We start from the raw sequence: 43,696 nt of genomic DNA on the forward strand, positions 1-43,696 counted from the left end.
ACTTGGCTCATAAGTCCATTGTACTTCATCAAAGCGCATTCCTCCCGGCACTGACCCTACGGGTACAGTGCGGGGCTCCTGCGATTTCTAGCTGAGCTGGGGGCTCAGAAGCCGTGGGCCAATACTTCCTCGGCGGCGCGAGTTCCCGCCCCTGGGGTGAAGTCGCTGTAGCCCACGGTGTGTAAAGCTGACTCCAGAGCAGCCAAGGTCATCAGCACATCGCGGTCGCTGATAAAGCCCAAATGGCCAATGCGGAAGATTTTGCCCTTGAGGTGGTCTTGTCCAGCGGCAAGGGCGATGTCGAAGTGTTTCTTCAAGGTGCTGCGGATGGTGTCAGCGTTGATCCCTTCGGGAGCGAGTACAGCTGTTACCGAAGGACTGGCCGCTGACTCTGGATCAACCAAGAGCTTTAGCCCCAGAGCCTTGACGCCAGCACGGGTGGCCTGGGCCAGCTTGGCATGACGCCGGTAGATGGCTTCCAACCCTTCTGCGCGCATCATGCGCAGGGTAACCTGCAGGGCGTAAAACAGGTTCACCGCCGGTGTAAAGGGAGTGGTGCCTTGGCGCAGGGCCTTTTGCGCCAGCTTAAAGCTCCAGTAGTACTTGGGAAACCTAGAGCGCTCCGTAGCGGCCATGGCCCGCGGGCTGACGGCCACAAATCCCAGCCCTGGTGGGATCATATAGCCCTTCTGGGATCCCGAGGCCACCACATCCAAGCCCCATTCGTCCATTAACACCGGCATTGCCCCCACGCTGGTGACCCCATCCACCAGGACGAGGGCTTCCCCGTGCTCGCGGGCAGCAGCAGCAATGGCTTGGACATCGTTGGCTACGCCGCTGGAAGTCTCCGAGTGGGTGAGGATGACGGCTTTGATGGTTTTTTCCCGGTCGGCAGCCAGCTTTTCTTGGAAGATCTCGACGGGGTAAGGGATCCCCCAGGGGGTTTCCACCCGCTCACACTGAAGGCCAAACTGCTCGGACATTTCCGCCCAGCGCTCCCCAAACTTGCCGTTCACCCCCACCAAAACCCGATCCCCAGGGCTGAGGGTGTTGAGGATCCCGGCTTCCATGGCACCAGTGCCACTGGCGGAAAAGACAAACACATCGGAGGTGGTTTGGTGCAGCCAGCGCAACCCATCGGTGACCTCTTCCAAAATGGCGGTGAACTCTTTGCTGCGGTGCTCGATGGGCCCCCGTGCCATCGCCAGCAGAGCACTCTCGGGAACGGGAGTGGGGCCGGGGATCATCAATATCAGCTTGTCTTTCATGCTTGCCCTGCTTGGGATGCAAGTAAGGTTTAAAAGGTGGCGGCCAGATTCGAACTGGCGCATAGAGGTTTTGCAGACCTCTGCCTTACCACTTGGCTACGCCACCCCATTGCTCAACTGGGCGCAGATATTGTATCCGAAAAGGGGATCCCCCTTCCAGTAACCAAAAGTAGCAGTTCCCAGCTCAGCTAGGCCTCAACCCTTTCTTCCTGCACCTTTAACAGACGGGATCCCAGCAGGCGCTGCAGCCAAGGAGCCAGAAACTTGCGGTTGGCCAACTGCTGCTGGGGATCCTGAGTTTCCAGAGGGAAGGGGGCAAGAGCCCGCAGGGCGGCAGTGGTAACACAGAACATGGCCTTTTGGAAGCTAAGGCAGATTTTCACCCGCAGGTCATCATCCCCGCGAGGCTGGCGGCGGTAGTGCTCTCGCAAGTAGGGGGGCAGGTGGCGCATCATATCCTGCATCAACAGGGTAGGCGGGATCCCAGCGCTACCTACCGGCAGCGGATCGGCGTAGAGGGCGCCGTAGGCAAAGTCAGCCTGCTCAGCCGGGATCTGGTGGGCCTGGGCGTTGTAGGAAACCGTGCCCATAAAGGGAAAGGAGCGGAAAAACACCGCTTCCACATAGGGGATAGCCGTATCTGATAGGAAAGTCAGACCCGCCGAGAGAGGGATGATCTCGTAGCGGCGGCCCCAGATGCAGGGAGCGTAGGTGATAGGCTTGTCGGCAGCTGCCACCAACCCCTGCTGGATGTGAGCCACCACGTCGGGAATGGTGAGGTGGGGTTCTGTCTCAGAGCGCTTGGCCAGCGCCAGGAAAATATCGCTCATCACCCGCCAAAACTGGCCCAAGCCGCTGTACATAGCCAGCATGCGCACCTGTTCTAGAGCAAAGTCGGGAAACAAGATCCCCAAGCCCTGCAAGAAGGGATTGAAGCGGATTTTGGCCCGGATGGCTCTCTTGGCCCGCTCGACAAATTCAGGGGTATCCAGGTAGCGGTCTAGCCCCCCTCCCCCATGCCAGAGCATAGCCTTCATGCAGTATTCGGCAAACTCGTAGTTGATGCGGTCATGCCACAGGTAGCGCAGCCATTTGCCCAGGGTAATCTCGCCGTTGAAATACTTGAACGCCGGGAAGAGCTCCAAAAATTGGTGGTCGGCAATAAAGATCAAATTGCGCGAATAGGCATCCAGCACCTCGCCGTAGCTATGCAGGATGCCAATGACCTCTAGGCGATTGGCAGGGGCATCCAGCACAAGGGCTCCCCCTGCCTCTAGGCGCTGGACAATAGGAGCCAGTTGCAGTTGCTCCAGAGGAGATAAGCCGGCCAGAAAGAAGCAGGAAGGAGCAGGAGCAAGAGTGGCAGTCATGGGAGCAAAAGAAACTCCGTCGATCTCATCAAATCATCAAAAGTCTCATCAAATCATCAAAAGGAAGACAACCCAAAGTAAACTACCCGACCCTGACTGCTTCGCAGTACGGGGCGGGCTTTCAGCAGCCCTGCAGTTGGCAAGCCAACCACGAACCTCTAGGCTGGTTTACGGCAGCCCCCAAAAGCGCAATCACCTTCGCACCGTTAAAATCCGCATCCCCTTCCCAACCGCAGTGCCCGCATTTGAACTGCTTACCCTTGCGATAGGATTGAGCGGAGTCGGGATGAATATGCAGGCACTTGTGGCAGATCTGCGAGGTATAGGCCGCAGGGACAGCTACCACTTTGACACCCGCCCTCACAGCCTTGTATTCGATAAACCGCCGCAGCTGGTAGAACGCCCAGCTATTGCTACGCCGCCGCTCCTCACGACTGCGGGGGTGTTGATTGGTGCGTTCTCGAATGCCGCTCAAGTCCTCAATCCCAATGCAGGCAGAAAGAGATTGAGCTGCTTTAACGATGCGCTTAGCGATACTGTGGTTCACCCAAGCTTGAAAGCGTCTCTCTTTGCCAGACAGCCGTTGCAGCAGTTGACGGCATCGCCGCCTGCAACTGCGGGTGCCCTTACTGGCCTTGCCCTGAAGAGACGCTCTTAACCGACAGTAGTGATCTCGGACTTTGTTCAGCTGCTGTCCATTCCAGTTGTCTCCTTCAGAGGTATGTGCAATGTCTCGCCGTCCCAGGTCAACACCAATCACCTTGTCGGTGTTCTGTTGCTTGGGGGGCTCTGCCTCGACACAAATCTGGATGGAGTAGGAGCCGTCCTTCCGCTGGACTAGGGTGGCCGATTTGGGGTTAGAGCCAGCCAGCATTCCCCTCTGGTAGTTGCCAATGGCTAGCTCAAAGCGTTCTCTTCCATCAACCGTGGCAAGCGACACTGTCCAGTCTTTCTCGCGAAACGAGAAGATACGTGCATCGTAGGTAACGAACCTACGCTTGAACTCTTTAACTGGACGGTTGCGCTGTCTCGCCGCTTTGCGAGCGCCTGCCACCCGTCTGCAGACCTGCTGGGCCAGATTACTGGACAAGCCAAACCGAGCGCGAATCTGGTAATAGCAAAGGGATTGGAGTTTGACTGCGTTGACTACTTTTTCTGGTGTGTTTTGGTTGACCCAGTTCAACGCCTGCACAAAGGCATCCATTGTCGCGTCCAATTTGGCGGCCTGGGACTGGGACACCTTGAGCTTGCAGGAGACGGTCAGGACTTGGGTCATGGTTCTATCATAACTTCCGCATTCCTCCCGACACTGACCCTACGGGTACAGTGCGGGGCTCCTGCGATTTCTAGCTGAAAGGCAGTGACCAGTCCTGCAACACCAGCTAGGTTAGCCTTGGCCAAGGCCAAGGTGGTGGACTCCACCCAGCGGGTTGCCCAGCTAGGCTGCAGGCCCAGTAACACCACCAGCGTTGCCAAAACAACAGCAGGCAGGCGCTCTTCAGTGGCGTGGCGTTGCATGGCTATGGCCACTTGCGAGAGGCGCCCAAAAAAGACACGGTTCACCATCAGCAGAAAATAGGCCGCCGTCAATCCCGTCCCCACCATGCACAGGAGCGTTTGCAGGGGAAAGACGGCAAAGCTGCCCCGAAAGAGGGTGAACTCAGCTATAAAGCCCACCATGCCCGGTGTGCCGCCACTGGCCATCACCCCTAGCACCATCAAGCTGCCAATAAGCGGTAAGCCCCGCTCCGGGTTGAGCAATCCCCGCAGCAGCTTGAGATCCCGTGTGCCGGTGTTGGCATAGACGGCTCCCACCAGAAGAAACAGCAGCGAGGAGATGAGGCCATGGCTGACCATCTGAAAGATGGATCCCACTAGGGAGAGGGGAGTGGCTGCTGCTACAGCCAAGAGGATGTAGCCCATGTGGGCAATGGAGCTGTAGGCCACCAGCTTTTTCATATCCTGCTGCACCAAGGCGTTCAGGGATCCATAGAGCACGTTAACCACCGCCCAACCGGCCAGCCAAGGCCCGGCTTGATCCCAGGCATCCGGCAAGAGCTGCAGGCCAAAGCGCACCAGGCCGTAGGTGCCCAACTTCAAAAGCAAACCCGCCAGCAACACGGAAATGGGAGTGGAAGCCTCCACATGCGCATCTGGCAGCCAAGTGTGGAAGGGAACCAAGGGGATCTTGATGGCCAGCCCCAGCAGAATGGGAATAAGCAACAGGGTTTGTTGCACCAGGGGCAAGGGGTGAGCCTGCAGGACGGTGTAGGTAAAGCTGTGGGCATCGCTCAGCCAACTGAGGCCGAAAAAGCCAATCAAGAGGAGGATCCCCGACAGAGCGGTGTAAACCAAAAACTTGGTGGCGGCATAGGTGCGGCGCGGCCCTCCCCAGATGGCGATGAGCAAATACAGGGGGATCAGCTCGACTTCGTAGAACAGGAAAAACAGCAGCAAATTCCGAGCCAAAAAAGCTCCGGCCACCGCTGCCGCCAGCATAAGCACCAAGCTGTAGTAGAGGCGGGGCCGCTCCACCTGGCCGCTGGCCCAAATGGCCATCAGCACCAGCAGCCCGGTCATCACCACCAAAGGCAGAGAGATCCCATCCACTCCCACCTCATAAACCAAGCCCAACTGGGGGATCCAGGCCATCCTTTCCGCCAATTGCAGGGATCCAAGGTGGGGGTCAAAGATCAGCAACAGCCCCGCGCTCAGGCCAAACAAAACCCACCCAAACCCCAAGGCCAAAGCCCGGTGCAAGCCCTTCCCCGCCTGCTCGGGAATCAACCCAATCAAGATGCTCCCCAACAACGGGATCCCAATCAAAAGGCTCAACATGGCTCTCTCCCATCAATAGGCCAACCCCAAATGGGGCGAACGCAGTAGCCAAGCTGTAACCAACACCATCCCGATGACAATCACCAGCACATAGAGTTGCATCCGCCCCGACAGGGTGTACTTGAGGGCTTCGCCGCTGAAGAAAAAGGCCAGGCTCACCCCGTTCACCAAGCCGTCCACTCCGTTGCGATCCAGCCACTCCAATCCGCGGGAGAGGGCGCTGACCGGTTGCACCACCAGGGCTTGGTAGAGGTGCCCCGTGTAAAAGTCGTGGGCCAGCAGATCCTGCAACTCCGGCCAGGGCAGATATACCCTCCGTTGGTCCCCCCAGTACAGCCAGCCGCCAATGGCTGCCCCCACCAGCCCAGCAGCCGTCAGCAGAGCCGCCATCCACCTCAGCTGCGGGTTCCAGTCGGGATAGAGCCCCCAGCGCCCCAACAGCCAGGGCATGAGCAAGGTTTGCACCGTCAGGATGCCCATGGGCAGAGCCATCAACCAGCCCACCTCAGGGGCCCGGCGGGTTTTGGGTTGCGGGGATCCCAAAAAGACCAGGCCAAACACCCGCGCCAGGTTGAGAGCCGTCAGCCCATTCACCAGCAGCAGCACCCCCACCAGGGCCGGCTGCACCCCGCTGTAGACCAGCGCCAGGCGGGTCAGCGTCCAAAAGCACCCTAGGGGCAGCAGAGCCACCATCCCCAGGGATCCCACGGCAAAAGCGGCCACCGTGGCCGGCATGCGGCTGCGCAACCCTCCCAATTCCGTCAGGTTTTGGGTAGCGGTGGTGTAGATGAGGGATCCCACCCCCATAAACAGCAGCGCCTTAGCCAAGCCGTGCATGAGCAGCAGCTCCAGGGCCAGCTCCGGCTGCTGCATTCCCACTGCCACAAACACCAACCCCAAGTAGGCACTCGTGGAGTAGGAGAAGGTGCGTTTGATATCGATTTGCGCCAAGGCCACCAGGGATCCGCCCAGGGCTGTGATCGTGCCGATGGCCACCAAGACCCCATTCGTAATCGGCGACAGGGCCAGTAGCGGTTGCAGCTTAATCAGCACAAAAGCCCCGCAGGCCACCACTGCCGAATTGCGCAAAATCGAAGCCGGGTTGGGCGCTTCCATCGCCTCATCCAGCCACAGGTGCAGCGGAAACTGGGCGCATTTCCCCAAAGGCCCTGCAATCAAAGCCAACCCCATCAAAGCCGCCCAAGCCGGATCCAAGCTAGTCGTAGCCGCCCAGTCCCGCAGGTCGGAAAACGTCAAGGCCCCGGAAAAGTTGGAAACCGCCACCACCCCCATCAGCAGCAGCAGATCTCCTACCCGCTTGGTTAAAAACGCATCCCGCGCCGCCGTCACCACCAGAGGCTGGGCGTACCAAAAGCCCACCAGCAAATAGGTGGAAAGGGTGAGCATCTCCAGCAGGGCATAGCTGAAAAACAGCGAGTCGCTGAGGGCGATCCCTGTCATTCCCCCCTCGAAAAAGCCCATTAGAGCGGCAAAGCGACCCAGGCCCCAGTCCTTATCCAAATACCCCAGCGCATAGATCTGGGCCAGCAGGCTCAAACCGCTGATCCAGACGACGGCCCCCATTGTCAGAGGCGAGATCTCCAAAGACAGAGTCAAATCCAAATCGGCCACCCGAAACCAGAGGTAGTTCAAGATCTGGGGATCCCGACCCCAAACCTGCCGCAACAGCCAAAGGCCATGGGCAAAGGCGGCAAAAGTCAGAAGGATGTTGAGGTAAGCTGCCGGACGCGGGCCACTGCGCTTGACCCACCCCGTTGCCCAGGGAATGGCCAAAGCTGTTCCCGCCCACCCATAGCAAGGGATCCACCAACTGCTCTCCAACCCCAAAAGAAGGTTCAAGGCCATCAAATACTTAAAAACGGAAAACTAAACTTAACAGCAATAAGTCGGGCCTTTTAACGACCTGCTCCCCATTTCACAATATATTTCACAATGTGTCTGGCTCACAATTTGTCTGGCTCGAACGGTTCCAAAACCGGGCCGGATGGCTTGAGCCAATCTCGAAGTTGAGCGGCAATGCGCCGGGCGGCCCCTGGGGATCCCATGCGGCGGCGTCCATGGGCCTGCAACTCAGCCGCGTAGTTGGGATCGGCGGCCAGGCGTTCCAGAATCCGGCCAACCACGGCGGGAGCCTGCTCCACTGAGGTCAGGTGGACGGCGGATCCCAAAAGACGAGTCTGTGCTTCGGCAAAGCGCGGGGTAAACTGCGGTCCCTCTCCCGGCAGGGTCACCACCGGTTTTCCCAAGCCCACACATTGCTCGGTAGCCGTTCCCGCCATGGCCAGCACCACTGTTGCTCGTTGGGCACAGGCCCCGAAGTCCCCCCAAACCAGAAGTACATCGCTGCGCTGAGATGGGATCCGAGCCTGAAGCGGGTCTCGCTCCAGGTTGGGGCTGAGGGCAGCATAGACTTGCAGCTCCTTTGGGAGCCGCTCCACCACCTGCATCATCAGAGCCCAGTTGCGATAGGCTTCCGGCGGACGGGATCCGGGCAAGAGCAGCAAGGCCGGTCGGTGGGGATCCAAAGGCAATGTCCCGCGTGGCTCTAGGCCATCCATCATCGGGTTGCCCAGGTAGAAGGCCCTCAGGCCCCGTTTTTGCAAAGCTGTAGTCGTCAGCTCATCCCGCAAAAAAGAACCCAGGCAGCGTCGGTGGGCCATCAGCCAGCGCTCCCAGGGCAGGTAATCGGAAATCGGCTGCCCAAAAGGGATCCAGGGGCGTCGGTAGGGCCCCCGTTCATCTCGCCAGTAATAGTCCGACTTGGCCGTGCCCACAAAGACGTAGGGGATCCCACTCCACCATGCCATCAGCAAGGGCACAATATCCCCCACGGCCAGCACCAGGTTCCTCTGGGCTGCTGCCCGCCGAACCAACGCCAATTGCCGCCCCGTCAGCCCCAGCAAACCGGCCCGCAAATCCCGCCACAACTGCCGCCAATCCTGATAAATAAACCCCCCCGACGGCATCACCTGGGCAATGGGCAGCAGGGGGATCCCTTGGCGTTGGTAGGCTGTCCCTTCTCCCACAATCGGCAAGGCTTGCACCGGGATCCCCAGTTGGACTAGGGCAACAGCAAGGCGACTGCCCACCTCATCTTCCCCGTGTCCATTGCTCAGACACAGCACCTGCGGTGGATTCGTTGGATTCCATTGGGTTTCCACAGCTTGCCGTAGGCGCAATCTGGGCTGAATCAAGAGGGATCCCCCAGCTCACCAGAAATCTCCTCATAGAATAGAGCCAATCCAAGAGGGGAACCCGGGAGATGATCCGAAATGAGCGACAACGAGCCGAGCTTATTGCAGCGGTAGAAGCCCTTCAGCTGGAAGGCCCCTACTTTATAGAAGAGCGCCTCACCCGCCATCGCGGCCCTTTCTTGCGGGCAGTGAAAGATGTGCCTGTAGGGGGAACTTGGTGGGAGATCCGCTATTTTCCCGCCTGCGAGCGCTATGCTTGGGCCTACTTGCCGGAAGGGGCCGGCCCACGGGCCTTCGCCTGGGGACACACGCCGCAGCAAGCCTTTCTTAGCGCCTTATGGCATCACCCTCTTTCTCCTCAGGGCCAAGGACAGCCTCAGGGAAACCATTCCGATTTACAGTGATTTACAGTGAATTGACTACTCTCCACCCTACTGACTTGCTTCCGGCTAAGGGTAGGACGGGGCTTTAGGCGCATTTTTTTGGTAAAAATTAAGCAACTCTCTTCCCACGTATAGGGAACATGAAACCCCAGGCCGTCGCCCGTATTCTGGATGCCAACCTCGATCGAGCTCGTGAAGGACTACGGGTATTGGAAGAATGGTTTCGTTTCGGCCTGGAAGAGGGAGAGCTCTCTGCCGAATGCAAGGCCATGCGCCAAGCCCTAGCCCGCTGGCACAGCGATCCCCTGCGTTTGGCCCGCGATACCCCCGCCGATCCAGGCACCCAGATCTCCCACCCCCAAGAGGAGCAACGGCGGGATCTCCGCCACCTCTTGCAAGCCAATTGCAGCCGTGTGCAAGAAGCCCTGCGGGTGTTAGAAGAATACGGCAAGTTGGCCGAATCCCACCACTGGGTGGCCCCTGGCCTGGCCAAGCTGGCCAAAGACATGCGCTATCGGCTCTACGTCTTGGAAAGTGAACTGCTGGGCGGATCCCTGCGGCAGCGTCTCCTGGCAGCCCATCTTTATTTGGTGACCAGCCCTGTGCCCCACTGGCTAGAGGTGGTGGAAAAATCCCTGCGGGGTGGGGTGACCCTGGTGCAATATCGCCGCAAAAACCTCCCCGACGGCGAGATGCTGCGGGATCTCAAACAGCTGCGGCAGCTGTGCGACCGCTACCAGGCGCTGATGATCGTCAACGACCGGGTGGACTTGGCTCTGGTCAGCCAGGCTGATGGGGTTCACCTGGGCCAGACGGATCTGCCGGTCGCCCAAGCTCGGCACCTCCTGGGATCCCAGCGGCTCATTGGCCTGTCCACCACCAACGCCGAAGAGCTGGCCCAAGCCCTGAACAGCGACGTGGACTACATTGGCGTCGGCCCCGTTTACCCCACCCCCACCAAAGCGGAGAAACCCCCTGCCGGCCTGGAGTACGTGCGCCTGGCTGCCGAGAAAGCCCACCTGCCCTGGTTTGCCATCGGCGGCATCGATCCCCACAACCTGCCCGAGGTGCGTCGAGCTGGGGCCACCCGTGTAGCTGTGGTGCGGGCTTTGATGGAAGCTGCCGATCCCACCCAGACAGCCCGCACCATGCTGGCCGAACTGCAAGGGATCCCTGCCCTATCCTAAAGATCAACCGTGAAGCTCAACCGTGAGCATTTTGCTGCTTATTGGCTGTTCCAATCCAAATGGTTTCTGAACAAGTGAGAGGAAGATGAAGTAAGGATGTTCTAAACTCCAGAGGCGATGACAGAAGCCGCAAGAAAAACAAATCCAGACAGCAGGGATCCTGCCCTGGTCGAGATCCCGGCGGAGCTGCAAGCAGGGCTGGTGACAGAGCTGGATTTGATGATCCGGGCCCGCTACCCCCTGGTTTACTTGGTCTCTCCAGAAGAAGAGCCTGCCGATGCCGTGCTAACCCAAGTAGCCAGACGGACAGACCCACCGCGGCAATTGTTGTTCTGGGACTTGGTGCGGGGCTGGCAAGATACAGGCGAGGATCGGGGCTCCATCATGGCGGCACTGGGGCGGGTGTGGCGCTCTGCCCCCAACGAGGACACTCTCTTTGTGCTGCGGGATCTGCACTTTGTGTTGCGCAACGCCACCAGCGACAAAAACGCTCCCATCATCCGGGAGCTGAAAAACCTCAGCCGCGAGCTAAAACGCACCCGCAAGATGCTGATCCTGCTCAGCCACACCCTGGAAGTGCCCAGCGACCTGGCAGAGGAGGTCACCGTCGTCGATATTCCCTTGCCCAATAGCGAAGAGATCAGCCGCCTCATCCAGCTCTACGTGGCCCCAGATAAACTCAAGCTCACCCCTCTGGCCCGCGAGCAACTGGTCAAAGCTTGTCAGGGACTGAGCCGAGAACGTATCCGCCGCGTTTTGGCCCGCGCTTTGGCCGCCAAGCAGGAGGTCAATGAAGCCGATATCGACCTGGTGCTGGAGGAGAAAAAGCAGGCCATCCGCCAAACCGGCATCCTGGAGTTTTTCACCGCCCGCGAGACCCTCAAAAGCGTGGGGGGCCTGGATAACCTCAAGGCCTGGGTGCGAGTGCGGCAAGAAGCCTTTACCGAAGAGGCGCGTCGCTATGGCCTGCCCAACCCCAAAGGCGTGCTGCTGGTCGGGATCCAGGGCACCGGCAAATCCCTCTCCGCCAAGACCATCGCCAATGAGTGGCGGTTGCCCCTGCTGAGGTTGGATGCTGGGCGTCTGTTTGCCGGCATCGTTGGCGAGTCGGAAAGCCGGGTGCGGCAGATGATCCAACTGGCAGAGGCGATGGCCCCCTGCGTGCTTTGGATCGACGAGATCGACAAAGCCTTTGGCAACATCACCAGCAGTGCCGATGGAGATTCTGGTACCAGCCGCCGGGTGTTTGGCAGCCTGATTACCTGGATGCAGGAGAAAACCAGCCCTGTTTTCATTGTGGCCACCGCCAACAACGTGCCGCTGCTGCCGCCGGAGCTTTTGCGCAAGGGCCGCTTTGACGAGATTTTCTTCTTGAACCTGCCCACCCAGGCTGAGCGCAAAGAGATCTTCCGGGTGCATTTGCAGCGGTTGCGCCCCAGCCGCCTGCGGGAGTTCGACCTGGAAGCCTTGGCAGCCACAGCTCAGGACTTCAGCGGGGCCGAGATCGAGCAAGCCATCGTAGATGCCATGTACAACGCCTTTGGGGGCAGTGGCAGCAGCACTCGGCGGGACTTTACCCAAGAAGATATCCTGCAGGCCATCCGCGAAACCGTGCCTTTGGCCTCGATTGCCCGCGACCAAATCGAGAGTCTTAAGTGCTGGGCTGCTCAAGCGGGCGCGAGAACGGCCTCTCAAGATGCCCAGGTGCTGCAGGAAATGAAGCAATGTTTTGCCTCTTCTTGAGATTCAGAATGGGTGAAATCCACCTCCCAGCCCAAATAAGGCGGCTAGTATGCCAATACCCACAGCAACTCCAGCCGCTATCTTCAAGTTTTCTTTTAGGCTTTCAGCATCTGCCCTTTCCTTTATTGCGGTTAGCAGAAATAGCTGATCCTCTTCACTAAGCCCACTTATAAAATCCGGGGATATAGATTCGATAGGGACGGTTTTAAAATGATCGATCCTGCTTCTACAGTAGAGCTGAAGCTGGGAAAGCTCCGAGTCTCTGTCTTTCTCCATCTGGGCTATTGCTGATGTTGCCTCTCCTTGGAGCTTTTTAGCCCTTTCTACTTGATCCTTACTGTATTTGGAGTCAAGGACTGCTGACCAGCCAGCAAGAAATGAAAAGAGAATAAGTATGACACCAACAAGCTCCCAGCCAATCGAGAGAGCCAAAACACCGAGCAAGAGAAAGGTCAAACAAGATTGTATGTTGTCGTCCTTCGTAATAAATCTGTAGTCAATTCTGGCATCTTCCTCCCTTACTCCAATAGCGATTAAGTTCTTCTTGAGTTCAGACTTAACTTGCTCTATTTTCTGGTTATAGTTAGCCTCGATATTTTTCTTGCGACGTTCTATCTCTTCTGCAGCTTCCTTTATCTTGTCGAAGTCAAAGGGCCAAGGGTTGCCGTCTTGGGTGCTGTAGCTGCGTTCCGCTTTCAAGTCTTGGCCATGCCCGCTCCCTTTCGTGGACGAAGTCTGGGAAAGTCTTTGGGAGTCATAGGCTTTTCGCTTCACAGGATCGCTCAGTATCGAGTACGCCTCCTGAATAGACTTAAACTTTTCCTCAATGTACTGCCGCGCTTTAACAGGCGTATCTGGGTGAAGTTTATCGGGATGGTATTCTTTGGCAAGCCGCCTATAGCTCTCTTTAATTTCTTCTAAAGTTGCATTGGGCTGTAATTCCAGCTCGCGGTAAAGGTCTTTCATGGGAGGATCCCGCGCAGGGGGCCTTGTGCCGGCTACTTTAATGCAGGGATCCTATTCTCAGAGGGGAAGCCTTGCAAAGTGCTACTCAATACCTAGACTCTTTTTTAAGCCTATTTTAGGGATCGGACAGCTCCAGCCAAGCAGCCCTTGGCTCCTCCCTCAGTAGATGCTTTTTCAAGGCCCAACGTCCAGAAAGGCGGGGTTATGAGCAAGCTGCTGCGGCTTGCCGCGCCAAGACCCACTCCACCAGGGTGCGCACCCCATAACCGGTGGCCCCTTTGTTGTTGTAGCCTGCATCCTTCTCTGTCCAAACGGGGCCTGCTATATCCAGGTGGGCCCAAGGGGTTTTCTCCACAAACTGCTTCAGGAACAGGGCAGCGGTGATGGATCCCCCTGAGCGGGGGCCGGTGTTTTTCATGTCGGCCACAATGGAGCTGAGACCCTCGAAGTAGCCTTCTTCCAGCGGCAGGCGCCAGATTTTTTCGCCGGAAAGATTGGCAGCCTGCTGTAGCTCCTGGGCCAGCGTCTCATCTGGGGTGAACAAGCCGGCAATTTCTTCCCCCAGAGCAATCACACAAGCACCGGTCAGGGTAGCCAGATCGAGGATGGCATCAACGCCCAGCTTTTCCGCAAACACCAGGGCATCTGCCAAGGTGAGGCGGCCTTCTGCATCGGTGTTGTTGACCTCAATGGTCTTCTGGTTAGAAGCGGTGAGGATATCCCCTGGGTGGATGGCATGGCCGCTGATCATGTTTTCCGTGGCAGCAACGATGAAGTGCAGCTCCACTTGCGGCTTGAGGGCGGCTAGGGCCCGTGCAGCTCCCAAAACTGCCGCTGCTCCCCCCATGTCGGTTTTCATCATGGCGATGCTGCGGGAGTCGGTTTTGATGTTCAACCCACCGGAATCGAAGGTCAGCCCCTTGCCCACCAGGGCCAATTTGGTAACGGGATCCCCTTGTGGCGGCTTGTAGGTGAGGTGAATGAACTGGGGCGGCAGATCAGAGGCTTTGGCCACACCCAAAAAAGCCCCCATCCCCAGAGCTTCGCATTCTTCCTGTCCCAGAATCTCCACCTCTAGACCATATTCCTGGGCCAGTTGGCGGGCGGTATCGGCCAGGGCAAGAGGAGTCACAATGTTGGCGGGGGCAGCCACCAATTCCCGAGCCAAGATGGTTCCTGCCGCCATCTCAATGGCCCGCTGCAGCGCGACTTCGTAATCGGGGCGAGCCTGGGCCAACCCCGGCACCAAGAGAGTTACTTCCTGCACAGAAAAGCTGTTTTCCTCTTCCCCTTTGGCTGAAGATTTAAACCGATTGTCCCGGTGCGCCACCAGTAGGCAGGCTTCGGCCACCGCCTGAACCCCACGCACCCGATCCAACCCCGTCTCCGGCAAAGACAGCATCACCTGCTTGGCTTTTAAGCTGTGAGCCTGGCGCAGGCCGTTGGCTGTGGCCCGTCGTAGGGCTTCTAGCGTTAGGGCCGCGGGATCCCCTAGCCCCACCAACACCAGTTTGCGGATCTCTCCTGTCAGGCGCAGGGCAACACTGCTATTCGGCTTCCCCTGAAACCCCTGCTCCTGAACGGTTTCCGCCACCAGCCCTGACCACGCCTTTTCATCCCAAGAGGCGATCTCAGGGGGCAGAGGAAAGCGGCCATTCCCGCCGGAAGCGGCAAAGCAATAGACCAGGGCACATTCCCCTTGAGTGAGTGGCGGCTCGCTAAGATGAAGCTGCATGAGAAATCCTTGACCAAGCTGTTGACAGCAGATCCTCAGTTTATCTAATTTTGCCGGCTCTTAGGGCAAGGGATCCCCCCTCTAGTGGGCGGGCCGGAAGATCCCGAAGCAGGAAGTGTAGCCGTGTAAAAAGGTGGATCCCCCAACGGGGCCGATCTCACCATTGCAAAAGAACCCCCCCAAGGGCAGCTCTCCAAGCAATTCCCGAAACCGTTGCGAGTCAAAATCGGGAGTGCCGTACAGGCCCTTGCCTCGCCCCAAACAGGAGAACATCAACGCCCCACAAGGCTCCGGCCTCGGTTGAGAGGGGCTTTGCCTCAAGTTGCGCTCGGCACAATAGCGGCTGAGGGCCCAACGCAGATCTTCTGCCGAAGTCTGGGCATCCCGCAGATGAAATTGCACCGTCTGGCCAGGGCGCACCTGATCCCCGATGGCCAGCGCCCCCACGCGCGGATCAACGCCCAAGATTACGCGAATGAGGAAATCTCCCGGCGTCGGCTCCGACTTGAACTCATCCATCAGCAGGCCGATGAAGAGAGAGTGGCGGGCCAATCGCTGATCCACGGGACTGAGCCGCTCTGCCAAGTCCTGCAAAACCGCTAGAGGAGGGCGACCCTCCAAGCCAAGAATCACATTCCCCTCTGCTTCCGTCACCCGCAAGGGATCCCCAATGGGGCGACACCCCTGGGCCACCACTGCATCCAGCACCACATTGCCGTAGAGCGCTAGCCCCACTGTGCCCTCTCGATACAGCTCCCGCCGAGGTGTGGAGGTACGCGCATCCAGCAAAAACAGAGCATTGCCCCGAGGGCCGCGGCCCCCACTGGCCAATCCCCCCACTTTGACGGATCCCGGATAGGCGAAATCCAACCCCTGCAGCAACTCTGAGATGCCAGAGGAAAATCCATCGGCCAAGAGCAGAAAATGAGGCTTGCTCTGCGGCGAAACCCCAACACAATCGACCCAGGCAGAAGGAGCCGCATCCAAGTCTGGCAATTGGTTCCCCCGCAGATGAAAAGGATGCAGCACCACCTCCGGCATGACCGCCAAAGACAAGGAGAGAGCCGGGCCATCCTCAATTTCATGCCCGCCACCCACAATGCCACCCCCGGAGCAGCCGATCAAAACGTCCACCTCCAGCAGCCCCGACAGCAATGGCAACACCCGGATGTATTCGCTGGCAAAGGCCGCCGACACAAACAAAACCCCCAGGTTGGGCCGCAGAGGCTGAGAGGGAACATACCCTGTCAGCAGCCCCGGCAAGCTGCCGGATCCCACCGTCTGCACCTGCCGACTCAAGGCACTTTTCAGCTGGGCCGCCTGAAGCTTGGCCTTGGCTTCCTCCACCACCTGCCGCAGAGCCGCTTCTAGGGAAGGGAGCTGGGAGAGCGCGTTCACCCACTGCATCGGCGTGTTCCTACGGTCTGGAGTTTGCTGTTTTTAGGCTAGCAATTTATGGCCAGGCTGGCTGTTCTGTGTAGTCTCGCTTTGGGACAGGATCAGGGCAGATAGGGCCGGGGATCCACAGGCGCGCCCCCGCCGGGGCGGACTTCAAAGTGCAGATGCGGCCCTGTGCTCCAGCCAGTGCTGCCGCGGCTCATGATTGTCTGCCCCTGCTGCACGTACTGGCCTGTGGAAACGTAAATCTGATGGCCGTGGGCATAGCGAGTAACAATTCCGTTGGGATGGCGGATATCCACCCGATTGCCGTAGCCATCCCCGCCATTCCCCGCGAAGATCACCACTCCCTCCTGAACGGCTACAATGGGGGATCCCACGGGGCCAGGAATATCTACCCCTGCATGAAGGCGACCGCGACGGTAGCCAAAGCCAGAGGTGATTTGCCCGGAGACCGGCCAGATAAACCCACTGCTGCGGGCCTGAGGAGGAGCTGGAGGGGGCGCTGGCGGCGCTGGCCGAGCTTGTGGCTGGCTCTGAGCTCGTCGGGCAGGAGCTGGGGTGGGCTGCGTACCCGGCGCCGGAATCGTAAGGCGTTGGCCAATGCGCAGCCAGTGGGGATTGCGCAAGTTGTTGGCTTGAATAATGGATCGCTGAGTTACCCCATAGCGGGCGGCGATCCGTTCGATGGTGTCACCGGCTCCAACTGTGTGGGTCAGGGATCCACCGGCCAAGAGGGCCTGCCGTTCTTGTTCCATTTGCTGGGCCCGGCGTTGCTGCTCCGCCTGTAATCGAGCTTGGGCTTCGGCTTGGCGTTGGGCTTCCTCCTCTTGCTGGCGGCGCTCTTCCTCTTCGCGAGCTTTCTGGGCAGCGATCATCTCCTTCTGACGCTGGATCAACTCGCCCACATCGCCGGGGATGAGCAGGCGTTGGCCAATGCGCAGATATTCCGGGCGATCCAGAGGAGTCGCTTCGATAATCCGCTGCTGGGGAACTCGGTAGCGGTTGGCAATGTCCTCCAGTGTGTCTCCCTGCTTGACGGTGTAGATCAATCCCGGCTGGCTGGGGATGAGGAGAACTTGCCCCGGCTTCAGCTCAGTACTGGCCTGAATACCATTGGAGACGGTGATGGCAGCCGCGTCGAGCTGATACATCTGGGTCAGTTGCCAGAGGGTTTCCCCCGGCTGAATTTCATGCTCCAGAATGCCTCTGGGCCCTTCTCCTGTCGGGATTCGCCCTTCTGCGAAGGCTTGGCGCAGCTGCTCCTTTTTCCGCTCGTAGTTTTGCTGCAGAGCGCCAGATAGCGTATGCACAGAGGGTGGGATCGGCTCTACCGCCGGAGACAGGGGGCGATTCAACTGTCGCTGCTGTAGGGTAGCGACTCCGGCCAAGCCCAGCATCAGCAAAAGACCAGTGGCCCAAGCCGGATATCCCCGACGCGCAGGAGCAGAATCCCCCGGCTCTGGATGGGCTGTCTCAGGCTCGGTTGGGCACCTGGGGGTGGCCGGCAGCTGCTCTTCCCCAGCTTCTGCGCAGGGATCCGCCTCCAGCTTCAGAAGCCATACCAGGCCCGTTAAGCTGAGAGAGAGGGCCAAACCAACCCATCTTGGCTTCGACCGCCCAGAGAGAGGGGCTGGAGCCCACTCCAGAAGATAGGCTTCCTCGGCAGATGAATCCGCAGAAGTCCAGGACTGTTCTGAAGGGATCCCTGCCGAGCCCTTTGGGGGTGGGGGGGAAAGGGTGCTCACGGCAGCACCGCGGAAATCCAGCTCCCCGTTTTGGGGATTGGGGAAAGTGGGTTTTAAAGGCATCCTCACACCAACAGGCTGACACTAGAGTGCAAGAGAAGAAGATGTCAAAATGAGGGGCATAAGCCCCTTGGCACCGAGCACCCCAGGGGTGACTCAAGCCGGGGTGGAGCTCGCTAATGAACAGGCTGGCTCGCACTCAGGTTAGAGTACCGTAGTTAACAAATCTAGACAAGTCTTGGCAGGTAATTTCAGCCACAATGCTTGCCTCACAATGGTTCCAGCCCTTGGCTCGTTGAGATTTTGTCGAGCCTCATCCGATTCAAGACAAAGTGCGCCATCGTCTTTTTTTGGAAGACAAAGCCTGTTTTGCTGTAGCTGAAACTACAAACTAGGGATACCCATGGATTTGGTTGTCTATAACACATTGACTCGCCGCAAGGAAGTGTTTCAGCCGCTGGCAGCAGGTGGATCTCAATCCGTTTCCGTCGGCAATTCCCAGGGATCTGCAGCTCCAGTTGCGGAGGAGAAGCCCCTGGTGCGGATGTATGTCTGTGGTGTAACGGTTTACGACCTCTGCCACCTCGGCCATGCGCGTACCTACGTGGTTTGGGACACGGTGCGTCGCTACTTGGAGTGGCGCGGCTACCGAGTGAAGTATGTGCAGAATTTTACCGATGTGGACGACAAGATCCTCAAGCGGGCGTTGGAACGTGGCGAATCCATGCAAGCGGTGGCGGAGCGCTTCATCGCCGAATATTTCCAGGACATGGATCGCCTGAACATCAAGCGGGCCGATCTCTACCCGAGGGCAACGCAATCGCTGCAAGCCATGTTCCAGTTGATCCAATCTCTGGAACTCAAAGGCTTTGCCTACCGGGTACGGGATCCGATTCGACACCAGACCGACCCGTCTTCCCTCTTGCAAGCGGGACACCAGCCAGAGACCACCGCCTCTGTTCAGTACTCTGTTTACTACTCTGTCCGCAAGTTCCCGGATTACGGCCAGCTATCCGGTCGAAAACTGGAGGAGATGGAGGCGGGAGCCAGTGGCCGGGTAGGAGAAGAAGGAGCCGACAAACAGGATCCCTTCGACTTTGCCCTTTGGAAAGCGGCCCCCCCTTCTGAGCCGGGGTTTGCCTCCCCTTGGGGTTGGGGGCGACCGGGCTGGCACATCGAATGTTCCGCCATGGTGCGGGAGACCCTGGGAGATCACATCGACATTCACGCCGGCGGGGCAGATTTGATTTTCCCCCACCACGAAAATGAGCTGGCCCAATCGGAGCCAATCACCGGCAAGCCGATGGCCAAGTACTGGATGCACAACGGTTTTCTCAACATCAACGGCGAGAAAATGTCCAAATCTTTGGGCAACTTCACCACCCTGCGACAGGCCCTCGCCGTCTATCACCCCATGGCCTTGCGGCTGTTTCTGTTGCAGACCCACTACCGTAGCCCCATAGATCTCACCGAGGCAGCCATGCAGGCGGCTAGCCGTGGCTGGGAAACCCTCCAGAAAGGGATCCACTGTGCCCAGCACTTCTGCAAAGAAGAAAAGGGATCCCCTGATGCTGAGGCCATGCAAGCCTTTCAAGCTGCTATGGACGATGATTTTGGCACCCCTGAAGCGCTGGCTATCGCTTTTGAATTGGCCAAAGAACTCACCCGCGAACACAACCTGTTCACCCATCAAGGCCAAACCCATCTGGAGCCCCAGGCCCTCAAACAAAAAAGCGCTGCCTTGCTGGAGATTTTGGCTACTTTGGGATTCTGTTGGCCCTCATTCTCTGAATTCGAGGGATCCAAAGAAGCAGCTACAAATGGGGAACTTAACTTTAAAAAAATCGAGGAGCTGATCGCGCAGCGCTCGGCAGCCCGCAAGGCCAAAAACTTTGCCGAAGCCGATCGCATTCGGGATCAGTTGAAAGCCTTCGGCATCACCCTCATCGATCAAAAAGATGGCACCACCCGTTGGCTGCGAGAATAGGGGTTGAGGAGCATTCCTCGGGCTCATTCAAAATGGATGTGGCTGTAACCTAGGGGCTCAGAGGGGCAAAGTGCTTCTCCCTTCGTTTGGGTTGCTGGAAAAGTTCGGCTAGAGTCAGATCAGTGACTGTGTCAACGTCTCGGCGGATCCCCATGCTCTCTCTGGCTGCAACTGAACCGCATCTGAGTCCCATCGATCTGGATCGCCTGCTTACCCCTGAGATTCAGCGGCCAGCCCGCTACTTGGGCAAAGAGTTCGGTGCCGTCCACCGTCCTTGGGATTCGGCGCGGGTGCGTTGGGTGCTGAGCTATCCAGAGCTGTACGAGGTGGGAGCTTCCAACCTAGGCCACCTCATCCTTTACAACATCCTCAACGCCCAGCCGGATCAACTGTGTGACCGCACCTACTTGCCAGGCCCGGATCTGGCGGCCCGCCTGCGGCAGTTGGGGATCCCGCTGTTTGCCGTGGAATCCCGCCGCCCTCTGCGCGCCTTTCACATCATTGGCTTCAGCCTGGCTTACGAGCTGGGGGGCACCAACATTCTGGAGATGCTGGATCTGGCCGGGATCCCGCTCAGGTGGTCGGAACGGCAACCCTTCACCCCGGAAGAGTGCCCTCTGATCTTTGCCGGCGGGCCAACCGCCACCTCCAACCCGGAGCCCTTTGCCGACTTTTTCGATTTCTTCGTCTTCGGAGATGGGGAAGAGGTGCTGCCGGAAATTGGCCAAGTGCTGGCCGGATCCCTGTCCAAGCCCCGCCGAGAGGTCTTGCTGGAGCTGGCCCAGGTGCCGGGGGTGTACGTGCCCCAGTTTTACGAAGGGATCCCGCCTCGACCCATCGTGCCTGGGGTGCCGGAGCGCATCCGCCGTCGGGTGGCCCTGCCTCAACCCCAATACTCCGTCGGCCTGGTGCCTTTGGTGGAAACCGTCCACGACCGCCTGGTGATGGAAGTGCGGCGGGGCTGCACACGGGGCTGCCGATTTTGCCAGCCGGGAATGCTTACCCGCCCAGCGCGGGATGTGGATCCGGAAGCAGTGGTGGAGGCTGTGGTGCAGGGCTTGCGGAGAACAGGTTACAACGAATTTTCCCTCTCTTCTCTCAGTTGCTCCGACTACCTTTCCCTGCCGGCGGTGGGAGCGGAGCTGCACAACCGTCTCCTCAGAGAACACATTGCCCTTTCCCTGCCCAGCCAGCGGGTGGATCGCTTTGATGAGCAAATTGCCGCCATCATGAAGGGATCCCGCCGCTCCGGCCTCACCTTTGCCCCCGAAGCTGGCACCCAAAGGCTGCGGGACATCATCAACAAGGGCCTTACTGATGCCGACTTGATTCGCGGCATTCGCACCGCTGCCCAAGAGGGCTGGGACAAAATCAAGCTCTATTTCATGATTGGCCTGCCCGGCGAGACCGACGCCGACGTGATTGGGATCGCCCGCACCGTCGAGATGCTGCAGCGAGAATGTGCAGCCCTGGGTCGCAAGCGGGTGGAGTTTACCCTCACCCTCTCCAACTTCACCCCCAAGCCCCACACCCCCTTCCAGTGGCACCGGGTGGACTACGCCGACGTGCAGCGCAAGCAAACCCTGCTGCAGAAAGAGCTGCGGCGGCTGCGGGGCGTCAAAGCCCACTTCACCGACATCCGCTTCAGCATCCTGGAAGACTTCATCGGCAAAGGGGATCGTTCCCTAGGCCGCATGATCGAGCGGGCTTGGCGGGCCGGTGCCGGCATGGATGCCTGGTGGGAAAGCATCGACACCGCCTATGCTGCCTGGGTGAGGGCCTACTGCGGCGAAGAGGTGGATCCTGCCGCCGATCCGGTCGCCCTCTGCGCCCATCTCCCCATCCGGGAATTGGGCCTGGAGGATCCCTTGCCCTGGGATCACATCGATACCGGCATCGACAAAAAATGGCTGCAAAAAGACTACCGCCGCGCCCTGGAAGCCCTCACCGTGGAAGACTGCTCCTTCGAGGGCTGCTCCGCCTGCGGCATCTGCGGCCCCGGCTTCGGCCACAACATCGTCATTCCCCCTCCGCCCGTCCCGCCCCTGCAGAGCAAACCCACCCCCACCCCGGATCCCCTGGAGCCGGAGCCACCTGCCCAGCGTTTCCGCATCACCTACGGCAAAACCGGGGATCTGCGCTGGCTGGGCCACCTGGATCTCATGCGCCTGTGGGAACGGGCCTGTCGGCGAGCGGGGTTACCTCTGGCCTTCAGCGGCGGCTACCACCCCATGCCCCGCCTGGCCAACGCCAACGCTCTGCCCATCGGCCAGGAAGGCTATGGCGAAATCCTGGATCTGGAGCTGCTGGATCGGCCTGAAGGTCCTCTGACGCCTGAGAAACTGCGCGCCCTTCTGAGCGAACAGCTGCCCCCGGAGATCCCCATCCAAGCCGTCCAAGAAATTAGCCTTCGGGATCCCTCGGCCACCGCAGCCGTTTACGCCGCCGAATATCAGCTCACGGTGAGCTGCGAGTTGCCCAAAGCCATTTGCGTCAGCGGGATGGAGTCCTCTTGGCCCGCCTGGGTTACCCAGATTCTGGATGCGCAGGAAATCTGGATTGAAAAAACCTCTAAGTCCGGCAACTCCTCTCCCTTCAATGCCCGCGCCCTGCTGTACTACCTAGAGTTTCAGGGCTTGACCCCTGAGGGCAGTGCCCGCCTCCTTTACCGGGGCAGTTGCCGCAACGACGGCGCCTACCTGAGGCCCACCCATCTGGTTCAAATGGCCGAGTCATTGGGGTTGCCCCGCTGGACACTACAGACGGCAAAGCGGCTGCGCCTGTTGTGGGAGAACCCCCTAGCCAATCCAGATTGAGCACTTCCTCTGGGAGCAACCCAAGGGCTAAGGGTCTGTCTGGGCTGAGGGATCCCACAAGCGCTATAATGCTGCTATTGCTGGCTCCTGCCGCTGTGGGGCTCGCCAAGCATCAACTTGACCAAGGGCGGGGTGAGCAGCAGGCAAAAGCTGGGCCGGATTTTGGAATGGAGACACTCTTAACTCAGTACCCAGGGCAGGTAACAGGCGTGATGGGGTCGAGTCGATAGGTGCAACAGAAAAGTGTACCTCTTCGACCTAGCCCAGATCTAACCAGAAAATTTTACCCTGAGAAGGTGCTTCTTTCCGCGCGCAAACCCTGTCTTGTTGTGGACTATCGCTACGCGACGCTTTCGCGAACAGGCTGGGCCGCACAACTGGGGTTCTGCAATGGGCCAGCGTTCGATCTCCCGAGGCGGAGCCGTCTTGCTCCCTGAGCCTATCGATTGAGCCCATCCATGAATCTCCATGCAAACCTCACCGAATCCATTCATCCCATCCGATGAGTTTTCCTTCCAATCAGCAGAAGCCCCCCGCTGTACCCACCAGAGCCAGCATTGGGTAGTTCACATGCACTTAAACTCACCTCACCCATTGGAGAGGAAACAAAGCCAAGCGTCAAAGTAGAGCTGAGGGTAATGGACAGCCCCATGATGAGTCAATCCTGGTCAAAGAAACTTAAGCGGATCCCAGCAAAAGGACAACACCTCGCCAGAATGAGGGTTCAACCCGTAACCGCGTGCCCTTGGGGCGGGGAGGGAAGTTAATGCCCAGGCAGATTGTCATTGCCGAGCAACATCGAGTGGCAGCCGTCTTCGCCGAAGATCAAGTGCAGGAGCTGATCGTCGCCAGCGGCGCTCACCAAGTGGGAGACGTTTACGTCGGAATCATCGAGAACGTTCTGCCCAGCATCGATGCCGCTTTCGTCAACATCGGCCCTGCAGAGCGCAATGGGTTTATCCACGTCAGCGACCTGGGCCCGCTGCGCCTCAAGCGAAGTCATGCCTCGATTTCTGAGCTGGTCTTGCCGCAGCAAAAGGTGCTGGTACAGGTGATGAAAGAGCCTACCGGCAACAAAGGGCCAAGGCTTACCGGAGATTTGGCCTTTCCAGGGCGGTATTTGGTGTTGCGACCCTACGGAAAAGGCGTTCATCTGTCCCGCCGCATCGAGGATCGAGAAGAACGCAACCGTTTGAAATCCCTGGCCATTTTGATTAAACCCCCGCAGATGGGCCTGTTGGTGCGCACCGAAGCGGAAGGTGTGTCCGAAGAAGCGATGATCGACGACCTGGAGCAATTGAAGAAACTCTGGGAAGATATTCAACAGCAGTATCAGGCAGCACGGGGGCCGGGGCTACTCAACCGGGATGACGACTTTATTCAGCGGGTGCTGCGGGATGTTTACTCCGACGATGTGAACCGTATTGTGACCGACTCTGCGGCAGGAGCGAAGCGAGTCCGTAGCTATCTGCAGGGCTGGAACAAGGGCCAAATGCCCCCTGGTGTCGTTGTCGATGCCCACCGCGAGCCCACCCCCATTCTGGAGTATTTTCGGGTCAACGCGGTTATTCGGCAGGCGCTGCGGCCACGGGTGGATCTGCCCTCTGGTGGCTACATCATCATCGAGCCCACCGAGGCCCTGACGGTAATTGATGTTAACTCGGGCTCCTTCACCCAATCGGCCACTTCTCGGGAGACAGTGCTGTGGACAAACTGTGAGGCGGCTACCGAGATTGCCCGCCAATTGAGGCTGCGCAACATTGCCGGTGTGATTGTGGTGGACTTCATCGATATGGATTCCCGCCGCGACCAGTTGCTGGTTTTGGAGCATTTTAACAAGGCCCTCTCCAGCGACAAAGCTCGCCCACAGGTGGTCCAACTGTCGGAATTGGGGCTGGTGGAGCTCACCCGCAAACGGCAGGGGCAAAGCCTTTATGAGATCTTCGGCCATTCTTGCCCTACCTGTGAGGGGCTGGGGATCCTGGCCCGCTTGCCGGGGGCCGAGCCAGGGCATCTGTTAACAATAGAAAGCGGCCTGACGGTAACGCTACCCACCGAGGCGGAAGGAGGGGATGAGGAAGAGGCCGGCCCGATCCTGCCCCGCGATGGCAACCCCCAACGGGCACGCCTGCGAGTGGGGAGCGATGGGCTGTCTCGAGGCGATAGCCGTGCGCTGCTGCGGCGGTCGCGCTCTGCCCCCGGACAACGACGCCCCAGCCCGGATCCCTTTACGACTTCAGACGATCTGGAGGAAGAGCCACGGGTTGAAACGGGACGCAAGCGTCCCCGTGAAGACTGGGGGGATCCCCGCACTGGCCAGCGCCTCGTTGCTCGGAGCCTGGATACTCCTGTAGAAGAGGAAGCCCCAGAGCCGATGCAACTGCCAGGGGGCGGAGCAGACCTAAAGCGTCAAGAACCCCGCCGTTCTGGCCCTGGGGAAGAGGCAGAATCCGCCTCACGCAAAGATCACACTTCCCCAGCCCGCACCGTTCGCGCCAGCGGGACGGAGTCCTCAGAAGGCCGTCCGGCTCCGGTACGGCAAACCGTCACCGTGGAGATGACCCCGTTACAACAACGGGTCTACTCGGAGTTGGGGCTGTCGCCGCTGTTGCTCCTTGACCAGCCGCCGCCTTGGGGCCGAGACACGGCGGTTAGGGTGGTTCTGCCGGGAACTGTCGAGGTGGAAAGTAGCCCAGAGGTGGAGACTGAGGCAACTTCTCAGGCGGAGGAGTTGGCGCCCGAACCGGGTGCCTTGCAGGAGAAGGAGCCGCTGGATACCGTTTCTCCACCCGAACCCTCGGAACCCGAAATCTCCTCTGCTGAATCGTTCCCGTCAGCCGTGCAGAGCAGCTTGGCCGAGCCAGCCGCGGAACTGGGGATCAGCCCTGCCCAGCAATCTCCAGCAGCCTCCAGGCGACGGCGCTCCCGCAGCAGTTAGGCGCTGCTCTCAAGCCCAGGGGCAGGCATGGGAGTATGGTGGAGCGGGCAAGGCCGAGTTTGATCTGGGAGGGATCCCTTTGGCAGCAGGGGATCCTGCGGGTGGCGGGGGTGGATGAGGTGGGGCGGGGGGCCCTGGCCGGGCCGGTAGTGGCGGCGGCGGTAATTTTGCCGGCCCAGATGGATCCCAAAGAACTGGAGGGAGTGAGGGATTCCAAACAACTGCGTCCGCAGCAACGCGCTCAATGGGCGGAACGGATTCGGCAGGTGGCTTTGGCTGTGGGCGTTGGCAGTGCCTCTGCTGCTGAGATCGACCGGCTCAACATTCGCCAGGCCACGGTGCTAGCCATGCAGCGGGCTTTGGCCAAGTTGGATCCAATCGAACACATTTTGCTGGATGGATTGCCGCTGGCCGAGCTGGGATCCCGGCAAACGGCCCTGGTCAAGGGGGATCACATCAGCCTCTCCATTGCCGCTGCTTCAGTTGTGGCCAAAGTCTGGCGAGATGCCTTGATGCAGAGCTGGGATCGGCAGTACCCCGGCTACGGCTGGCGCACCAACGCTGGCTATGGCACGCGGGAGCACCGACTGGCGTTGCAGAACTTGGGGCCCACCCCGCAGCACCGCCGCAGCTTTGCCCCCTTGGCAGAACTGAAAGTCAGCAGATATGATGGTTAATGCAGTTGCATTGCCCACGTAGCTCAGTGGACTAGAGCACTGGGTTCCGGTCCCAGGTGTCGGAGGTTCGAATCCTTTCGTGGGCGTCTTCAGGCATACAAGTTCAGCCATATAAGTGGGCAACATACTCTCCGTACCCGTTGTAGGGCAAGGTGGGAACGATTTGCCACTGGGAACGGGATCCGAAACCGATCAAGACTTCCTGCTCCTGTGACCAGCGGGGGTGGGGCACCCTAGGATCCACATTGGCCTCAAATCCATACTCCTCAGGGGCGAGGGTATTCCAAAACGTAGAGGGTTGATGATCCAAAAGCTCGATTTTGACGATGGATTTTCCCCCCTTAAAGCCATACTTCCAGGGAACTACCATGCGAATTGGCGCTCCGTGCTGTTTGGGCAACGGCTTGCCATAAACGCCGAGGGCAAAAAAGGCCAACTCGTTAGCCATTTCCTCGATCCGCAACCCTTCCGTGTAGGGCCAAGGCAAGTTGGGGGGCCAGATCGGGCCAGGCATGATTTCCGAATCGTAAAAGGAAGTAAAGCGGACAAATCGAGCCGTCGGCAAGGGATCCACCCGTTCCAGCAACAGCCGCATCGGAAAGCCCAACCACGGCACCACCATCGCCCAGGCTTCCACACAGCGAAAGCGATAGATGCGCTCTTCGAGGGGGAAGTTAAACAGATCTTCCAGGCCCAACCGCTGAGGATGCCGCACCAGCCCGGTAATCTCGACAGTCCAGGGATCCGTGGGCAAAGCCTGTGCAGCCCGCCAGACGCGCTTTCCGGAGCCAAACTCGTAAAAGTTGTTGTAACGAGCAGCTACAATCTCCTCGGTGACGGGCCTGCCCACATCCGAAAAGTGGGGGTTGAGTGGGATCCCCCTCAGCTCTCGTTCTACCGAGGGAGCAGCTCCCCTGCTGCCAAACCCAAAAATAGAAAAACTGGCTCCCACCCCAACGGATCCCAGTTGCGCTAGAAATTGCCGCCGGCTGAAAAACATCTCTTCTGGAGTGACCTGTGCCTCTCGTTGCCAGGGGTGAGGAACTCGGATCCCGAACATCCATCAGCCATCCTTTGATTCAGAGTCAGGGAAAAAGTCTGCCGCCCGAACTACTACATCCTAAATGAATTACTACATCCTAAACGGATCTAAGCCGACATTCCCCGAGCTCGTTTCCAGCGCTGCCCCATGTGTAGTCATTTCAAATGTAGTCATTTCAAACAGCAATGAAACGATTTGTTATGTCTGTCCCTGGCTTCCCTCTCCTTTTGAGAGAGGGGTTGGGGGTGAGGGAAACCCTGCAGGCTGGGATGATCGGTGACGAAATCACGGTATAGCCGTGTTGGCTGAGTCCGTGCTGCTGGAAAAAAGTGTGGGGATCAGCTAAGGACTTGAGCTGGGCTCCGGCAAAACGTAGATGGACTCCACTTGCCGCCCTGCCGATGGCACTGCCTGGATGGTGCCCTTGTCGATGTGGTAGATGACCTTCTCTGCTTGCAACTGATTTTCCCCTTGGTTGATGATGACCTGGCCCTCCAGCTCAATGCGTTGCTCCTGGCTGTAATACACAGCTCTTTGGGCGCGGGCCGTAAGCCGCTCGGCAGGAAAACTGAGGGTGACATTGCCAATGGCCGTAAAAACCCCTGTGTTGGCGTTGGCCTCCTGCACATCGGCGCTGATGCTGATGGCACGAGGATTTTGACCCCAGGCCGGGATCCCAAGGGCCAGCACCACACCCACAGCCCAGCCCAGCGTCCCTAGCCGCTGCCAACCCTTCCGGTCAAACGCCATCTCCAAAGCCATGCCCCATCACCCCGTCAAACCACCCCAGCAGCCAGTCTAGCCCGTCAATCCAGGTCACAATGGCGGGGGGCAGCCTATGGGTCCGTTCCCTTTCCCCCCTGGGGCAGAGCTTGGGCAAGCTGTCTTTCCAATTCGGCAACCCGCTGCATGAGCTGTCGGTTGGCTTCCAGCAGCTCCCGCGCCTGGCTGTTGAGGTAGGGATCCGACTCCCACCAATTGATGCCGATCTCCTTGGCCTTATCCACCGAAGAAATCAGCAGGCGAATGCGCACATTCAGCAACTCCACATTGCCCACCGAAACGGTGATGTCTCCGGCGATCACAATGCCCTTGTCCAGCACCCGCTCCAGCACATCGGCCAGCGAGGAGCCATGAGTAGCCGTGGTCAAGGGTTGAGAGCTAATCGGCACAGAGTTCATCGACCTCCAAAGCGTACCAACAGGCAAAAGACTCAGCCAGGCAGTTGGTCTAGCAGATGATTCAGCAGCTGGGATCCCTCTTCATAGCGCTTGCCAGCCCGGGGCAACAGCACATCCGCACACAAAGCGCGAAAATCGGCATTCTCTTTGCTGACCGCCAGCTCATGTTCCTTGACAATGCGCCCGATCATCAAACAACTGCGCAGGCTGGGGTGGCGCGTCAGATCCAACTTGCGGCGAAAAGCCCGCACAATGTGGACGATCTTGAGGGCGTCGGGGCCGGATAAGCCTATTCGCGAGGTGAGAATCTCCTTTTCGGTCTCGATGTCCGGCTCCCCCATATCGATGGTGATCATCCGATCCAGCAGCGCATCTTGGGCCCTGTGAACCCCGGTATATTCCTCCGGGTTAGAGGTAAAAATGGCCCGGAACTGGGGATGCACCCGCAGATATTCCGAGCGGTTGCTGTCCGGCGGCAACACCAGCAGCCTCTCCTCCAAGGCACTCAGGAGAGCATTGTTGGCCTCAGGGCGGGAGCGATTGAACTCGTCGTAGATGAGGGTAAACCCCTCTCGGCAAGCCAAGGTGAGGCGGGCATCCACCCAGCGCTGCTGCACATCCTCCTCCGTCTTCACCACCGAGTGAATGAAGTTGTCCACCACCCGCCGATGGGTAAAACCGGTGCGCCCCCCGATGAGGTCGGAAGAATCGAAGCGGTCATCCCCATAGATCAGCATGATGGGGCGGCCCAGCAGGCTGGCCAGATGCATCGCCAAAGTGGTTTTGCCCGTACCCGAAGGCCCCCGCAAATGCACCGCAAAGCCCGATTGCAAATAGCGCAAAGCGCGGCGGGTAATCCGCTCAATGTAGGGGGTGTTCACGAACTGGCGGGGACGCGCCTGCAGAACCGTGGCCATGGAGATACTCAACCTCTTTGCTGCCCTAGACTCCTTTGCCTTGACTATAGCCCGGATGTTCTTCCTGCGCTCGGCACAACTAAACTGCGACCGTCCCCGACACCATGCGCCGCAGCGTAGCCAAGATTTCCGAGGGATCCAACCCCAGATCCACCGCGCCGCGGGCCAACAAATCCCGCACCCGTTCCCGATCCCCAATTACCTGCAGCAGGGTCAAGTTGGGATCCTGCGCTTGTAGATCACTCACATACTTGTTGACATAGTCAAGGATGGGATCTACCTGTTTCTCAACAGTAGGCGGAACTTCAGGGGGTTCAGGCGTTATTAAACCCTCCGAGGGCTGGGGCTGGGGAACAGAGACGGGAGCAGGCGGCTCCACCGGGGCTTGGTCTTCGGCTATGGGCGTTGAGTCAGAGGCAGATATTGGCGCCTCACCGGCAATCTCAACGGAACTGCCAGAACCTTCACCGGAAATAGAGACCTCAGGTTCTGGGGCGAGGACAGGGATCCCATTGCCCCACACCTGCTTATGCAACTCCGCCCGGAAAGTGGCCAGGGATCCCCGCAGGGCCTGGGCCTGGGCTTGCTGTTCCTGAGCCATCTGAGCCAGCTCCTGTCGAGCCATTTGCCGGAGAGCCTGTACCCACTGCCGCAAATCGGCGCAAAAAGACTGCCGCGCTTGCTGAGTTTTGTCGGCCATCGCCTGCCGAGCCTGCGTATAGGTGCTCAGCAAATGCTCCACAGCCGCAGTCAAGTTAGCCCGGAAAGCCTGCAATTGCTGCCGGCTGACTTCCAATTGAGCAGCCCGTTCCCGCTCCAGGCGAGCCAGACGCTCTGCCACCGACTTGGCCCGCTGAGCCGCCGCTTCCGAACGGGAGCATTCGTCCAGGGATCGCCTCACAGCCCGCTCCTGCCTCAGTTTCTGCAATTGGCTGTGGGTTTGCTCCGTCTGGTGCCGTATTGCTTCTTGTCGTTGCTGGCGGCGCTGCCCCAGCTCAACCATCAGGGCTTGGTGCTGCTCTAGGCGCTGCTGCCGGGATCGGCTTAACAAACTTCGATTCTGAGCCACCCGCTGGCTGCGGGCCATGGCCCATTGTTCCTGCAAACTCATGATCTCCAATCCCTCACGTCGTTTTCAATGCTTGGGTGGATACAGCTTCTCTGCCTGTTCCCAACTCGATGGCACTGCCAACCTGTAGCTCAGTGCGGCTGCAAGACTCAATCCTCGAACAAAACCCGCAGAAGCAAGGCAGAGACCGGCGGTGGATCCCTGCCTCGCTTTCCGACGGCTAGCTTCCTACGCCTCCGCCCAGAGAGCATAACTCATCCAACCATTGCGATGCTCAAGGCGAGAGGGTTGTGGGCACTTTCCTTGGTTGAGTGATTTTGGTTAGGCAGATTTAGACGGCAGGAGCAGCAGCAGTAGCCGTCAGACCCACAGCCTCAGCGTACTTCAGGTAGGTTTCCACAGAAGCCACAACGACGCGGGCTTCAATGGCCAACAGCTCGATCCCAACCAAAGAAACCCGCACCCAGGCATCGACCACGATACCTTTATCCAAGATGCGATCGATCACTTCGGCCAAGCTGGACGAGGAGTTCACTTTCTCTACTGCCATAACGATCTCTCCTGCACTGATACTGCTGATACTGATGAGGGTTGAAAAGGACAGACAACTCGGCGGCAAAATGGCATGTAGAAGGGATCCCAGCTGAGGATTCACCTTCCCTAGGGCGACAGCCGCACCCTCTATCACCCTAGCCCTATTGTGCTGGCTTTTTTCGGGGAGAACACCCGTAGATTCGCTTAAAAAAGACGGCGAACTCGAAAGGTTTACCGCTTTTCTAAGCGCCATCCCCCCTACATAGTACTCGCCAGCAGAAAAAATGGGCAAAGATGAGGGCGAGTTTTGAGCCCAAGTTGTGGAAGTGTGGTGGAGGGGCAGTGGGAAGCGGCAGGGATCCCCTATACTGGGGGCAGTGGGCTTGCTGACATACCGTTTCTCGCTGGCTGATAGGGCTGTCGTGACCGATTTCAACACCGGGATCCCGAGCGTGCGTCGCCTGCAGAAGGTCATCAAGGATCGGGAAACCCTCGAGGTCAAACTCAATACCGGAGATGTCTTCGTCGGCCAGTTGCGCTGGCAGGATCCCGATTGCCTCTGTTTAGCCGATGCCGAGGGGCGGGAGTCGCTGCTGTGGCGGTCTGCCATTGCTTTCATCAAGGTCAGGCCTCAGTCTTAAGTACTGCTCCGGATCCCTGTACAGCTCTTCTTCCCAATTTTTGAATAAATCTTTACAACAACTCAGGGCTTTTCTGTTGAGGGCAGTTTTCTCCAGTTGACCCACTCCTGCTGGGTTTTTGGAGTGGTTGACTACCCTGCCGTCGCCCTGAGTCTATCCCAAAGCCGTCCCCCATTGCTCCGCAACGCTGTTGCAACTGCGTCAGCGGGCCGGAGGCCTTGAGGACGAGGCTTTAGACCCAGTTTTTTGGTAAAAATGCCAATTAAGAAGGGTATGATAAGGAGTGTTAAAAAATCTGATCTCTCCTCACCCAACCATGACGACTGCCCCCATTGAGATACCGCTTCAGCCCGCCGCCCAACGGCATAACCACTACAGCCGCGAAGACTTTTTTCGCTTTGACCTCTCCCAGGGATCCCTTGTGGACTGGACGGGCGCCCGCAATGTCTTGGTGAGCGAAGACTTTATCCTGGGTTTACAGCAGGGCCTGGAGGAAGAAGTGGGAGATGCCTCGGCTTCTCTGATGTACACCATTGGCCGAGAGTGGGGACGCAACGATGCCCTCCATTTTTCCCGCTGGTTTGAGGAGGAATATCGGCGCCACCCCAAGCAGAGTAATCTCATGTTTCTCTTGGAAACCTGGTGGTGGCCTCTGACCTCGCAAGGATGGGGGCGCTGGGAGGTGGAGACCGAGAGTCGGCGGCAAGGGTTTATTTTCATCAACCTCTTTGACTCCGCCGTGGCCCGTACCCTGGGGGATGTGGGCAAACCTGTCTGTCATCTTTACGCCGGATTGTTTGCCGGCTTTTTTAGCACCATGGTGGAACGGCAACTGAACTGCATCGAGATCCAGTGCTACTCCATGGGAGAAAGCTACTGCAAGTTTTTGCTCGGCAGCAAAGATCGCATCGATGCGGCTGCCTTCTGGCTAAACGAAGGGGCCAGTGCCAGCGAAATTGCCCAAAAATTGCGTTCAGGCCAGGGAGTAGCCAAGGCATGACCTGGAAGATTGCTTTAGAAGATTCGGTGCAAAGCTTTTTTGCCCGTCTAAATTGGGATAACCGCCCCCTACAGAGGCGCACTCTGCCGATGCCTTTTCTGCAAGTGCGGGAGCATTTTGGCTCCATCCCCTGGGCCGGGGATCCCCTGAGTTTGGCCGCGCATTCTCTGGGATCCCTGTCGGCAGCACCGGAACCCGAGCCGGAAGAAGAGCAGATCACCTTGGCAGATCTGTTCAGCTTGTTTTGAGTCTCCTAGCACCCACTGACATCCGGAAGAAGCGAGATGGTAAGCCCCTTGGAGCAGATGCTGATCGAGTCGGAAGCCCGCTACCTCAAGCCAGAGGAGCTGGAGCATCTGAAGGCCTATGTTCTCGGCTGGCCAAAACGACAACATGTGTACCGAGTTTTGCGGGAACGGGAGAGCCAGGTGGTGAGCAAAACCCTAGATGCCCTGCAAAAGGAGATGCCCGACCTTTCTCCCCAAGTGTTGGATCTGTGCCGGCGACACCTGCTGTTGCTGCTGCGTCACAGCGCTATGGCCATGTTGCTGCAGGACGAAAACCTCCTGAAGGAGCGGCTGCTCGAGTGGATGGAAGAAGAGGTGCGCCTGTACGGGCTGCAGAGGGTTTATGAGGTTGCCTATCGGATTTTCCAGCAGGAGCTGAGAGACCATTTGGCTCCTGGAGAGTTGGAGTTTATCCGCCCTTTGATCACCCAGGTACAGGTGGCCTTGCTGTTTTAGAGCTAGATACTTTTTTGCTTTTTGCATTTTTCGGTGCTAGAGCGCTCTATCTCAACTAGCCGGAGACTTCAGTGTCGTTGGAGTTAATGTTAGCGTTGTAGTAAATCTGCCCAAGGGGTATTCAATTGCTGGAGGGATCGCCATAAGATTTGGAGCGTAAACAACCGTTCTCCCAGCTCAACAACCAACGAACTGTCAACTGCACCCTGCTCCTATTTGGATGCTTAAAGCTCAATAACGACTTGGATTGGATAACCAGGGGATCCCTTATGACCGGCACTAGCTCTATCTCCAATGGCTCAGTCACCTTTGATCCCTACACGCCCGTTTTGGCCAACTACTACACACCCAGCGCTTATCTGCGAAGCGATTTGGAATCGGGCTTACTGGAAAGTCGCCACGGTGAACGTCTCTTGGCCCTTCCAGAGGCATTGCTGCGGGGCATCTACACGGGCCTGGAATACGAGACCGGCCAGGCTGCTCGTTTGGTGTTGCGCAACTGTGGTCGGATGTGGGGCAAGGAGTTTTTCCGCCGTTTTGCCCAAGAACTCTCCGACTACTACCAGAAGCCTTTGGCCGAGCTAGAGATGGGCACCTTTCTGCAAAGTCTGAGACAAGCCTGGAAAGCTCATGGCTGGGGATTGATCGAGATCGACTGGACTTACAAAGATCAAGGAGTGCTGGTGGTGTCGATTCGCAATTCCCCCTTCGCTGCCGTCACGCCTCCCCATTTCAAGCGTCCGATGGGCTTTTTGGAGGCAGGGCTGTTGGCCACCTGGTTTAGCCAGCTAACCGGCCAGGATTTGCTCTGCGTGCAAACCGCCAGCGAGGCTTTGGGAGCGAAGAGCAATTTGTTTGTCGTAACCGCTGCTGCCCGCCTCAAAGAGGGAGAAGCCTGGGTGGACTCCGGCCTCAGCCACGAGCAGATCCTGGAAAAGCTCCTGCAGCCCAGCTAGGCGATGGGGGCTGGTTTTCCCCAGAGGGATGGGATCCCAACAGGGATGAGTCTGTATAATTTTCTGGAAGCAAGGCGAGCTCAAGCGCGCGAGGGTGTGGCCATTGGGGTGGCGAGTCAGAGCAATTCGGGGAGCCATCACCGTACCTACAAACAGTGCCGAGGCCATTGGCGCGGCGGTGGCTGAGCTGCTGGATACGCTAGAGCACCGCAACGCCCTCGATCCGGCTGAACTAGTCAGCGTTATTTTTTCCGTTACCCCTGATTTAAATGCAGCTTTTCCCGCCCAGTTTGCTCGTCGTCGCCCCGGTTGGGAGTCGGTGCCTCTGTTGGATGTGCAACAGATGGAGGTGAGCGGCGACTTACCCCGTTGCATTCGGGTTTTGATCCAGTTGAATACTCCACTTGCTCAAGCGGACATGCAGCATGTTTATCTGCGAGGTGCCCGCGAGTTAAGGCCAGATCTCAGCACTGTTTGATCGATCCATACAGCACCAGCACAGGGTTGACACTCTCACCGACTAAAGTCGGGGGATTTCTACACTGGAGGTGGGACAGTCTGTTGCCATGGGCAACATGGGGCATGATGGATCCCGGATTTGCCCCGCTTATTCTGGGGGAAAAGAATGGCTTAACTCAAGTTGATCCGGGTCGTATCACTACTGATTTGGGAAGGCGCAGAACATCCAGATTCACTCATAGACTTACTTGGACTTACAGTCATTTTAAACAGGTATGAAACATTTCCATCCAGCTCCCCTTTCTTTTTGGGAGATGGGGTGATGGCAGCGGCACAGAGCACTTGGGGGGCTTCTCAATTAGCTTAAAATGACTCTACTTAAGATAAGAGTAGATCTGAGAGCTCAAGGAGACAGCTTTTCTCGCAGACGGTTTTCCCACTGTTGCAGTTGCTCTTGGCGAGCGGCCACCTCTGCTTCGCGACGGCTCAGCTCTTGGCTTTGCCGAGTCAAGGATTGCCGCCAGCTTTCAATCTCCGACAGATCCACCAGACTGTGGGTTCGGGATAGGTTGTGCAACATCTCCACCAGCTTCATGGCTGCCTCTTCCACCCGCCGTACCTGCCGCTCTTCCGAAAGCTCAACCAGCAGCAACACCCCAATGTTGTAAGGGCCAACCTCTTTGCAGGTGACCCCTTCTGGCTTGCGCAGCGGCATCCAAACCCCGTCCTCGGCCTGCCGGGCCAAGAGCTGCAGCTCCCCCTGGCCGAAGAGACTTTTTTTGTGTACCCGTGCCAGATACAGCATGGAACATGCAGGAAGATGCTGCCGATTTTAGCACCGATCCCTTTTATTGAAGAGGGATCCCGTCCCTACACCCAAACCTGGGTTTTGTTGTCCGTGCCACCAGGAGGATCAATGCTAGGATCGGCTGTGGAATGGATAAGGCTCAACGCTCTCCCGTCTTCATCGTTTAGGGATCCCTGGCATGTTTCTCACCCAAAGCCCCTACTTTTTGATGGCAGCGCTGGTGGCGATTGCCAGTGGAGCCATCTTTGCGGTTCGGTTCATCAAGCGCGAGGCCTCCGCTGAGTACGACGTGATTTTTGCCACGATGGGCCTGATCTATTCCGTCTGTTTGCTCTTGGAAGGTCAGCGGCTCATTCCGTTGCTGTTCTTTGCCCAGGTGCTGTTGGCGGTGATGGCCGGCTGGTTTGCCCTCGAAACTTTCCGGTTGCGCATCCTCTTGAGTGAAAAGGCACGGCAGGTGGGCGGGGCTCGTCCGACCGTTCGGCGGCAAGGCTTTGTCCGCACCTATTCCCCGGATGGCTATGCCCAAGGACGCACGGTTTCCACCCGGGCCGAGGGATCCCGTATCCGCGATACATCCTCTTACAGTCGCTCCATTCCTGGGCGCAGTGGTGAAGATCCTAGCCGTCGCCCCAGGCCCCAACTGACCGGCGATACCCGTGTGCGTCCACGCCGCCGACCCGAAGGGGATGAGTATTACGAGGAGCCAGGGGTCCGCCCGCGTCAGGATACGGACTACGATGAACCAGCACCGCCGCCAGAGGCCCGCCGCCCCCGTCGTCCTGCCACCGAAGAGTATCCAGAGGATGTGGATGTGCAGGAAGAGCGCAGCACAGGTACAGCTACTCGTCGCCGTCCCCCACGGTTGCCCCAAGACCAAGGGGAAAGCTACGCAGATGAACCCCCCCGCCGTCCTTCCCGCCGCGTTGTCGAAGTAGAGCCAGTAGAGGTGGAGCCAGAAGAGTATGATGACGATCTGTTCTGATAGGCTCTCAATGCCGATCTGAACTTGATAGAAGCAGCGCCAGGGTCAATTAGTCGGATCCCTCAGCCTGTGTTGCGCATCCCGGCGGCAATGCCGTTAATGGTAAGTAAAGCTCCACGCAGAAGTTCAGCTCGGTCGTAGCGTGTTCGTCCGGTGCGGGATCCCTGACGCTCCCGCAGGCGCTTGAGGAGAGAGACTTGAATAAAGCCCAAGGGCACAATAGAGCGGTTGCGCAACTGCACCGAGCGCTTCAAATAAGGGTCGTTCTCCAACAGTTCCCTGTGGCCCGTAATCTGCAGCACTATTGTGCGAGTACGGTGCATTTCTTGGGCAATACACTCAAACAGCTCCATCGCCCGCTCTAGACGCTCTGGAGAGCTCATCTCCCGCACGTAGTGACGCGCTATTTGCAGATCCACTTTGGCCAGAGTCATCTCCACTTTGGAGATCACCATGCGGAAGAAAGGCCATTCGCGATACAGGTGCTGCAGGTGGTTGAGGTTGTGCTCGCCCCTGGCCACGTATTCTTGTAGGGCGGTGCCAACCCCATACCAGGCCGGCAAGAGAAAGCGGCTTTGCGTCCAACTGAATACCCAGGGAATGGCCCGCAGGGATCCGATGTCTTTTTGGCTACCGCTGCGGCGGGCGGGACGGGAGCTGATCTGCAGTTGGCTGATCTCTTCAATGGGGGTGACCTCGTGGAAAAACTCCACAAAACCTTCCTGCTCATAGACCAGGTTACGGTACACCTGCCGGGAGCGCTCCGCCAAGGATTCCATCAGGCGCGACCACTCGTGCAGATCGTTGGGGTAGGTGCGCAGTAGGCTGGCCTGGATCACGGCGCTGGTGACGGTTTCCAGGTTAAAAATGGCCAGATCCTGGAGGGAATACTTGGAGGCCAACACCTCTCCCTGTTCGGTAATTTTGATGCGGCCCCCCACACTGCGCCCTGGCTGAGCCAAGATGGCCTCGTAAGCCGGGCCCCCTCCACGGCCCACCGAACCGCCCCGGCCATGGAAGATCTGCAGCTTCACCCCGTAGGATTCGGCCACCGTCTGCAGGCGTTGTTGAGCCTTGTAAATCTCCCAGTTGCTGCTCAAAAAGCCGGAATCTTTGTTGCTATCGGAGTAGCCCAGCATCACCTCCTGTAGATTCCCCTGCTGAGCCAAGTACTGGCGATAGAAAGGGATCTCCAGCAACTGCCGCAAAACTTCCGGGGCCCGCTTCAGGTCTTCGACGGTCTCAAACAGCGGCACCACCGCCAGGGATCCGCGACCGCTAATGGGATCGTAGAGCCCCACCTCCTTGGCCATCAGCAGCACCTCCAACAGGTCGCTCAACTGGCGGCTCATGCTGATCACATAGGTTTGGCAAATGGCCAAGCCGAATTCCTGCTGCATGCGGCGCAGGGTGCGAAAGGTGGCGATCAGCTCTGCCGTTTTCTCGGAAAAGGCGATCTCCAGCGGTATCAGAGGCCGACGTGTTTGTAGCTCCTGCAGGAGAAAGGCGGTTTTTTCCTCTTCCGTCATCTCGTTGTAGGGACGCGGCAAAATGCGCAAGTACTCGAAAATCTCCGTGAGAGCGGCTTCGTGGTAGCTGCTGTCTTGGCGGATATCCAGATGGGCCAGGTGAAAGCCAAACACCTGTACCTGTTGAATGAGATGATCCAACTGACGGCAGGAAAGGCCGCTGTTTTTCAAGCTTTTCTGGATAAGCTGCAAGTCGGCCAGAAATTCTTCTGCGTTGGCATAGGCGTTGTCCACGGGGGGAGGGGTGGGCAAACAAGCGGAGTCGGCCAAGTTGCGGTTGCGCTCCCGCGTCAACTCCAGCCGCCGCTGAATGTAGCTGAGCTTGAGGCGGTAAGGCTCCTGGCGATATTGCAGCGAAAACGATTCGTAAACCTCGGGCATGAGGCGGTGATCCTGCTCAAGGGCATCCAGCAGTTGGCTGTCCACATCCCCCCAATGCAGGGAAATGCTCAAGGTTTTGGTGAGAGCCTTCACCGATTCGATGTACTTGCCCAGGATGAGGTTGCGCTGATAGCGAGCCGTTTGCCAGGTAACATCGGCGGTGACGGAAGGGTTGCCATCCCGATCCCCGCCTACCCACGAGCCGAAGTTGCAAAATCCTGCCGGCGGTGGCTCGACGCTGGGAAAAGCCTTTTTCAAGCTGCGGCTGAGGTACTCGTGCAGCAGGGGGATGGCCTGAAACAACACCTCTTCAAAATAGTGCAAAGTGTAATCGACTTCGTTCAAAACAGTCGGCTTGGACTGATGCAACTCGTCGGTGCGCCACCAAAGCAAAACTTCTTCCGCCATCTGTTCTTTTATCATCTGGGCCTGCAAAGGCTGGGTTTGTTCTGCCCAATCCAGTTGGCCGAGCAGGCGAGAGAAAGCTCGTTGCTTCTCGCGGATGGTGTGGCGGACGATCTCGGTGGGGTGGGCGGTAAAGACCATGCGAATGTGCAACTGCTCTAGCAATCTGCGCAGTAGGCCCGGCGGCACCCCTTGAGCCCGCAGGTAAGGGAACAGCCGTTCAAATTTTTCGTTTTCTCGCACGGTACGTTGTTGGCTATCCACCATGCGCATGTCCGAGTCTTCTGCCCGTTCGTAGTGCTGTTCAACAATGTTGATCAACTGGAAGAAGAGGGCAAAGGCCCGTGCCGTTTGGATGGTGGCGTCGAGGCTGAGGTACTCGATAATTTGTAGTACCTCTGGGATCGGGTACTCCAGGGCTTGTCCTTCTGGGGAACACATGGAACGCAGTCGCTGCAACAGATCCACCAGAGACTGACCGCACTCCTGTAGAATCACCGATTCCCAGAGTTCTTCCACCAATTGCAGGCGACGGTTCAACAGGTTGTTCCTGCGGTTGAAGGCTTCGTTGACTTGAAGGGAATGGGCCAAGGGATCCCGTTCCCCAAACAGGGATGCCTCCTTCAGCCCGTTGGCAGAACCCGCTGCCCTCTCTGCAGCGGTCAGGTGGGGGGAAGAGGTCATGAAGGCAGCTCCTAGAATAACCATCCCAATATTAGAGCCTGTTTGTCGAAACGGCAGATGTAGCCGGTATCACGCTCAGATTGCGGTCTTCTCCGCGTCGGATTTTGTAGTTGAGCCTACAAATTGCAAGAAAAAAGTGTTTTACCTTGCCGCAATACCGGTCTAACGCCTTGTTGACAGGAGTTCTGGTGGCTGCCACCCTGTTTATCAACGCACATCTGCTGGATCCCGACCAGGGATTGGACGAGATCGGGCAACTGGGTTTTCACGTCGGTGGGGGATTTTTGTCTGCCGGCGGATGAGGCGGGGATCCGCTCAGGGGTGACCACGGTGGTGGAGGCGGGGATCACCTTCCCGGCGTTTTGTGCAACGGTGGCGTCAACTGCCCAGACGCGGGTTTATGCTTTGATCCTTCTCTGCTCTACATCGCCACTGCGGATTTCATCGCCCACCGCCTCAGGCTGGCTGTGGATTGGAAAAATCAAGATCTGGATCGGGCCAGAGCAGTGATCGAGACCCATCGCCAGGTGGTGGTTGGCCGCAAGGCTCGTCCCACCCTCAAGCTGGGAGAGAGGGAATCACCCACGCTCACTTCCGCTCTGATTCTTGGCGAAGAATATGCCTGCCGATCATGATTCATCTGGGCCGCTTCCCGATGGATGAGGTGTTGGATCCCTTCGATTTGTTGGATCGCCTGCGTTCGGGAGAGATTGTCAGCAACGAACAAAAGGCCCGCGCCCGCGACTACGCATTGCAGGTGGCAGAGCTAGAATCCAAGGCAATTGCAGCTTTCAACCGCAAGTTGGCAGCCTTGTCACCGGCTTGAGCCGCTCTGGAGCGGATGCCCATTTTATGATTTCGGATCAGCAGTGGATGGAACGGTGTCTATCCCTGGCCCGTTCCACACCTCAGCGTCCCTCTCCCAATCCGCGGGTGAGTTGCGTGATCGTGCAGGGGGATCGGGTGGTGGGGGAAGGCGTTCATCCGGGGGCAGGGCAGCCCCATGCGGAGGTGTTGGCTCTGCAACAGGCGGGATCCCTGGCCAGAGGGGCAACGCTCTACGTCAACCTGGAGCCCTGCAACCACTATGGGCGCACTCCCCCTTGTACCGAGGCCATCCTAGCTGCCGGGATCCGGCGGGTGGTGGTGGGGATGCAGGATCCCAATCCCTTGGTGGCTGGCAAAGGGATCCGCCGCCTGCAGGAGGCGGGGATCGACGTGACGGTGGGAGTGCTGGAGCGGGAGTGCCAGGAGCTGAACGAGGGGTTTGCCTTCGCCATTGTGCGGCAACAGTGTTTCGGCCTGCTGAAATACGCCATGACCCTGGATGGCAAGAGCGCCGCCGCCACCGGCCACAGCCGCTGGATCAGCAACTCTCCGGCGCGGCAGTGGGTACACCAACAGCGGGCCTGGCACGATGCGGTGATTGTGGGATCCCGAACCGTTTGGCAGGATAATCCGCGCCTCACCTGTCGCCTGGCGGAGTTGCAGGGATCCCAGCCGTTGCGGGTGGTCCTCAGCCGTTCCCTGAACCTACCTCCCGTCGCCCATCTGTGGCAGGTGGAAGAAGCGCCGACATTGGTGATCACGGAAGCCCCAAAGATCCATCCCCTCTGGGGATCCCTGGCCAAGCAGGGGGTGGAGCTGCTGCATCTGCCCCAGGTAACCCCCTCGCGGGTGGCACAAGTGCTCTTTCAGCGGGGGTGTCTGAGCGCCCTCTGGGAATGCGGGGGTACGCTGGCCTGGGCAGCCCTCAAAGATGGGGCGATCCAGAAAGTAGCCGCCTTCATCGCTCCCAAGATCCTAGGCGGAGCCGCTGCGCCAACCCCGGTAGCAGGGGAGGGGATCCCTGATGTCAACCAGAGCTGGCAACTGGTGGAGCCCCGGCTGGAGACCTTGGGGGATAACTGGTTGATCATCGGAAAGATCTCCTCTTCAGTTGGCCGCAGTGACTTACTACAGTAACCAGCTTTCAATTGCCATGAGGTTTCTGAACGAACAGGCTGCTGTCTTTTCAATGTAAATGGATATACTCATCAGAAAAACACAACATTTCTGCAAAGTGGGGTTCAGAATTGAGCTCAATTGTGCTAGGCTGGTCAATGTTTTGGGGGGGTCAATTGACGTTTTGGTAAGGTCAGCAAAATCAAGCTGTAGGGATCTATCGAGATTTTCCTGAGGTGAGCCTTGCAAACGGCAACGACGAAGACTCTAGCCGCTTTGTCCAGCCCTTCTTTGCTTGCCCAGTGAGCGGCTTGAAAGTCGTCCTATCTCATTTTCAAGTACAAATCCCAGGATAAGGAAGGGCATTGTGTTGAATCTTTTTGCCAGCCTGCTGTTTGCATCCGCTTTCCTCAGCCCATCGGGAAACGTCGTCATCGAGGGGGATCCAGGGGAGTGGGTTTTCGCCGATCATCAAGTCCTAGAAGGGGTTACTCTAACCCTTCTCACACGGCCTGGAGAGAGCTTGGCCTCTTGGAGAGAGATGCTCTCCGTCATGGACGTTCATGTCCAGGGATCGCCGCGCTTTCTCGCCAACCACATGCGGGACAACCTCCTGGCCAACTGTCCCCAAACGACTTGGGAGTTCCATCGGGAGAGCGAAGAAGATGTGCTCTACGAGTTTCGCAGTGCTGGCTGTCGTGGAACGGTGAGTGGAGTTGAGGAACATGAGATTGGCCGGATCACCCGAGGCCCAAGCGGCAGTGTGCGCATTGCCTATGCCGCAAAGCCAGAGATGACGTCCGAAGTGCGAAGCCGCTGGCTGAACTTACTGGGCAGCGAGGTGGGGACAGCTCAGGGTTTTCCCATTCGCAACCTCAGCGGGGCGATTGCACAGCCTTCTTCCCCGGTTTCGGAAGCCCCAACCGCAGAGCGGCAGATCGCCCGGTGGCTGCAGGAAGCAACCGATGCCCTGAAGCAGCAGGAAGATTTGCTGGCCGAGCTGGATCGCCTAGGTCAGGAAGCGCAGGCGGATGCCCGTGCCTACAGCCAAGGAACCCCCAAAGAGGCGGGGCTAAGGACAATCGGCCTGTACCGAGGTCGGGGGGACGGCAGCCCTGGCGAGGCCACAACCGAGTTCAAGACCACTGACACCTTGATCTGGGCCATCTTGCCAGTGGGCAACCTTCCTGTCAACGCCAAGGTGGAGATGCTCTGGTACTACGAGGGCGGAGAAGCCGGGGGCGAGCAACTGATCCGCAGGCTAGATGTTCCCTGGGATCCCGGCGACACGGTGCAAGGCTATTTGAGCTTCAGCCAGCCCTACACCGGCCGCTACCGCGTCGAGATTGATGTCAACGGCGAGAAGGTGGGAGTTGGCCGCTTCACAATCCAATAGTCTCCTGCAAGAAGTACCCCTCCTACGGGGTTACACAGGCTTGGGGGTGGACAATCTCCATCACCAACTCCGACGGGGTGAAGACTGTTGTGCTGGGATCCAGAGGGGGGCTTGCTATCCTCGACGGGTTCTGCTGACAGGCCTGGCTTTGAGGTTGTAGATAAGGCTGGTGCGGTATTGCAACAGCAAATTGCGCAGATAAAGGGGCAAGTTGCGTCGGTAGAGGGAGCGGGTTTTGCGGTAGATAGACTTGCTGCGCCGGTTAATTGCTTGGCTGCGCCGCTGCAAAGAGGTTTGGAGTGGACGTTGGAGTGCCAGGGATCCGGGCGCACGCATCAACCTTGGCCGTACCATATCCCCCCTCGAGAGCGGCGTTGAACGTTGGATCCAGTGTAGGGGATCCTCAGGGAAGCAGCCGCCAGCGGGTCAGCCTATTCTGCAGGTGGTCTGCCCAGCTTGCCGAGATCCCGGCAAAAGCTTCATCCCTCTCCAGATCTTGCAGCAACTGCCGACCCAGAGGTGCCAGACGGTACCGGTCGGTGATCCCCTGCCCATCCACTTCCCGTCGCAACAGCCCTACGTAAACTACCCGACCCTGACTGCTTCGCAGTACAGGGCGGGCTTTCGGTAGCCCTGCAGTTGGCAAGCCAACCACGGGCCTCTAGGCTGGTTTACAGCAGCCCCCAAAAGCGCAATCACATTCGCACCATTCAAATCCGCATCCCCTTCCCATCCACAGTGTCCACACTTAAA

The 43,696-nt window shown here is 58.4% G+C and carries 38 protein-coding genes, 2 tRNA genes and 1 pseudogene; 19 read left to right on the forward strand and 22 right to left on the reverse strand.

Going from position 1 to position 43,696, the window contains the following annotated elements; genetic code table 11:
• Positions 1-104: 104 nt before the first annotated feature.
• From ACVWXZ_RS09415 to ACVWXZ_RS09445, 7 genes are all read right to left on the reverse strand, one after another.
• Positions 105-1,268 (reverse strand): pyridoxal-phosphate-dependent aminotransferase family protein, encoded by a 1,164-nt coding sequence (locus ACVWXZ_RS09415; protein WP_414419384.1) that lies wholly within the window; start codon positions 1,266-1,268, stop codon positions 105-107.
• Positions 1,269-1,302: 34 nt separating this feature from the next.
• Positions 1,303-1,374 (reverse strand) — tRNA-Cys (locus ACVWXZ_RS09420).
• An 82-nt stretch (positions 1,375-1,456) separates the two neighbouring features.
• Entirely contained in the window at positions 1,457-2,638 is a 1,182-nt protein-coding gene (locus ACVWXZ_RS09425) for a CO2 hydration protein (RefSeq protein ID WP_457404361.1), read from the reverse strand.
• Between the two features lie 121 nt (positions 2,639-2,759).
• Complete coding sequence (locus ACVWXZ_RS09430) at positions 2,760-3,914, reverse strand: RNA-guided endonuclease InsQ/TnpB family protein (RefSeq protein ID WP_457482439.1); 1,155 nt, start codon at positions 3,912-3,914, stop codon at positions 2,760-2,762.
• The gene (locus ACVWXZ_RS09435) at positions 3,911-5,476 is read right to left on the reverse strand and encodes an NADH-quinone oxidoreductase subunit M (protein WP_457404013.1); all 1,566 of its coding nucleotides are present in this window, start codon (positions 5,474-5,476) and stop codon (positions 3,911-3,913) included. The genes ACVWXZ_RS09430 and ACVWXZ_RS09435 overlap by 4 nt, the downstream gene beginning before the upstream one ends.
• Before the next feature lie 12 nt (positions 5,477-5,488).
• Complete coding sequence (locus tag ACVWXZ_RS09440) at positions 5,489-7,342, reverse strand: NAD(P)H-quinone oxidoreductase subunit F (RefSeq protein ID WP_457404014.1); 1,854 nt, start codon at positions 7,340-7,342, stop codon at positions 5,489-5,491.
• A 98-nt stretch (positions 7,343-7,440) separates the two neighbouring features.
• Positions 7,441-8,658, reverse strand: coding sequence for a lipid-A-disaccharide synthase-related protein (locus ACVWXZ_RS09445; protein ID WP_457404032.1), 1,218 nt, complete (start codon positions 8,656-8,658; stop codon positions 7,441-7,443).
• A 101-nt stretch (positions 8,659-8,759) separates the two neighbouring features.
• On the opposite strand from ACVWXZ_RS09445, the gene ACVWXZ_RS09450 reads away from it, so the two are divergent.
• The 3 genes from ACVWXZ_RS09450 (at position 8,760) to ACVWXZ_RS09460 (ending at position 12,004) form a co-directional block, all read left to right on the forward strand.
• A complete protein-coding gene (locus ACVWXZ_RS09450) occupies positions 8,760-9,095 on the forward strand; it encodes a hypothetical protein (protein WP_457404015.1) in 336 nt (111 codons plus the stop codon).
• A gap of 119 nt (positions 9,096-9,214) precedes the next feature.
• Positions 9,215-10,261, forward strand: a complete 1,047-nt coding sequence (locus ACVWXZ_RS09455; protein ID WP_414350712.1) for a thiamine phosphate synthase — start codon at positions 9,215-9,217, stop codon at positions 10,259-10,261.
• 219 nt (positions 10,262-10,480) lie between these two features.
• Positions 10,481-12,004 carry an AAA family ATPase gene (locus ACVWXZ_RS09460; protein WP_414421703.1) on the forward strand — a complete coding sequence of 508 codons (1,524 nt, stop codon included), beginning with the start codon at positions 10,481-10,483 and terminating at the stop codon, positions 12,002-12,004.
• A gap of 3 nt (positions 12,005-12,007) precedes the next feature.
• On the opposite strand, the gene ACVWXZ_RS09465 is transcribed toward ACVWXZ_RS09460, so the two are convergent.
• From ACVWXZ_RS09465 to ACVWXZ_RS09480, 4 genes are all read right to left on the reverse strand, one after another.
• On the reverse strand, positions 12,008-12,970 hold the full coding sequence (locus ACVWXZ_RS09465; RefSeq protein ID WP_457482440.1) for a J domain-containing protein: 963 nt from the start codon (positions 12,968-12,970) through the stop codon (positions 12,008-12,010).
• A 202-nt stretch (positions 12,971-13,172) separates the two neighbouring features.
• On the reverse strand, positions 13,173-14,705 hold the full coding sequence (locus ACVWXZ_RS09470) for a leucyl aminopeptidase (protein WP_414356823.1): 1,533 nt from the start codon (positions 14,703-14,705) through the stop codon (positions 13,173-13,175).
• Positions 14,706-14,786: 81 nt separating this feature from the next.
• The gene (locus tag ACVWXZ_RS09475; RefSeq protein ID WP_457385735.1) at positions 14,787-16,112 is read right to left on the reverse strand and encodes an FIST signal transduction protein; all 1,326 of its coding nucleotides are present in this window, start codon (positions 16,110-16,112) and stop codon (positions 14,787-14,789) included.
• 92 nt (positions 16,113-16,204) lie between these two features.
• On the reverse strand, positions 16,205-17,914 hold the full coding sequence (locus ACVWXZ_RS09480; protein ID WP_457385734.1) for a LysM peptidoglycan-binding domain-containing protein: 1,710 nt from the start codon (positions 17,912-17,914) through the stop codon (positions 16,205-16,207).
• A 340-nt stretch (positions 17,915-18,254) separates the two neighbouring features.
• Here ACVWXZ_RS09480 and cysS point away from each other — a divergent pair, with 340 nt between their 5' ends.
• From cysS to ACVWXZ_RS09505, 5 genes are all read left to right on the forward strand, one after another.
• Positions 18,255-19,838 carry a cysteine--tRNA ligase gene (gene cysS / locus ACVWXZ_RS09485; RefSeq protein WP_457439345.1) on the forward strand — a complete coding sequence of 528 codons (1,584 nt, stop codon included), beginning with the start codon at positions 18,255-18,257 and terminating at the stop codon, positions 19,836-19,838.
• Between the two features lie 152 nt (positions 19,839-19,990).
• A complete protein-coding gene (locus tag ACVWXZ_RS09490) occupies positions 19,991-22,654 on the forward strand; it encodes a TIGR03960 family B12-binding radical SAM protein (RefSeq protein ID WP_457482449.1) in 2,664 nt (887 codons plus the stop codon).
• A 766-nt stretch (positions 22,655-23,420) separates the two neighbouring features.
• On the forward strand, positions 23,421-25,592 hold the full coding sequence (locus ACVWXZ_RS09495) for an Rne/Rng family ribonuclease (RefSeq protein WP_457445390.1): 2,172 nt from the start codon (positions 23,421-23,423) through the stop codon (positions 25,590-25,592).
• A gap of 35 nt (positions 25,593-25,627) precedes the next feature.
• Positions 25,628-26,269, forward strand: coding sequence for a ribonuclease HII (locus tag ACVWXZ_RS09500; protein WP_011433421.1), 642 nt, complete (start codon positions 25,628-25,630; stop codon positions 26,267-26,269).
• A gap of 12 nt (positions 26,270-26,281) precedes the next feature.
• A tRNA-Arg gene (locus ACVWXZ_RS09505) sits at positions 26,282-26,355 on the forward strand.
• Between the two features lie 17 nt (positions 26,356-26,372).
• Here ACVWXZ_RS09505 and msrP read toward each other — a convergent pair.
• The 6 genes from msrP to gvpA all read right to left on the reverse strand — a co-directional run bounded on the left by msrP (position 26,373) and on the right by gvpA (position 31,028).
• Positions 26,373-27,329: a protein-methionine-sulfoxide reductase catalytic subunit MsrP gene (msrP, locus tag ACVWXZ_RS09510; RefSeq protein WP_457410565.1), complete on the reverse strand. Its 957-nt coding sequence runs from the start codon at positions 27,327-27,329 to the stop codon at positions 26,373-26,375.
• Positions 27,330-27,653: 324 nt separating this feature from the next.
• A complete protein-coding gene (locus ACVWXZ_RS09515; RefSeq protein WP_011433424.1) occupies positions 27,654-28,073 on the reverse strand; it encodes an LptA/OstA family protein in 420 nt (139 codons plus the stop codon).
• A 74-nt stretch (positions 28,074-28,147) separates the two neighbouring features.
• The gene (locus ACVWXZ_RS09520) at positions 28,148-28,492 is read right to left on the reverse strand and encodes a gas vesicle protein (protein ID WP_049749583.1); all 345 of its coding nucleotides are present in this window, start codon (positions 28,490-28,492) and stop codon (positions 28,148-28,150) included.
• A gap of 32 nt (positions 28,493-28,524) precedes the next feature.
• Complete coding sequence (gene gvpN, locus ACVWXZ_RS09525; protein ID WP_457482441.1) at positions 28,525-29,409, reverse strand: gas vesicle protein GvpN; 885 nt, start codon at positions 29,407-29,409, stop codon at positions 28,525-28,527.
• 79 nt (positions 29,410-29,488) lie between these two features.
• Positions 29,489-30,520 carry a gas vesicle protein GvpC gene (gene gvpC, locus ACVWXZ_RS09530; protein ID WP_457482442.1) on the reverse strand — a complete coding sequence of 344 codons (1,032 nt, stop codon included), beginning with the start codon at positions 30,518-30,520 and terminating at the stop codon, positions 29,489-29,491.
• Positions 30,521-30,809: 289 nt separating this feature from the next.
• Positions 30,810-31,028: a gas vesicle structural protein GvpA gene (gene gvpA / locus ACVWXZ_RS09535; protein ID WP_011429717.1), complete on the reverse strand. Its 219-nt coding sequence runs from the start codon at positions 31,026-31,028 to the stop codon at positions 30,810-30,812.
• 304 nt (positions 31,029-31,332) lie between these two features.
• On the opposite strand from gvpA, the gene ACVWXZ_RS09540 reads away from it, so the two are divergent.
• From ACVWXZ_RS09540 to aroH, 6 genes are all read left to right on the forward strand, one after another.
• Positions 31,333-31,653 carry an Hfq-related RNA-binding protein gene (locus tag ACVWXZ_RS09540; RefSeq protein ID WP_414415719.1) on the forward strand — a complete coding sequence of 107 codons (321 nt, stop codon included), beginning with the start codon at positions 31,333-31,335 and terminating at the stop codon, positions 31,651-31,653.
• A gap of 316 nt (positions 31,654-31,969) precedes the next feature.
• Positions 31,970-32,653 carry a V4R domain-containing protein gene (locus ACVWXZ_RS09545; protein WP_414427600.1) on the forward strand — a complete coding sequence of 228 codons (684 nt, stop codon included), beginning with the start codon at positions 31,970-31,972 and terminating at the stop codon, positions 32,651-32,653.
• Complete coding sequence (locus tag ACVWXZ_RS09550) at positions 32,650-32,901, forward strand: hypothetical protein (RefSeq protein WP_457482443.1); 252 nt, start codon at positions 32,650-32,652, stop codon at positions 32,899-32,901. The genes ACVWXZ_RS09545 and ACVWXZ_RS09550 overlap by 4 nt, the downstream gene beginning before the upstream one ends.
• A gap of 36 nt (positions 32,902-32,937) precedes the next feature.
• Complete coding sequence (locus ACVWXZ_RS09555; RefSeq protein WP_041436599.1) at positions 32,938-33,396, forward strand: globin family protein; 459 nt, start codon at positions 32,938-32,940, stop codon at positions 33,394-33,396.
• Positions 33,397-33,665: 269 nt separating this feature from the next.
• Positions 33,666-34,352: a V4R domain-containing protein gene (locus tag ACVWXZ_RS09560; protein WP_011433433.1), complete on the forward strand. Its 687-nt coding sequence runs from the start codon at positions 33,666-33,668 to the stop codon at positions 34,350-34,352.
• Between the two features lie 103 nt (positions 34,353-34,455).
• On the forward strand, positions 34,456-34,830 hold the full coding sequence (gene aroH, locus ACVWXZ_RS09565; RefSeq protein WP_011433434.1) for a chorismate mutase: 375 nt from the start codon (positions 34,456-34,458) through the stop codon (positions 34,828-34,830).
• A 384-nt stretch (positions 34,831-35,214) separates the two neighbouring features.
• Here the strand turns inward: aroH and ACVWXZ_RS09570 are convergent, their stop codons facing one another.
• Complete coding sequence (locus tag ACVWXZ_RS09570; RefSeq protein ID WP_414330894.1) at positions 35,215-35,616, reverse strand: hypothetical protein; 402 nt, start codon at positions 35,614-35,616, stop codon at positions 35,215-35,217.
• A gap of 181 nt (positions 35,617-35,797) precedes the next feature.
• Here ACVWXZ_RS09570 and ACVWXZ_RS09575 point away from each other — a divergent pair, with 181 nt between their 5' ends.
• Complete coding sequence (locus tag ACVWXZ_RS09575) at positions 35,798-36,604, forward strand: Ycf66 family protein (RefSeq protein WP_457482444.1); 807 nt, start codon at positions 35,798-35,800, stop codon at positions 36,602-36,604.
• 62 nt (positions 36,605-36,666) lie between these two features.
• On the opposite strand, the gene ppc is transcribed toward ACVWXZ_RS09575, so the two are convergent.
• Complete coding sequence (ppc, locus tag ACVWXZ_RS09580) at positions 36,667-39,603, reverse strand: phosphoenolpyruvate carboxylase (RefSeq protein ID WP_457482445.1); 2,937 nt, start codon at positions 39,601-39,603, stop codon at positions 36,667-36,669.
• A 273-nt stretch (positions 39,604-39,876) separates the two neighbouring features.
• Between ppc and ACVWXZ_RS09585 the strand changes: the two genes are divergently transcribed.
• The 4 genes from ACVWXZ_RS09585 to ACVWXZ_RS09600 all read left to right on the forward strand — a co-directional run bounded on the left by ACVWXZ_RS09585 (position 39,877) and on the right by ACVWXZ_RS09600 (position 42,943).
• Entirely contained in the window at positions 39,877-40,113 is a 237-nt protein-coding gene (locus ACVWXZ_RS09585) for a hypothetical protein (RefSeq protein WP_148202738.1), read from the forward strand.
• Positions 40,114-40,234: 121 nt separating this feature from the next.
• Positions 40,235-40,429 carry a hypothetical protein gene (locus tag ACVWXZ_RS09590; RefSeq protein WP_011433441.1) on the forward strand — a complete coding sequence of 65 codons (195 nt, stop codon included), beginning with the start codon at positions 40,235-40,237 and terminating at the stop codon, positions 40,427-40,429.
• A 26-nt stretch (positions 40,430-40,455) separates the two neighbouring features.
• Positions 40,456-41,568, forward strand: coding sequence for a bifunctional diaminohydroxyphosphoribosylaminopyrimidine deaminase/5-amino-6-(5-phosphoribosylamino)uracil reductase RibD (gene ribD, locus ACVWXZ_RS09595; RefSeq protein ID WP_457482446.1), 1,113 nt, complete (start codon positions 40,456-40,458; stop codon positions 41,566-41,568).
• Positions 41,569-41,914: 346 nt separating this feature from the next.
• On the forward strand, positions 41,915-42,943 hold the full coding sequence (locus ACVWXZ_RS09600; RefSeq protein WP_457482447.1) for a hypothetical protein: 1,029 nt from the start codon (positions 41,915-41,917) through the stop codon (positions 42,941-42,943).
• 114 nt (positions 42,944-43,057) lie between these two features.
• On the opposite strand, the gene ACVWXZ_RS09605 is transcribed toward ACVWXZ_RS09600, so the two are convergent.
• From ACVWXZ_RS09605 to ACVWXZ_RS09615, 3 genes and pseudogenes are all read right to left on the reverse strand, one after another.
• Positions 43,058-43,279, reverse strand: a complete 222-nt coding sequence (locus ACVWXZ_RS09605) for a hypothetical protein (RefSeq protein WP_457482450.1) — start codon at positions 43,277-43,279, stop codon at positions 43,058-43,060.
• Positions 43,280-43,346: 67 nt separating this feature from the next.
• Positions 43,347-43,514 carry a hypothetical protein gene (locus ACVWXZ_RS09610; protein ID WP_457482448.1) on the reverse strand — a complete coding sequence of 56 codons (168 nt, stop codon included), beginning with the start codon at positions 43,512-43,514 and terminating at the stop codon, positions 43,347-43,349.
• A gap of 14 nt (positions 43,515-43,528) precedes the next feature.
• Positions 43,529-43,696: pseudogene (locus ACVWXZ_RS09615) on the reverse strand (RNA-guided endonuclease TnpB family protein); the annotation flags it as partial.

The sequence above is a fragment of the Thermostichus sp. MS-CIW-38 genome, assembly GCF_054058415.1.

What these genes read in the sequence shown, in the direction of transcription:
- ACVWXZ_RS09415 (WP_414419384.1), bottom strand. Translation starts at nt 1,268, where the DNA reads ATGAAAGACAAGCTGATATTGATGATCCCCGGCCCCACTCCCGTTCCC.
- ACVWXZ_RS09425 (WP_457404361.1), bottom strand. Translation starts at nt 2,638, where the DNA reads ATGACTGCCACTCTTGCTCCTGCTCCTTCCTGCTTCTTTCTGGCCGGC.
- ACVWXZ_RS09430 (WP_457482439.1), bottom strand. Translation starts at nt 3,914, where the DNA reads ATGACCCAAGTCCTGACCGTCTCCTGCAAGCTCAAGGTGTCCCAGTCC.
- ACVWXZ_RS09435 (WP_457404013.1), bottom strand. Translation starts at nt 5,476, where the DNA reads ATGTTGAGCCTTTTGATTGGGATCCCGTTGTTGGGGAGCATCTTGATT.
- ACVWXZ_RS09440 (WP_457404014.1), bottom strand. Translation starts at nt 7,342, where the DNA reads ATGGCCTTGAACCTTCTTTTGGGGTTGGAGAGCAGTTGGTGGATCCCT.
- ACVWXZ_RS09450 (WP_457404015.1), top strand. Translation starts at nt 8,760, where the DNA reads ATGATCCGAAATGAGCGACAACGAGCCGAGCTTATTGCAGCGGTAGAA.
- ACVWXZ_RS09455 (WP_414350712.1), top strand. Translation starts at nt 9,215, where the DNA reads ATGAAACCCCAGGCCGTCGCCCGTATTCTGGATGCCAACCTCGATCGA.
- ACVWXZ_RS09460 (WP_414421703.1), top strand. Translation starts at nt 10,481, where the DNA reads ATGATCCGGGCCCGCTACCCCCTGGTTTACTTGGTCTCTCCAGAAGAA.
- ACVWXZ_RS09465 (WP_457482440.1), bottom strand. Translation starts at nt 12,970, where the DNA reads ATGAAAGACCTTTACCGCGAGCTGGAATTACAGCCCAATGCAACTTTA.
- ACVWXZ_RS09470 (WP_414356823.1), bottom strand. Translation starts at nt 14,705, where the DNA reads ATGCAGCTTCATCTTAGCGAGCCGCCACTCACTCAAGGGGAATGTGCC.
- ACVWXZ_RS09475 (WP_457385735.1), bottom strand. Translation starts at nt 16,112, where the DNA reads ATGCAGTGGGTGAACGCGCTCTCCCAGCTCCCTTCCCTAGAAGCGGCT.
- ACVWXZ_RS09480 (WP_457385734.1), bottom strand. Translation starts at nt 17,914, where the DNA reads ATGCCTTTAAAACCCACTTTCCCCAATCCCCAAAACGGGGAGCTGGAT.
- cysS (WP_457439345.1), top strand. Translation starts at nt 18,255, where the DNA reads ATGGATTTGGTTGTCTATAACACATTGACTCGCCGCAAGGAAGTGTTT.
- ACVWXZ_RS09490 (WP_457482449.1), top strand. Translation starts at nt 19,991, where the DNA reads ATGCTCTCTCTGGCTGCAACTGAACCGCATCTGAGTCCCATCGATCTG.
- ACVWXZ_RS09495 (WP_457445390.1), top strand. Translation starts at nt 23,421, where the DNA reads ATGCCCAGGCAGATTGTCATTGCCGAGCAACATCGAGTGGCAGCCGTC.
- ACVWXZ_RS09500 (WP_011433421.1), top strand. Translation starts at nt 25,628, where the DNA reads ATGGTGGAGCGGGCAAGGCCGAGTTTGATCTGGGAGGGATCCCTTTGG.
- msrP (WP_457410565.1), bottom strand. Translation starts at nt 27,329, where the DNA reads ATGTTCGGGATCCGAGTTCCTCACCCCTGGCAACGAGAGGCACAGGTC.
- ACVWXZ_RS09515 (WP_011433424.1), bottom strand. Translation starts at nt 28,073, where the DNA reads ATGGCTTTGGAGATGGCGTTTGACCGGAAGGGTTGGCAGCGGCTAGGG.
- ACVWXZ_RS09520 (WP_049749583.1), bottom strand. Translation starts at nt 28,492, where the DNA reads ATGAACTCTGTGCCGATTAGCTCTCAACCCTTGACCACGGCTACTCAT.
- gvpN (WP_457482441.1), bottom strand. Translation starts at nt 29,409, where the DNA reads ATGGCCACGGTTCTGCAGGCGCGTCCCCGCCAGTTCGTGAACACCCCC.
- gvpC (WP_457482442.1), bottom strand. Translation starts at nt 30,520, where the DNA reads ATGAGTTTGCAGGAACAATGGGCCATGGCCCGCAGCCAGCGGGTGGCT.
- gvpA (WP_011429717.1), bottom strand. Translation starts at nt 31,028, where the DNA reads ATGGCAGTAGAGAAAGTGAACTCCTCGTCCAGCTTGGCCGAAGTGATC.
- ACVWXZ_RS09545 (WP_414427600.1), top strand. Translation starts at nt 31,970, where the DNA reads ATGACGACTGCCCCCATTGAGATACCGCTTCAGCCCGCCGCCCAACGG.
- ACVWXZ_RS09550 (WP_457482443.1), top strand. Translation starts at nt 32,650, where the DNA reads ATGACCTGGAAGATTGCTTTAGAAGATTCGGTGCAAAGCTTTTTTGCC.
- ACVWXZ_RS09555 (WP_041436599.1), top strand. Translation starts at nt 32,938, where the DNA reads ATGGTAAGCCCCTTGGAGCAGATGCTGATCGAGTCGGAAGCCCGCTAC.
- ACVWXZ_RS09560 (WP_011433433.1), top strand. Translation starts at nt 33,666, where the DNA reads ATGACCGGCACTAGCTCTATCTCCAATGGCTCAGTCACCTTTGATCCC.
- ACVWXZ_RS09570 (WP_414330894.1), bottom strand. Translation starts at nt 35,616, where the DNA reads ATGCTGTATCTGGCACGGGTACACAAAAAAAGTCTCTTCGGCCAGGGG.
- ACVWXZ_RS09575 (WP_457482444.1), top strand. Translation starts at nt 35,798, where the DNA reads ATGTTTCTCACCCAAAGCCCCTACTTTTTGATGGCAGCGCTGGTGGCG.
- ppc (WP_457482445.1), bottom strand. Translation starts at nt 39,603, where the DNA reads ATGACCTCTTCCCCCCACCTGACCGCTGCAGAGAGGGCAGCGGGTTCT.
- ACVWXZ_RS09590 (WP_011433441.1), top strand. Translation starts at nt 40,235, where the DNA reads ATGATTCATCTGGGCCGCTTCCCGATGGATGAGGTGTTGGATCCCTTC.
- ribD (WP_457482446.1), top strand. Translation starts at nt 40,456, where the DNA reads ATGATTTCGGATCAGCAGTGGATGGAACGGTGTCTATCCCTGGCCCGT.
- ACVWXZ_RS09605 (WP_457482450.1), bottom strand. Translation starts at nt 43,279, where the DNA reads ATGCGTGCGCCCGGATCCCTGGCACTCCAACGTCCACTCCAAACCTCT.